The sequence below is a fragment of the Natrinema hispanicum genome, from assembly GCF_900111485.1.
In the GTDB taxonomy this organism is placed as follows: domain Archaea; phylum Halobacteriota; class Halobacteria; order Halobacteriales; family Natrialbaceae; genus Natrinema; species Natrinema hispanicum_A.
Window position 1 is genome coordinate 1 of sequence record NZ_FOIC01000008.1, and the last position, 57,671, is coordinate 57,671.

Genomic DNA, 57,671 nt, shown 5'->3' on the forward strand with positions numbered 1-57,671 from the left:
TTTGTCTCGCTCGTCACTCCGTTCCTCACTCGCAAAATCTGGACCAAAATTCCTGGCCAATCGTCTTAGTTGACCTCGAACTCGATCGCCGCACCTTGTCCAAAGCCGACACACAGCGTCGCCAACCCGAGGCCGCCGCCGCGTTTCTTGAGTTCGTGAAGCAGCGTGACCGGCAGGCGGGCACCCGAAGCCCCCAGCGGGTGGCCGATCGCGATCGCGCCGCCGTTGACGTTGAAGATTTCGGGGTCGATCCCGAGTTCGTCACGCGCGTACACCGTCTGACTGGCGAAGGCCTCGTTGAGTTCCACGAGGTCGTAGTCGTCGATGTCGCGGCCGTTTCGCTCGAGCAGCCCTCGCGTCGCCGGGACTGGGCCGATCCCCATTACGGTGGGGTCGACGCCGGCGACGTTATTCATGCCGACCTCGGCCATGATCTCGAGGTCGTGCTCGTCGGCGAAGGCCTCGCTCGTGACGAGCAGGGCGGCTGCGCCGTCGGAGATCTGGGAGGCGTTACCGGGAGTAACCATGCCATCGGATTTGAAAACGGTCGGCAGCTCGGCGAGTTTCTCGGGGGTGGTGCCGGGACGGAGTCCCTCGTCTTCCTCGACGGTGCCGTCATTGGTTTCGATCGGGACGATTTCGTCGTCGAAGCGCCCTTCCTCGGTGGCCTCGACCGCGCGCTGCTGGCTGCGGGCGGCGTACTCGTCCTGTTGCTCGCGGCTGATGTCGTACTCCTCGGCGACCTTTTCGGCGGTCATCCCCATCTGGAGCTCGCCGATGTTGTACAGTTCGGCCAGCCGCGGGTGGACACTGCCCATGTTCTCGCCCATCGGGACGCGACTCATGTTCTCGACGCCGCCGGCGATGATGGCGTCGCGGTTGCCGGCCGCGATGGCGTCGGACGCCGAGATGATCGCTTGCATCGAGGAGGCACACCACCGGTTGATCGTCGCTGCCGGAACGTCTTCACCCAGTTCCGAGAGCAAGGCAATGACGCGGGCGACGTTGTTCCCCTGCTCGCCGCGTTGCTGTGCACAGCCCCACATCAGATCGTCAATCTCGGCACCCGAGAGGCCTGTTTCCGCGAGGATCTCGTCGATTAGCGGGACCGAGAGGTCTTCGCTGCGAACGTCAGCGAACACACCGTCTTCTTTCCCCTGCGGCGTTCGGACTGCCTTCACGACGACTGGCGTCTGTGTCATGTCCTACCGAATGCCGTACACGGCCTTAAATCCGGTCGAACTCGCGTTCATACGCGAGCCGTTTACGGCCAGTGATGCCCCTCGGTGGGTCGAGTTCTACCGCGATCGATCGCGGATCGCTGTCGTCTGATACGGTCTGCTGTCACGAGTGCCCGGTGCAACCGCAGTGCGGGTCGCGGTTGCACCGGAACTGACTGACAGGAGTCCGTATGATGAGCGGACTCGCTCGAGAACAACCCTTATCTCGGATTGTTGGGAATACGCGGGCATGGACGAGGACGGAGCGAACGCCGCTCGAGTCGATGGCGACACGGAATCGGGTGCCGACGACGCAGGCACCGCCAACACGGACGGTCCCGGTGCAACTGACGAGGCATCGATGCCGGGCGTCCCGGACCCCGATCCGCAGGAAAATGACGTGCCCGATGATGTCCAGAAGTACGCCCGCTTCAAGAAAATGGACGGCGCACAGTACGACCGGGTCAACGATTTCCTGCGGGATCGCACCTACATCACCGCCCGCGAGTGGGCGATCGCCCGGCTCTGTTCTGACTTCCGGACCGAGACCGGCGTCGAGATGACCAAAATCGGCGAGAACCTGCCCGACCTCGTCCCTTTCATGACCGACACCTACACGCCACAGGCGGTCAACCAGGCCCGTGCCTCCTTCGAGGAGAAGGTCCGGATGGCCGGCGCAACGTTCCTCTACGGCGCGATGTGTGATTTCTTCACCGCCGAGGAACTCGACGACGTAATGTACGAAGCCACCGAGGTCGCCAAATTCCTGCTGGAAGTCGAGGGCGTCGACCTCTCGGTCGAGGACGAACTCGAGGCCGAAGAGCGCATCTCGAGTGTGATGCGCGAGGTCCGCGAGGCCAGCGCGGAACTCCGTGCGGAGGACGTCACCGGGACCGACGAGTAGGCAGATCACGTCTCGCTCACGAGACTCTTCCTGATCAGGCTCGTCTGTGATCAGTTGTCCGTCGTCGGCGACGCGTCACAGGCAGTGATGGCCTGCCCGTTTCGGAACGCTTGAGAGCCGCTGTCGGCAACACCACCCGTGCCCCGCGCTCGCCTCTTTGGGTCCCTCTGTGGCCTCGTCTTTCTCCTCAATCTCGCCAGAATCGTCTTTGCACCGCTGCTGGACGTGTTTATCGCCGAGTTCGCGATCAGCAAGGCGACAGCCGGGCTCATCGCGACATTGGTGTGGGTCGGGAGCGCATCCCTTCGGCTCCCCACTGGATGGGTGCTCACGAAAGTCCCGCGACACCGCGTCGTCGTCGCCTCGGGTGTCGTACTCACGGCGTCTTCGGCCTTTGCCGCGACCGCGACGACGGTGCCACATCTCATGGCCGGGGCCTTTCTCATGGGCGTCGGCTCCGGCGTCTACTTCGTCTCGGCAAACCCACTTTTAAGCGAACTCTATCCGTCTCGCGTTGGCCGCGTTATGGGAATCCACGGGGCAGCCAGCCAGCTCGCTGCGGTGATCGCCGCGCCGTTCGTCGCGCTCTCCGTGCTCGTCGACTGGCGGCTCTCGCTGTGGGTGATCGCCGGCGGCGCAGCGCTTGGCACGGCCTACACCTGGCTCGCTGCGAAGGGGACCGAGATGCCGACGGCGGGACGCACAGATCGCGAGTTCGTCGCCGGTGCACTCTCTGAGTGGCGCATCATCGTCACCGCGCTGGCACTCGTCGGCGCGGCGGTGTTCGTCTGGCAGGGCGTGTTCAACTTCTACGAACTCTACATGCAATCGAAGGACCTCTCCGACCGGACTGCGGACACGATGCTCACGCTCGTCTTCGCTGCCGGTGTCCCGGCGTTTTACGTCGGCGGTGATCTGGCTGATCGGTTCCCACACGTCCCGTATCTGCTCGGCATCGTCGGAGCGTTCGCCGCGTGCCTGCTCGCGTTGACGCTCGTCGACGGCCTGCTCGCGCTTGTCGTGCTGACCGCCCTCCTTGGCTTTATCATCCACGCGCTGTTTCCGGCCACGGACACGTATCTCCTCGACACCCTCCCGGATTCGACGCGTGGTAGCGCCTACGCCGTGTTCAGCTCCGTCTGGATGCTGACCCAATCGCTTGGCTCCTCGGTCGTCGGGCTGGTCCTCGAGCGCGGCTACGCCTACGACACGGTGTTTGCCACCGCCGCGCTCTGTCTTGGCGGCTCGATCGTCGTCCTCGCCGCCCTCGAGCGGGACGGCCGGCTGCCGAGTTGAGACGAGATGTCGGACAGAAGTCAGTGAAAAGTCGCTCGAGAAAGCCGGCTGTCTCCATCGACGACAGCTGACCCTGAGCAAGTGATCTTCAAATAGTTTTGTCGGACAGTATGAGAGGTCTCGAGACACGTTGCAAGGGCTGGGATTTGAACCACGCCCGAGAACCTGCTCATGGTTCGAGAGAGCGAAGCTCGGTCTGATTCAAATCCAGCGTCTCGCAGACACGACTCTCACTGTCGTTCGAGTCGGTATGCGAGGGCTGGGATTTGAACCCAGGGACCCCTACGGGAGCGGGTCTTAAGCCCACCGCCGTTGGCCTGCTTGGCTACCCTCGCACAGAAGGCAGTCAGTCGTTGTCCCGGGGTGGGGATGTGCGTTTCGGTGTGCGCTCGAGCCGAGATTTACCAGTTGACGCTCAATGTACCGTCGCCGTGAGGGTCGGGCGCGATCTCCTCGTCAGTGCGGCGGTCGACGACGTGGATACAGCCGTCGTCTTTCTTCGCGGGACAGACCTCTGCGGCACGGACGTTGTGCTCGAGGTCCTCTTCGCCGAAGAAGTATTCCTCCGGTTGGGCCATGCCCGAGGCGATCGACATCTCCCAGTTGGCGCTGACTTCGGCACACTTCCCCGCGCCGAAGCACTTGTTGGCCTCGAAGATGATCTTGTAGGGCTTCTCTTCGACCGGCGGTGCGTCGCTCGAGCCGACGTCGCTGGCGCGTTGAATACCGTCGTCGCTCATGTGTCTCCCTTCGAGCGAGTGGCCTTTCGCGTTACGGTTGGTCCGAATGAGAGCGACGACCTACGCCGAGACCTCGGCTTTCGGCTCCGGTAAGTCGTAGGTGACGCCAGTCAGCTCGCTCGAGACGGCCCATAACCGACGGGCCGTTTCTTCGTCGTAGGACTGCTTCGAGGAGGCCTGGCGTTCAGGCGTCCCACGCATGTTCATGAATCCGCCGGGGCCGTAGTACGCGCCACCCTCGGCTTCGGGTGCGGTCGCGGCGTACAGCGTCGGGAGTGCGCCCATGGCGGCCGACTGGGCAAGGGCCGTGTTCATGGCCCACATCGCGGCCTTCCGGAGGCGGCTGCCGCGCTGTTCGGGGCCGCGAAACTGCAACTGCGTGTTCGCGTAGCCCGGATGGACGGCGATGCTCTTGGCGTTCGCAGCCGCTGTGAGCAGCCGTCGCTCGAGTTCGTACGCGAACAACACGTTCGCCAGTTTCGACTGGGCGTAAGCGTCCCACGGGTCGTAGGACTGCTCGTGCTGGAGATCGTCGAAATCGATCTCGCCGCGTTCGTGGATGCCGCTCGAGACGGTGACGATCCGCGACTCGGACGCGTCGTGTGGGTGGAGGTTCTCGAGCAGCAGCCCGGTAAGCGCGAAATGACTGAGGTGGTTGACGCCGAACTGGGTCTCGAAGCCGTCTACCGTCTCCGAACGCGGGATCGCCATGACGCCAGCGTTGTTGATCAGAACGTCGAGATCTGCGTCGCCGAGTCGGTCGGCGAACGCGTGGATCGACTCGAGATCGCCCAGATCGCACGCCTCGGGACGCAGGTCGGCGTCGGGGATGTCGGCGCGGATGTCCCGCGCTGCGTCTTGGCCGCGCTCTGTGCTCCGGCAGGCCATAATCACCGTCGCGCCGTTGCGTGCGAGTTCCCGGGTCGCCTCGAGGCCGATGCCGCTGTTCGCGCCCGTGACGACGACTTGGCGGCCTTCCTGATCGGGGATATTGTCGGCTGTCCAGCCCATACGCGCGGTACGCTACCGCGGCCCTAAAGGCGTGTGCCGGCTATCCCCCTCGGTGCGCGGCTTCGGCGGGATTGAACGGGCTGCCGACGGGTATTCCAGCGATAAAACAGTGGTTTCGACAGTTACTCGTAGTCGACCGAGACGGACTCGAGGACGACGTCTTCTCGCGGACGGTCGTTGGCGTCGGTGTCGACGCTGCCGATCTCGTGAACGACGTCCATTCCATCAGTGACCTTGCCGAAGACGGCGTGGCGGCCGTCGAGGTGGGGCTGGGCGTCGAGCGTGATGAAGAACTGCGAGCCGTTGGTGTCGGGCCCGGAGTTGGCCATGCTCAGGATCCCTTCGTCGTCGTGGCGCAGTTCGTCGTGGAACTCGTCGTCGAACTGGTAGCCGGGACCGCCGCGGCCGGTTTCGGTCGGGTCGCCGCCCTGAATCATGAAGCCCTCGATGACGCGGTGGAAGGCCACGTCGTCGTACAGCGGCTCGCCTTCGACTTCCTCGCCGGTCTCAGGGTCAGTCCAGGTCTTGCCACCGGTCGCGAGGCCGACGAAGTTGTCGACGGTGCGTGGTGCGCGTTCGTCGTAGAGTTCGACCTCGATGTCACCTTTGTTCGTGTGCAGGGTCGCAGTAACGTCTCCCATACGTCGGGGTCGACGGGACGACTGAAAACGATAGTGGTCTCGCGTCGACGGTCGCCGGCTCCATTGGCGCGATTTACGATCGCCCGATCCAATTGTGTCGCCTCGGTGCTGACTAGCGGCCGCAAGTACATACCGCCGGCCGTGGAACGACCCGCCATGAGCGATGGCACGCACACAGCGGCGGAGGTCACGCTCGATCGATTGCCGTCGGGCGTGGAACTGACGACGACGGTCCACACCTATCGGGGCGGCAAGCCAGGACCGACGCTGTACGTGCAGGCGGCCCAGCACGGCCGCGAGATCAACGGGACGGAACTGCTCCGCCGGTTTCACGAGCGCCTACCGCTCGAGTCGCTGTCGGGGACCGTGATCGCCGTCCCCGTCGCGAACCCGCTGACGTTCGATCGAGTCTCCTACACGACACCGGAGCCGTTCGACAGTGTCAACCCGAACATGAACCGAGTCTGGCCGGGCGACGCCGACGGCAGTCTCCACCAGCGCATGGCCGCCCGCCTCTGGGAGTACGTCACGGCAGTTGACGCCGTTGTCGATCTCCATACGGGCAGCCCCGACATGCTCCCCCACGTCGTCTACAGCGCAGGCGACGACCGATCCCGGTCACTTGCTGAAGCCTTCGGGACCGATCTCCTGTTGGCCGAACAGGCCGGCGACGACGCGCCGGACGCGTGGTCCCAGCGTGATTTCGACGGCAAGCTCCGTGTCACCGCCGCTGCCGAGGGGATCCCCGCGATCACGCCCGAACTCGCCCACAACAAGCAGATCCTCGAGGGAGTCGTCACGGACGGCGTCACGGGCTTGCTCGATGTCTGTCGTCAGCTCGATCTCCTTGCCGGCGCGGTACCCGAACGTGAGCAGACTGTCGCCCACAATCACGCCGGACAGGTCACTGCCACCGAGTCCGGACTGTTTCGACCGAATCCGACGCTCGAGGTGGGCGACGTGATCGAGGCAGGGACGCCGATCGGGACGGTCTTTCAGCCGACGACGTACGAATCGCTCCACGAGCCATGCGTCGATCGCGATGGCCTGCTCTATGCACTCACTCGAGAAGCGACGGTGACTGCTGGCGACCAACTCGCGAGCGTGGCGGTAGCCGACGACGAGCATTTGATCGCGTAATCGGCGGTATCAATCACTCCTCGAGAGATCGACTGTCGCCGAACCGGTTAGCAGCGTCTTGTCTGTGGCCGTCCGCGCCTCGAGTGTCGTCTCGACCGTTCCATCATCGGGATCGATCTCGGCGACTTCGCCCGTCGCAACGACGGTGTCGCCGGGGAAGACCCGCGACCGAAATCGGACATCGAAACGTGTGATGTCTCGCAGATCGAACCAGCGGGTGACGACACGGGAGGTGATGCCGGCGGTTAACATCCCCTGCCCGAAGACGCTCTCATTGCCGGCAGCCGTCGCGTACGGGTCGTCGTAGTGGATCGGATTGAAATCACCGCTCGCGCCCGCGTACCTGACGAAGTGCCGGCGCTCGAGGCCGTTGACGACGACCGTCGGGCCGCTCTCGCCGACCGCGAGTCCGTCGAGTTCGCGGACTCGCTCGAACCCGTCGCCGGTCGGTGACGGAACGTCGCTGTCGGCCGTGACGGCACCACCGTTTGGCTCGGCCGTGTCGTCCGCTGTGTGCTCATCGGCAACCGCGCTCTCCGTCTCGAGCATGGTGGTCCGCTCGGTGAGCACGCGGTCGTCGTGCTGATCGCTGTACTCGGTCTCGAGGTGGGCGACGGTCATCGTCCCTGCACGGCCCCCTTCGCGCTGGAAGACGTCCGTGAGGGTGGTCGTTCCCTCGAGCACGTCGCCGACGAACAGCGGGCGCTCGTACTCGTGGCACTGTTCGCCGTGGAGGACGTACTCTGGTTGGAAGCCGAGGTCGAAGCCGGTGCCCTCGATGCCCTCGGGCGTGTATCGCGGAAACCGGCTGACCTGGCTGTAAGTCAGTGGCGCGGGCACGCGGTCGTAGCCCCGCATTGCAGCGGCCGCTGTGTCGCGAAACACTGGGTCATTAGACGTGATCGCGCGTGCAAACTCCGCGACCTTGCCGGCCTCGAGACGAAACGCTTCGGTGGTGACCCGCGAGTCGCCGACCATCGCCTCGAGTTCCGCCAGTGACTTAGTCGGCATTGTGCTGTCCCTCGGCCGTTTGACCGGTCGTCGTCGGCAGTCGTTCCGTCGTGGCGCGGTGCGTGTCGGGACCGTCCTGTCCGCGTCTCATTGTCACCACGGTTTGCGGACGGCTGACATAACAGTATTCCCGGTCGCGGCTGCTCGGACGAAGCCGCTACTCGAGGCCGCTCGAGTGAGGCAGCGAGTTAGCGGATGACGCCCGCATCGCGCAGCTCGGCTCGCTGTGTCTCGTCGTAGCCCACCGACGCGAGTAGTTCGTCGGTGTGCTCACCGTGGGCTGGCAGCGACTCGTCGTCGCTTTCGGGTGCGTCCGGTCCCGCAGCCGGGAACCCAACTCGTGGGGGTGCATCGTCCGGCCGTTCGATCAACCCGCGGGCCTCGAACTGTGGGTGCTCGAGGGCTTCGGCCGGCGTATACACCGGTCCGACCACCGTTTCGTCACCCAGCGTCTCGAGCCACTCGTCCCGCGAGCGACTCGCGAACAGGTCGGCGAGTTCCGCACGGATGGCTTCCAGTTCGGCTGGATCGTCGGTCTCGTGAACGTCGATGAGATCCTCACGCCCGACGTCCTCGCAGAACGTGGTCCAGAACTTCTCCTCGAGTGCTGCGAACGTCACGTATCGGCCGTCTGCGGTCTCGTAGACGTCGTACCAGGGTACTGCCCCGGTGAGTGCCGTCTCGCCAGGACGGGGATCGTCGCCGGTCAGCGCTTCGTAGGAGAGTGCCTGCGAGAAGGAGGCAACCACGTCGGTCATGGCGATGTCGATGTACTCCCCGCCGGTGCCGAGTTCGCGTGAGAGCAGGCCGCCGACGATGCTGAACGCCGCGAACAGGCCGCCGCCGAAGTCGCTGATCTGGTAGCCCGGAATTTGCGGCGGTGCCGACTCGTCCTCGCGGGTCATATCGAGCAGTCCAGAAACACCGACGTAGTTGAGATCGTGGCCCGCGCGATCGGCGTACGGGCCGGTCTGGCCGAAGCCCGACAGCGAACAGTAGATCAGGTCGTCGTTGTACTCGCTCAGCGTCTCGTAGTCGATCTCGAGGCGGTCGGCAACGCCCGGTCGGAACCCCTCAAAGACGACGTCGGCTGTCTCGACTAGCCGGTAGAACGCGGCCCGCCCCTCCGAGGATTTGAGATCGAGTGCGATGCTTCGCTTGCCGCGATTGACGTTGTCGAACAGCGCGCCGACGTCGCGGTCGGTCATCGGCGGCATATGCCGGGCGTAGTCGCCCGTCCTGGTGTCCTCGACCTTTATCACGTCGGCACCTGCATCGGCGAGCAGTTGCGTTGCGTACGGCCCCGGAAGGAGGCGGGTCAGATCGAGAATCTGAATCGAATCGAGTTGCATGTGCTCACGTGCCGGGCCGTTCGTAAAAGATTACTGTCGTTTTTCGCCTCGTGGTGGGACACCGTGATAGCAGACCGTCGCAGTCGACACCGAACGAACCGCGATTCGAAAACAGTGGAAATTGCCCGGTTTCGTCGACCGCTCAGTACGCCTGTAGCTCCTCGAGGACGGCCTGTGCGCTGCCGTCGGCGATGACCTCGCGGGCCTGCTCGAGACCGGCTTCCAAGCTGTCGACGTCCTGGCGGGCGTACATCCGGAACGCACCGTTGAGCGCGATCGCGTCGGCGAAGTGGTCGTCGCGCTCGCCGGCGAGGACGGCTTCGGTGATCGCTGCGGAGTCGGCTGCCACGTCGTCAACGGCGAGATCGTCGCGTTCCATCTCCATGCCGTACTCGGCGGTTTCGATCTCGTAGTCCTCAAAGGACTCCTCGCCGTCGGCTCCCGTTTCGTCCCACTCGGCGACCTTCGTGTAGCCGGGGCGGATGTCGTCGTAGCCTTCCATCCCCTGGAAGAAGATCGCGCGGGAGTAGTCGAGTTGGTCGCTTTCTTTGATGAGATCGGTCAGTTTCTTCGCGAACGCGAGGTGATAGAACGAGCCCAGGTGCACGTCGGCGTTCGCCGGGTTGGCGACGGTCTCGATCGTGTTGACGAAGGTTCGGACGCCCATCTCGTCGCGACGCTCGAAGAGGTCGTCGATTCCGGGATTGAACGCGGGCTGATAGTAGAAGCCGAAGCCGGTCTCGTCGACCATGTCGGCGCTTTCCGTTGGCTCGAGTTCGGTTCGGATGCCGAGTTCGTCGAGGACGTGTTTGTACGCCGTGGCCTTCTGGGAGGGGACGTAGTCGCCGGAGTGGACGACGACCGGCGTGCCCGCGGCGGCGGCGACGACGCCGGCACCGACGCCGAGGATGGCGGACGTGTCCTTCCCGTCGTAGTTCGCACCGCAGTCGACCGGATCACACTCGGGCTCGGCGGTGACGACCGACTCCTCACGCATGACGTCGGTGTAGGCCGAAAGCTCCGCGGGGTTGTTGCGCTTCCAGCGGTTGGCCAGCCAGAACGCACCGAGGGTGGTGTCCTCGGGCTCGCCCGCCAGAATCCGCTGGAACGCCTCGCGAGCCTGGTCGTGGCTCATGTCGTCGGCCGACTTGGGACCCGAACCGATGACCTCCGTCATCAGGCGTTTCAACGGCCATTCGCCGAACGTCTGGGATGCCTTCGCCATGTGCGGGCGTTGGAACGGACGGCGCAAAAACCCCCCGTTTCCTGCATCCTTCCGGGAAACAGTCCGTGAACACTCGCTCACGTCTCCGCCCGTGTCTGAGTGTTCGTGGTGTATATAACCGGCCAGCAGCGGGGCCGTCTCCTGTGAACCCACTGGCACTGTCGACGACCGAGGAGTCCCGAAACCAATACAGGGGCCGTCTCCCTAGAACGGCCAATGAGCACCCTGTCGGGGAACTGGCGTGAGGCCATCGACGACGTGGACGCGGCGCTGATCGACGGCTACCAGAGCGGCTTCCCGGTCGAGGAACGGCCGTTCCGTCAGCTCGCTGCCGACCTCGAGATCGACGAATCGGACGCAGTCGAGCGCGTTCGCGCGCTCAAGGAGGCGGGGATCGTCCGCCGGTTCGGTGCCGTCCTCAATCCGCCCGTGATCGGCTCGTCGACGCTCGCTGCCGTCCAGGCACCCGAAGACCGCTTCAACGAGATCGCGACGATCATCAACGACTACCGGCAGGTCAATCACAACTACGCCCGCGACCACGAGTGGAACATGTGGTTCGTCGTCACCGCCGGGTCACAGCAGCGACGCGACGAGATCCTCGCCGAGATCGAGGCCGAGACCGGCTGTGAGGTTCTCACCCTGCCGATGGTGACCGACTACTACATCGACCTCGAGTTCCCCGTCGTCAACAGCGATCGGTTCGCACGCGAGTCCCTCGAAGATCGTACCGATTCGTCGGCCACCCGGATCAGCGAGGAAGCGACCGGCGATCTCTCTACACTCGAGGCAGACCTCTTGCTCGAGATTCAGGACGGCTTTCCGCTGTCGGCGACGCCGTATCGGGATATCGCCGACACCATTGACTACCCACTCGAGGACGTCCTCGAGGCCGTCTCCCGGCTGCTCGAGAACGGCTGTATCAAACGGATCGGCTGTATCATCAACCACGTCGTGACCGGTTTCGACGCTAACTGTATGGTCGTCTGGGACGTCCCCGACGAGAACTTAGACGAGTGGGGCGAGCGTGCAGGTGGCCTGCCGTACGTGACCCTCTGTTATCACCGGCCGCGCAGACCCGACCAGGAGTGGCCGTACAACCTGTTTACGATGATTCACGGCCGCGATCCCGAGGCCGTCGACACGAAGATTGACGAACTCGCAGCCGACTATCTCCCCGTCGATCACGAGCGGCTCTACTCGACCGAGACGCTAAAACAGACGGGCGCACGCTACGATGACCTGATCGGCACCTAACGACCGATCGCCCTCGACGTCACGCAGTCGGCTGTCCAATGGGGCTGGCCGGTATGTGTACGAAATCGTGAAATACCAAATTATATTGGAATAGTCTCTTTAAATCCGCGCTCCAACAGACGGGTTGCACCGCAAGGTGCGCCATGTGTGGGGTCCACCACCGCTTACCATTCGAGCCCCCACACAGCGGCTTCCGATTCTGGAAGCGTCTCCTCATAGAGCAACGACCATAATAAATGATTTTGCCACTCTCGAGCGAGGTATCTCGTCGATGACGCGGCGTCCACCCTGCGCTGTCGAGCGATGCTGCCGTCGGAGCGACGTGCTACTGTGGCCGCTCGAGTGCCTCCGCCACGACCTCGATCGGCGTCGGTGGCTCTTCGGGTGCGCCGGGGCGGTTCTCGAGTTGGGTCCGACAGGAGGCACCCGGCGCGACGACACGGTCGCCGTCGCTGTCTGCGACCTGCTCGTAGAGGATCGAAGCGATGGCGTCGCTCATCGAGGCGTGTTCGGCCTCGTAGCCGAAGGAGCCGGCCATCCCACAGCAACCTGAATCGAGCGGGTCGACGGCGTAGCCCGCCCGTCGAAGCACGCCGACGGCGTGGTGGTCCTTCGCGACCGATTTCTGGTGGCAGTGGCCGTGGTAAACGAGCTGTTGCTGTACCGCCGCGGGGTCGAAGTCGATGGCCTCGTCCAGCCGGAACGTATCGATGTACTCACAGATACCGTAGGTCGCGTCGGCGACCGTTTCGGCTGCGTCGGACGTAAGCAGATCGAGGTAATCGGACTGGAACATGACTGCATCGGAGGGTTCGATCACGACCACGTCCCAGCCGGCGTTGACCTGCGGTGCGAGCGCGGTCACGTTCTCGCGGGCCGTCGTTCGCGCTTTCTCGAGAAAGCCCTTCGAGAACGCCGGCCGGCCGGTATCGCCCAGTCCGTCGGGCACTCTGACGTGGACGCCCGCGGCCTCAAGGACGCGGACGGCCGCTTTCCCGGCGTCGGGATGGTTGTAGTTGGTATAGGTGTCGGGATAGAGGATGACCGTTCGATCTGCGTCGGCCTCGCGAACGCGCGAGCCGCCGCGTGTTGTGAACCACTCCCGGAACGTCTCGTCGTGGAACGTCGGCAGCGGCCGGCTCGAGTCGATGCCGACGGTGGCCTCGAGGATCTTGCGAGCACCGGGAACCTTCGACACGGCGTTGGTGACGGGCGCGAGTCGACTCCCCCATTTCGAGAGCGTCGCGACGTTGGCGAAGAGCCGATCGCGCAGGGTCGCGCCGTTGCGCTGGTGGTACTCGTGGGTGACCTCGGCTTTGAGCTTCGCCATGTCGACCTCGCTCGGACAGTCGATGGCACAGCCCTTGCAGCCGATACAGAGATCCATCACCTCCTCGACGAACTCGTCGGAGACGGCTTCGTCAGGATCTACGTCGCCGCTCATGGCCTGTCGAAGCGCGTTCGCCCGGCCGCGGGTTGCCGTGATCTCCTCGCGGCTGGCCCGGTAGGTGGGACACATCACGCCGCCGGTCGTCGACTGTTCGCCGCGACAGCCGCCACAGCCATGACAGAGCTCGACCATGCCTTGCATGCCGTTGTCGTTGTCCCACTGGAGGGTCGGCTCGAACCCTGCCTCGAAGTCGTAGTCGGGGTCGAATCGCAGGTGTTCGCGCAGGTCCGTTGGGTCGTCTTCGCGGAAGACGACCTGCCCGGGATTGAGGAGCCAGTCGGGATCGAAGGCGGTCTTGAGATCCTGGAACGTTTCCCAGAGCTCGTCGCCGTAGAGTTTGTGATTCCATTGCGTGCGTGCGCGGCCGTCGCCGTGTTCGCCTGAGACCGAGCCACCCAACTCGACCACGAGGTCCGTCACGTCGTCGGCGATGCCGTGGAGTTGCTCGAGGCCGACCTCCGTCTTCGTATTGACCAGCGGCCGGACGTGGAGTACGCCAGGGCCAGCGTGGGCATAGAACGTGGCATAGGTGTCGTGGGTCTCGAGAATCTCCTCGAAGCCTTCGACGAACTCGGGGAGCCGTGCGGGCGGGATCGCAGTGTCCTCGATAAACGAGATGTGCTTCGCGTCGGTCGTCCGCGAGAGCAAGATCGGGAGCCCGGACTTGCGGAGCTTCCAGAGCTTCGCGCGTTCTGCCTCGTCGTAGGCCTCGAGCGCCTCGATCGCGCGCGTTTCGGCGTCGCTGTGTGGCACATTGGCGGCTGGCTCGCCGGTGGGTGTCGCCGATGGCACCCGGTCGGCAAGCAGGCCGGCAACCTGTTCTTTCCCGTGGGCGTCGTCCTCGGCGTAAAACTCGACGAGCAAGACGGCGTTCGTTCCCTCGGGCAGGATCTCCGTGACGGGGCCGAACTCCGCAGTGTCGCGGGCGAGGTCGATCAACACGTCGTCGAGCACTTCGACCGCGGCGGGGTCGTGTTCGAGGATCGGCTCGACATCGCACATTGCGGTGTGGAGATCCGGATAGCACAGCAAGGTGACGGCCTTCGTTTCGGGGACGGGCTCGAGCGAGACCGTCGCTTCCGTCACGATCGCGAGCGTCCCCTCGCTGCCGGCCAGCAGGCGCGCGAGGTTGACGGTGCCGGGCTCGCCGGTTTCCTCGCCGCCGGGCAACTCGTCGCCGCGAGCCTCGGCGACGAGCCGATCGAGGTTGTAACCCGAGACGTTGCGCTTGAGATCGGGGTAGGTCTCGTCGATCAGAGCCGCGTCTTCCTCGAGAATCCGCTCGACTTCGGCATAGATCCGTCCCTCGAGGTCGCCGTCGGGAGCTGCTCGCTCGCTGAGCTCCGCTCTGGTCACCTCGCCGAAGCGGGTGACGGTGCCGTCGGCGAGGACGGCCTCGACCTCTTCGATGTAGGCGTCTGTCTTGCCGTATTTCAGGGAGTGTGCGCCGGTCGAGTTGTTGCCGATCGCGCCGCCGATCGCGCTTTTGTCACGCCACGCGGGGTCAGGTGCGAACTTGAGGTCGTGGGGAGCCAGCGCTTCGTTCAGCGTGCCCACGATCGTCCCAGCCTGGACCGTCGCGGTGCGGTCGTCGGGATCGATCGCGCGGATCTCGTTCATATGCCGGGTGAAATCCAACACGACGGCCCGGTTGACCGTCTGGCCGGCGAGGCTCGTCCCGCCGCCCCGTGGGAGCACTGGAATCTGGCGTTCGGCACAGTACTCGAGGATCCCCGCGACGTCGGCCGTCGATTCGGGGAAGGCGACAGCGATCGGGGTCACTTCGTAGGCGCTTGCATCGGTCGCATATAGCTCGCGGGAGTAGGAGTCGGCCCGGACCTCACAGTCGACCACTCGCTCGAGGTCTGTGACCAGGGCCGGGCGGTCGACGTCGTCGCTCCGGTAGTCGTAGTTCGCTCGCCGGTCGGCGGCCGGGTCGGCGCTCGGCTCCAAAGACATACGTCACCCTTGCGCAGGGGCGACAAAAAGCACCCGCATTATCCCATTAGACGACCGGTACTGGGCTGTTCAGTCGTCTCGCGTTTCGCTGTCAATTACTGATGTCACAGGAAGGGGGGTTGGACAGGCGGGGGATCTCGAACCCCCTGTCCGGCACGCGTTTGGTTCTGAGATGTGATCGAGGTCAAACGTCGCCTCACTGCTTTTCAACGCGTGTTCCCCTGGGGGCCGCCGTCCGCTGTCTCGAACGGCGCTTGTCTGTACTCGAGGCATTAAAACAAACAATGTGCCTAACTAGTGAGGTATCTGTGCCGATGGCCCCACCAAATCGCAGTCGGCCCCGCTGTCGGCTTCGCGGCGATCCATGTATCCCGTGACCGTGCACCATGACACTAATCGGAATGTCTATCTCTCTCATCCGAGACGGAAGACGTATGCTGGATTTCGTACAGCTCGAGGCCGATCTGGGGCAAGAAGAGCGACTCATCCGCGAGACAGCGCGTGAGTTCGTCGCAGACCACGTGCGACCCGACATCGGCGAGCATTTCGAGAACGGGACGTTCCCGACGGAGTTGATCCAGACGATGGGCGAGCTGGGGTTTTACGCACCAAATCTCGAGGGGTATGGCTCGCCGAACGTCTCGGAGACCGCCTACGGGCTGGTGATGCAGGAACTCGAGGCCGGCGACTCCGGAATCCGCTCGATGGCGTCGGTTCAGGGTGCGCTCGTTATGTACCCCATTCACGCCTACGGCAGCGAGGCCCAGAAAGAGGAGTGGCTGCCGGCGCTGGGTGAGGGCGAGGCAGTCGGTTGTTTCGGGCTGACGGAACCCGAACACGGCTCGAACCCGTCGGCGATGGAGACCCACGCGGAGCGCGACGCCACCGGCGACGGCTACGTCCTGAGCGGGTCGAAGACGTGGATCACGAACGCGCCGATCGCCGACGTCGCCGTCGTCTGGGCGCGCGATCGGTCGGCTACCGACGACCCCGTCCGCGGGTTCCTCGTCGAAACCGACCGCGATGGCGTCACGACGCCCGAAATCGACGGCAAACTCTCGATGCGCGCGTCGATCACCGGCGAGATTGGATTGAACGACGTCTCCGTGCCCGAGGAGAACGTTCTCCCCGGCGTGTCCGGTATGAAAGGGCCGCTGTCTTGTCTCACGCAGGCCCGGTATGGCATTGCCTGGGGCGCGGTCGGCGCGGCACGGGACTGCTTCGAGGAGGCCCGCGAGTACGCCACCGAGCGCGAGCAGTTCGGCGGTCCGATCGGCCGGTTTCAGCTCCAACAGGGAAAACTCGCGGAGATGGCCACCCAGATCACGCTCGGCCAGCTGCTGGCCTACCGACTGGCCGACCTCAAAGAACGCGGCGAGTTGCGCCCCCAGCACGTCTCGATGGCCAAGCGCAACAACGTCCGCATGGCCCGCGAGCAATCCCGCGTCGCCCGCGAGATGCTTGGTGGCAACGGCATCACGACCGACTACTCGCCGATGCGCCACCTCGCGAACCTCGAGACGGTCTACACCTACGAAGGGACCCACGACATCCACACGCTAATCTTAGGCGAAGACCTGACCGGGCTGCAGGCCTACCAGTAGGTCACGCCGACGTCTGAGCTGCGTTCCGTCGGCATCTGCGCTGCTGCCCTCTTCAGAGTGATCTTCTTGTTCCGTACGAATCGAAACCGATCGCTCGAGCAGTTGATTGCCGCAAACGATGGACGAACTCGTCACAGAGATCCAACTCTCGAGTTCGGTCGTCGGAAAAACAGTGGGCCAACTCGGATTTGAACCGAGAGCCTCCACCTTATCAGAGTGGCGCTCAACCTGATTGAGCTATTGGCCCGCGTCGCCTGCTTCGCACTCGATAGTTGCTCGGTGGAACGTTTAAACGTTTCTTTCTGGAAGCCCCGTGCGAATCGCTACCGGGCAAAGGGGTCGTCGTCTCGGTCGTCATCGTCACCGAACTCGACCGTATACGAGTCCTCGCTGCCGTCGCCGTCGACGGTATAGTCGTCGTCGCCGAGGTCGTAGGTTCCGCCACCAGTCGAGTCGGTCCGTCCTTGCGCCGTCTCTTGGTCGGGGAAACCGAACGTCCAGACATTCCCACTGGCGAATCCGCCGGTCTTCTTGTCCGCGTACGGCACGATCACGAAGCGTTTGAGCGCCGCGCGGATCGGAATCCGTGTCACTGGCACGGCCAGCAGGAAGCCGATGGCGTCGGTCACCAGTCCCGGCGTCAGCAGGAACGCACCGGCGGCGATCAGCAAGCCGCCGTCGAGCAGTTCGTTAGTCGGCGGCTCGCCACGAACCATCGAGCGTTGCATCTTCCGGAGCGTTCGCCGCCCTTCGGCTCGCACGAGGAGCATACCCACCAGGCCCGTCAGGACGACCAGCAGCACCATCCCGACCCAGTTGAGGAAGCCGAACTGAGTGACGATCACCGCGAGTAACACGGCGTCGAGAAACGGGATGAGCAACAGCGCGAAGATCCACCAAGGCATACCACGCTCTAGCCGCCGAAGGGTGAAAGTCCTTTACTCTCGTCACAGCAGCCGCCCTGCTTGAGGCCCGATCGGACACGCCGACGCACACTCACATGTCGGGAGCGAAAGCGAACGAAGGGCTTACCCCGGCGACTCGCCTCGCTCCGATATGGACGATCCAACGCGCGTCGAGTGGCGCGAGTGGGGCCAAGCGGCCTTCGATGAGGCGGCAGCGGCCGATATCCCCGTGTTGCTCTCGCTGACTGCGACGTGGTGTGATCACTGCCACGAGATGGACGCCGAAACCTACGCGGAGCCTCGCATCGCGGCCAACATCAACGATAGTTTCGTGCCCATCCGGGTCGATGTCGACCGGCAGCCGCGCGTCCGCGACCGATACAACATGGGCGGGTTTCCCTCGACGGTCTTTCTCGCACCCAACGGCGAGGTCCTGACGGGGGCGGGCTATCTCGGCCCCGACGGGATGCGCCAGGTCTTAGATAGCGTTCGGACGATGTGGCAGACCAAAGGCAGCGGCGCGGCACGCGTTCCGCGGCCGCTGCGAGAGGATAACCCGCCAGCAGGCGAACTGACGCCGGAGATCGAACAGGCCATGCTGGGTCAGTTGTCGGAAACGTACGACGAGACCGCCGGCGGCTGGGGCCAGGAGCCGAAGTTTCCACTACCGGACGCCCTCGAGTTCGCGCTCAAACGCGACCGGGAGATGGCGCTGCGGTCGTACGACGCCGTCAGCGCGAACCTGTTAGACGAGTACGAGGGCGGTTTTTACCGGTTTGCGACCGACCGCGACTGGTCGGGGCTGCAACACGAGAAACTCCTCGATTCCAACGGCGCGCTGGTGCGTGCGTTCGCAAACGCCTATCTTCTCACGGGCAAAGACGAATACCGCGAGCCTGCCGAGCGCACGATCGACTATCTGACCGCAACGCTCTGGAACGGTGATGCCGACGCCTTCGCGAACAGTCAGGCACCTGGCGAGGACGATGCTCACAGCCTCGACGCGACCGACCGAGCGAGCGCCGACGAGCCACCGGTCGACGACGGCGTCTTCGCTGGCCCGAACGCGCTCGCGATCGAAGGCCTGCTGACCTACTATGCGTACACCGACGACGAGCGCGCCCGCCGATACGCCGAACGCGCACTCGCGACCCTCCGCGAGGACCTGCTCGTCGACGGCGTCGTTACCCACTCCCTCGAGAACGCGGCGAGCGACGACGGACCCACGTGTCTCCTCACGAATCAGGCCCGTGCGCTGGGTACACTGACGACGGCCGCGAGCACGATCGATCCGTCCGTCCTCGCGGACGCAACGGCGATCGCCGACGCGACGATCGACCGCTTGTACGACGAGGACTCGTTCCTCGACGGCCCTGCCGAAGGCGTCGGCCTACTCGACCGATCCCTGCGACCGCTCGACGCGAACGTTGCGTTCGCCGACGGGCTGCTCGAGCTGGCCGTCCTCAGCGGCGACGATCGCTACCGCGAACTTGCCCGCGAGACGCTCGAGGCTTTTGCAGGGGCCAGCGACCGCTTTGGCGTCCAGATCGCACGCTACGCGACCGCAGCCGCCCGGCTGCTCGAGGGGCCGCTCGTGCTCCGCGTCGCCGCCGACCCCGGCTCGGATCTGCACCGGGCGGCACTCCGACTCGCGGACCACGAGAAGGTGGTCGTTCCCGACGCCGACGGGCTCGAGGCGGGAACGGCACGGGCCGAACGGGGCGACCGTGTGTCTGAGCCTGCCGAAACCCCAGCGGAGTTGAGCGAGCGCGTCCAGACGATCCTCGACTGAGAGGACTGCGACCACTGTGTACCGGGGCACCCGCATGACGGGTCGCGGGTGCGCCGGCACTGACTGTGGGGAGTCCGTATGCGACCGTCTTTGGCAGCTAGTTCGGCTCGTCTCAGTCGGTGCTGTCATCTATTTAAAACTAGCCTAGCGTTTATGCCCTTTCGATAGGTTCGTGTTTAATATGGCCACTCTTAGAGACCTCGGGCTTTCCGAGTACGAAGCGCGGGCTTATCGATCGCTGCTCACCACCGGCCCCACAACGGCAAAGGAGTTGTCGCGGGCCAGCGACGTGCCGATGGGACGGATCTACGACGTGCTCAATAGCATCGAACAGTACAATCTGGTCCGTAGCCAGGCTGCGAGTCGGCCAAAGAAATACGTCGCCGTCGAGCCCTCGACGGCGCTCGATCGACTCCTCGAAGACAAGAAACGCGAACTCGAGGAAGAGGCCGAACAGTACGAATCGATCGTCGACGACCTCTCCGACGAACTCGACGCAGCCGAGCCGGTCGACGAACAGTTCTGGACCGCTGCCGTCGGTCCCGAGGAGACGCGAGATCTGCTCTTAGAGCGGCTCGCAGCGGCCGACAACGACATCGTGATGGTATCGGCACATCCCTCCCCACAGTGGAACATCGAGGCCGTCAGCGAAGCGGTCAACGCACAACTCGAGGACGCACTCGATAGGGGTGTCTCGATCGATCTCCTGATGACCCGCGACATGGTCGCCTCCCTCTCCGAAGCGGTCGGCCGCCGCTACCGGGAAACCTTACAGCAACGGGAGGCGTTCAACGTCCGGACCCACGACGATCTCACGGGCTCGTTCAACATCATCGACGGCGTCGAGGTCTGCATTCAGGTGCCGAACCCGCTGTCTTCGGGCGAGGCCTTCGGTATGATCGACCTCAAAGATCCGGAGTTCGCCGCGAACGTCCACGCGGAGTTCGTCCCGCGGTGGGAAGCGGCGGAGCCCCTCGAGTTCTAGTCGCTGATCTCTTCGCGCAGCGTCCCCAGCTCGACGACGCGCTCGGCGTGGGCGTTGTGCTGGTGGATCGACTCGTCGTTGGACTGGGCCATCGTGATCACCGCGTCGTCTGGCAGGTGGTCGAACTCGTCGACGACGCCTTCCGCCATCGCACGCACGCAGTCCTCGACGAACTTCGCGTCGGCGTGGGCCTCGTAGGTCATGTGATCCTCGTCGGGTCGCTTCGCGAGGTTGTAGATCCGCGCGCTCATCGAGTCCCGCGCGATGTCGATGACGTCATTGAGATCGACTTCAGGGTCGCCACCCGCCTCGACGGTCAGCGTGGCGTGGCCCCGCTGAGAGTGGCCCGGCTGTGGCACTTCCGCTAAGAATTCGGTGATCGTTTCTTCTTCGACACCGAGGTCCTCGAGCGTCTGTTTCGCGCGGGCGGCGGACATCCCCTGTGAGCAGGGACAGACGGTCATCCCGGTGACCTGCGCGCCGATTTCCTCGCGGGTCCCTTCCTCCGTCGCCGTCGCCGAGGCCACGATATCGACCATGTGTTGGGTCTCGCGGTCGCTTGCCGGCGTCTGCTCGCGGCGCATGAACTCGGCTTCCATCGAGACTTCCGCTCGGGAGGTATAGTCGTGTTTCTCGAGCAGCCGTTCGGCGGCCTCACCGCAGACTTCCTCGACCCCGTAGGCCTCCTCGCGAGTCGCGTCCTCCAAGATTTCGTCGATGACCTCCATGTTGCGGCTCATGTCCGCACCCTTGCGCCAGGCGGGGAGGTCGACGAAGACCTCGAACTCGGCGGTGAGGACGATCGGCCGTTTGTCCTCGCGGGCGATCTTGACGAGCTTGTCGACGCCGGTGACACCGACCTGGCTCAAACCGACGGTCACGTCGGGCGACGTCGCCTGCACGTCCGGCAACTGATGACTCATTGGCAGCATTCAGGGGAGCGGCCGATTCAAGCTTTCGGAACCGGGAGTATTACTGTGGGGCGTCTCGGCACTGGCTCGAGCCGTCGATTCTTTAAGTACCTCTGGTCACAAGGTAGAGCTATGACGGGAGATCGTCGCGTCTCGAATTCTCACACCGCCGAGCGGTAGGTGTGTCCGTGTCTCGAGTAGCTGAGAACGATGCAGGTTCGGCGCTCGTCTTCCTTTAAGTGCTTCTGGTCACAAGGTGAAGATATGACGGGAAGACGGCCGTTCTCCTGACTGCTGGTTCGGTAGTGACGATGTCGTTTCGTTCACGGTCGTCATCGTGACGTGTCTACCCACGCCCGCTGGTTCTTTAAGTGCCTCTGGTCATAAGGTGAAGCTACGAAGGGCATTTGGAACCCGGTCTTCTCTCGTCTTCCGCGCCTCGAGCCACAGCTATGGCCGCTGTCCCCGAACACGTCCACGAGACCGTCGCCGACCACTTGATGGCGATCGAACGCGAGTACGATGTCGCGGTCCCGCTGGCGGTCGCCCGCGGGAGCCACGCCTGGGGTGGGGCGAGTCCCGACAGCGACTACGACGTCGGCTTCGTCTTCGTGTCGACCGATCTGCGTCGGTACGCCCATCTCGAGGGCGCTCCCGAGACCATCGTCGACGATCGCGGCGCGTTCGAGTACCAGGGCTGGGACGTGCGGACGTTCGCCCGATTGCTCGCCGACTCGAACGAAGGCGCGATCGATCTGTTGCGTAGTCCGATCCGCTATCGGGCCGCATACGAGCCTGCCGACCTCGCCGCCTACATCGAACAGACGTACAATCCGATCGACCTCTATCACACCTGGCGCGGGATCGCGACGAGCAACTATCGCAAGTACATCTCGCATCACTTGGTCCGCAGTGATGACGAACTCTTTCCGATCATCGAGGCAGCCGACGAGACGTACATCGTCGAGACCGACGACGGCACGATGACGGTGTCGGCCGACGATGAGCGATTTCAGGAGACACAAACGAAGCCCACGGTCAAGCGAAACCTGACGATCCACCGCGCGGCCATGGCCGCCCGCTATCTCAAAGCGACCGGCGAGCACGGCACACACGATCTGCCGGCGCTGGCGTTCGAGACGTTCCTCCGCGAGCAGGCACCTGTGGTTTTCGACGCTGAGCGGATCGAGCGCGCCCGCGAGTTACTCGAGCGAAAACGGGCCGGCGAGGGAGACGCCACGATCGGTGATGCTGTCGGCCGCGCGTTTGCACACCCACCGAAACGGATCGATCCCGACGTGCATGCACGGGCTGGTCCCGACCCTGCGCGACTGAATGGGTTCGTCGACGAGCTGATCGCTGCGGTCCAGTAGTCCGTCGGTCCCGTCCGTCCTTTAAGTGGTTCTGGTCACAAGGTGAAGCTACGAAGGGCTTTTCGCGGACCGTTCGTCTCGAGACACGAGCCACAGCACCGGTCGTTGTCCCCGTCCGAACTCGATTTGTTAGCAACCTTGTCAGTCGAATTGACACGCCACACGTGCGGAGCGAGCCTTTTTCACGCTCCCCCTCCGAGCGACAGGTGATGCACGACGACGGTGCCGATCCTGGTCGCTCCCACGTGGCGGGTGGGACCAGCACGGACGGCGTCGAGTACGATTTCGATCGTGAGCGACGCCTCGAGACCCGGCCCGGTTCCGGGGCGCTCTCGCGGGCGGCGGTCCAGCGCGATTCGACGGTTCGCCAGTGGGGCGTCGTCACGCCGAGTGCGACCGTCATCGGCCGCGCCGACTCGCCCGATGCGGACCTTCCCGAGAGCGTCCGCCGTCTCCACGACGAACAGCACGCGGCGACGCCGGGCTACAGCGAGCGCGCCCATCGCCTCGATCGGCTGCGAACCACGCAGGCGCTATGTAACGCCCTCGAGGTGACGCCGTGGCAGCGCGATCTCGCGCTGGGCGTCATGGACGAGATCGATCTCACCGAGTTCGGCAGCCAGCGGGCGATCGAGAAGGTCGCGCTCGTGGTGATCCGCCACGTCGTCGACGTCGACCGCCAGCAGTACTTCGGGCTCGACGATATCGACGCACAAGCGCTGTCTGCCGACCGGATGGAAGAGCTGTTCGCCCAGTATCGGGCCCACGACATCACCGACGAGGAGTCGTTCAAGCGCCTCGCGGCCGAGTACGGACTGGATACGACGAGCCTGAATCGCTTGCGTCGCGTCCTGAAGTCGCAACTCGACGACGAGCTCCCGGCCTACGGTCGCAACCCCTACCGCGATCCGAACCTGCCTGACGTGACCGATCAAGACACTGCCGACGCAACCGTCTCCGGAACGGAACGCTGACCTGCCAGTTGCCGGTGAGAGACGCTTCTATCGTAGCCACTGAAAGTCAGTGTGTAAATCGTTTCAGTGGCTACGATAGTGTCCCGTCCCGAGTCCGTCGCTGCGTGCCAATCGAACGCGGGTCGGCACCTCGCGTGACTTGCCCGATCGGGAGTGACTACTCGAGCTTGTCGAGCCCGTCGAGGAAGTTCGCCTGTGGGCCGACGAGCGTGACGGAGTCGTCCGCGAGCGAGATCGAGACCGTCGCCGGCGGCTCGAGGCGTTGTCGGTTGCGTCCGTCGCTGATCGCGTAGGCGGTGTCGGTGCCGGAGACCGTGAGCGTGAGTTCACTATCGGGTTCGACCACTAACGGCGGCATCGACTCGGTCGCCGCCATCTGCGTGACGACGAGTACGTCGGCCGACGGATGAACGAGCGGGCCGCCTTCGCTCAGGTTGTAGGCCGTCGAGCCCGTCGGCGTGGCGATGAGAACGCCGTCGGCGTGGCTCTCAGCATACTGCTGGCCGTCGACGCAGATCTCGATGGTTGCACCACCACCGTGGCCCCGCCGGGGACCGTGGACGACTACCTCGTTGAGCGCGGGGTCGAGCGTCCACTCTGTGTCGACGCCCGTCGCCTGCAGCCGCGCCAGTTCGCGTCCCTCGACGGTGCCCGTCTCCTCGAGGTCGGCGACGAGGTCGGTGACGACAGCGAGTGCGTCGTCGGGGGCGACGGCGTTGAGAAAGCCGACTTCGCCCAGATTGACGCCGAGAATCGGCGTGGGGCCGACTTCACGGGCGACGAACAGCAGCGTTCCGTCGCCGCCGATACTCACGACGAGATCGCGCCCCGCCATCGCGGCGACCGGGACGGCGGTCGCGTCGACCGCCTCGCCAGTGAGCTCGTCGACGACGACGCGTGCGCCCTCGCGCTCTATGGTCTCGACGAGGGTCGCGGCGAGTGCCTGTGCTCGTTCGTTGTTCCGTTGAGCCACGATTCCGACGGCGACGTCCATCGTCGGCGGCTTCCCGCCCCGTGGTCAAAAAGCCACGCTTGTCTTGCTGCGGTCCCAAGCCCGCCAGCCAACTCGCAGTCGTCGATGTCGATCCGATCGAGATGGCACACAGCCTGGGTCGATCCGCACCGAACTCCCGACACTCATCGAGGCGGTCAGTGTCTCGTGGCTCGTGTTGGAGTCGATCGTTCCTGTCGGACACCAGTCCGTGAGGGCTCGATCACGTCTCGATGCCTGCTGCCGCAGGCGACAGCATCTCGAGTTCGATCGATCCGTTCCCTGGGTTATCCGAGAGGGTGTCGTTGCTCGAGCTGATGGACGTGGATCGGGCGAACCGGCGGAACGAAATCTATGATTTCACCTGCGGTTTGAAGAATGTGGGCGTTACCACGTTGCGAACGAGCGAAGCCACAGCGGCGAGTCGTACGCCTTGTGGGATGGTATCATCGCGTATCTCATCGATGCCCTCGTCTTCAACTACGCTCAGTCGGACGACTTCCCCGAGACCAGACTGGCAGTCGAAAGCCAGCAGCTCCGCGATGCGAACCACTCTCGAGAGCACTCTCGAGACGTCTCGGTTCACCAGCAGGTGAACCTGTGTTCCCATCACTTTCCGGGGCAGTGAACTGTTACGGCGACGGCTGACCGAGTAACAGCGAGTTAGGGTGTCGTTTGGTGTCCATACTTTTGCGGGTACGGACGCCATACCTCCGCATGGCCCAACGGACGACCGCCGACGAAACACTGCCACGAGACGAACTTGCCGCCTACCTTCGGGACCTCGCGGCGGAGTTCGAGCGGGGCGACGAGCAAATCACCGTTCCCGTCGGGAACAAGAACGTCACGCTGATGCCGCCGGAGACGCTCGATGTGTCGGTCGAAGTGGTCGAACGGTCGTCGATGCTGCGAGGGGACCGCGAGACGGTTGACATCGAACTGAGCTGGAAACGGTAATATGGCTGTTGTCGACTCGATCCTCATCTTCGTCCTGAGTCTGCTCGTGGGAACGGTCGGCATCCTCGCGGGCGTGCGACTGGTGATAGACAGGGATGCGGGCTTTGCGAACGCAGCCGTGACTGCACTGATCGGCGCGATCGCGTGGGCGATCACGAGTTTCTTCGTCGGCTGGGTCCCGATTCTGGGTGTGTTGTTGATGCTTGCCGTCTGGGTCGGCGTGATCAACTGGCGCTACCCCGGCGGCTGGGGTGCTGCCGTCGCGATCGGCTTCGTCGCCTGGATCGTCGCGGTCGGGATCGTCTACGCGTTCGCGGTGATCGGCTTTGTCACGCCCGATGCGCTCGGAATCCCGGGTGTGTGAAACGATCGGGTGGCCTGCGCGTTCCCACCGCCGAAGATGGAGGGAAACCCCTTTTTCCGTCGGCGCGAGAGGACAGTCTAGACAGCGATGTACGAGACGATTCTGTTCCCGACTGACGGCAGCGAGCACGCGGCGACCGTCGCGGATCACGCGATCGATATCGCGGCCACACGAGACGCCACTCTGCACATCCTCTCGGTCGTCGACGACCGTGCCTTCCTCGTCCTTGACGACGACCGCGTCGAGCGCGTCCGCGAGGACCTCGCGGCGACCGCCCGCGAAGCAATCGACAACGCCGTGACCCGCGCCACCGAACACGACATCGAGACAGAGACGGCAGTCGAGACGGGCAACCCGGCCGAGTGTATCGTCGACTACGCCGCGGACGTCGATGCCGACCTGATCGTTATGGGAACCAGCGGCGACGAGTACGAACGCAACGTCGTTGGCAGCGTCTCACAGCGCGTCGTCCGCGAAGCGCCCGTTCCCGTCACCACCGTCGGCCCCGACGTCGAGAACTGATTCGGGGCCGCCCGACGAGCCGGGGTCACGCTTGCCTCACACCCGATCGCCGACGTGACGAGCCGTTTGCCGTTGCCCGCTTTTCGACGGATCGGCTCGGTACACCAGTTTGATATGTCTTCTGTCGCTACTGACGGAGACATGCGTCGCTCGCTCGTGATCGCGGCCGTCTTGCTCTTCCTTGCGTTCGTGCTCATCGGTGGGCCATCGATGGCACTGTCGCTCTCGTCGAGCCAGCAGCCGGCCGCGGAGCCGACCCACACCACACAGCCAACCCCGGCCCTCGTCTCGTTCGACGACTCCAAGAGCGGCTTCTGGGAGTATCTCAGCCCTCGCAAGGGATTTCAAAAGCGGAGCCCGATCAACGTAATCGTCCGCGGTGATGTCGCGGATATCGAGCGGGTGCTGGTCGAAGCGAGCGACGGCGACTGGTCCGAGATCAACGAGTCCGAGGAGCCTGCGGTCCCGAAGACGTACGCCCTCGTTGGGGGCAACGCCTCCGACAACGAGACCCAGTCGATCACCGAACCGCCGTCGAACGACTCGGTCGCCACCGAGTCGAACACCTCGACGTACAACTCGTCGACCAACTCGAGCCCCGATGCAACCGACAACGCATCGAACGGCCCCCGGAGCCGCCTACCCGAGTTCAACTGGGGTGAGGCCGACGGCGGAACTCGCTACGCCTACGTCGACCCCGGACCCAACGAGAGCGGCTACTGGACGACCGAAACACGCCAGCTCGAGGACGGCAGTTACTACGGCCAGCGCTATCACATCCGCCTCTATGAGAGTCCCAACGAGGACGACGACTGGGTCGCCATGCAGACCCACTCCGAACACTTCGACTGGTTTACGCTCCGCCACCGCGTCCACGGCTCACAAGCCGCTCAGCGAACCGTCGAGTCCAACTTTATGGCCCATCCCCAGATCGACGTCGAAGACGACGTACGGCGGATCTATCTTGGGAACAGCAACTCTTCCGATGCCGACGGCTGGGCGACGGTAGTCGATCTCGCCGGCCTGCTCGTCGTGCCCACGCTGGTCGGCATCCAGGCTCGCAGGCGTCGCTCTCACGACTCCACTGGAGCCGACCACGTCACCGACCGACTGGGACAGCGAACGGCCGACGCCCTCGACCATCACCTGACCGCCGCCGATCGTCGTCGCCTTGCGGCTCTACTCGCCCGACTCGAGGGGGGCCACTTTGCCCTCGCCTTTGCCATCATCGCCCTGTTGCTCGGCGTGCGGGCGGGCGGTATCGTGCTCGAGCACCGCGCGACGTTCCTCAGCCCCCACCAGATCGCCGCGGTACTGTATCCGGTGATCAGCCTCGGTCTCCCGACGGCGACCTACCTCATCGCACGCGGGCTGACGCGCCGGCTCGACGCCGCCGTCGTCGCCGCGGGCTCGCTTGCGGTCGCGATCTGGCTCGACTACGGTATGCTCGGCGTCGATACACTGCCGCTCGAGGTCGTCGTCCAGCGGATGCTCGTCGTCGTCGCGCTCGGACTGCTCGCTGGCGGTGCGGCCAAACGCGCAGCGCGCCCCTCGAGGGTCAACGACATGTTGCTGGTCGGAATCGCGATGTGGGTACTGGTGCTGGTCGGCACGCTGTCGGGTCATTTCTGACCGCCGTCGCGTCGATTTATCGGTGAAACGGCTCGTCACTCCTCTGTGAGGCCGGCGTTCTATCGCGGCGAGGCCTTAAGTTCTTGCGCCGTTGTTCTCTACATGACATGGCAAGCCCACCCCGCCAGCGCGAACGTAATCCTGGAACGACAGAACAAACGCAGGAATCAGCGGGTGAGCGTGCCTGCGACGAATGCGGTGGCGGGACCCTCGTCAAAAGCGAAGATCAGGGCGAACTCGTCTGTGACGAGTGTGGCCTGATCGTCGAAGGGACGAACATCGACCATGGGCCAGAGTGGCGGGCGTTCAACCACTCCGAACGCCAGAACAAGTCACGGGTGGGCGCGCCGACGACCCAGACGATGCACGACAAGGGGCTGACGACCTCGATCGACTGGAAGAACCAGGACGCCTACGGCCGGTCGCTTTCTTCGGACAAACGCAACCAGATGCGCCGCCTGCGTAAGTGGCAAGAGCGCATCCGCACCAAAGACGCCGGCGAGCGCAACCTGCAGTTTGCACTCTCCGAGACTGACCGGATGGCGTCCTCACTCGGCATTCCCCGTTCGGTGCGCGAGGTCGCCTGTGTGATGTACCGGCGTGCACTCGACGAAGACCTCATCCGCGGGCGCTCGATCGAAGGCGTCGCGACCAGCACCCTCTATGCCGCCTGTCGGATGGAAGGCATCCCCCGCTCGCTCGAGGAAGTTTCCGGCGTCTCACGCGTCGAGCGCAAGGAGATCGGCCGCACGTATCGGTATGTGGCCCAAGAACTCGGCCTCGAGATGGAACCGGTCAATCCCAAAAAGTACGTGCCTCGCTTTTGCTCGGAACTCGAACTCTCCGAGGAGGTCCAGGCGAAAGCCAACGAAATCATCGATACGACGACCGAACAGGGACTGCTCTCGGGCAAGTCCCCAACTGGTTACGCCGCGGCCGCGATCTACGCCGCCTCACTGCTCTGTAACGAAAAGAAGACCCAGCGGGAGGTGTCCGATGTTGCGCAGGTAACCGAAGTGACGATCCGCAACCGGTATCAAGAGCAGATCGAAGCGATGGGGATTCACGAGTAAGCGGTCGTCGGCGCTCGAGTCTCGACGGCGGACGCGACACAGGCTGATACTGTTCTTGATCGCTGACAGTGTCGTGACTGTCTCTCAGACGAGTCCTCGAGAAATGCGCTGGCCGGGAATTGAACCCGGGCTATGAGCTTGGGAAGCTCATGTCCTACCACTAGACCACCAGCGCGCGATCCGTTCGAGTGTACCCGCCGATTACACTTCAACGTAGCGCTCTCGAGCACACATCGAAATCGGTCGTTCGACCACTTTTTCGCAGGGAGGGGAGCCTATTAGGCACCACCACCCCTAGCCTGTCACATGATCGACCTTCGCTTTTCGGAGGCAGAACTCGAGCAACAGCGCGACCACATCACGGGGTTCATTCGCGACCAGGTCGAGGCTGCGGGTGCCGACGGCGTCGTCCTCGGTTTTTCGGGTGGGATCGATAGCACGCTAACTGGCCATCTCGCCGTTGAAGCGCTTGGGGCAGAAAACGTCCACGGGCTCGTATTGCCGGCACACGTCAGCAGCGAAGAACACATGAGCGACGCCGAGCGGGTCGCCCAGAATTTGGAGATTACCTACGACGTGATCGAAATCGAGCCGATCGTCGACTCGTTGCTATCTGTCTACCCTGAAGCCGAGGGTGACCACGAAGCCGTCGGCAATGCCCGTGCCCGTGTTCGGGCGGTGCTCAACTATCTCGTCGCCAATCACGAGAGCCGGCTGGTGTTGGGCACCGGCAACCGCAGCGAGGCCGCCGTCGGCTATTTCACCAAGTACGGCGACGGCGCGGTCGACTGTCACCCGATCGGGAACCTCTACAAGGCACAGGTTCGCCAGCTTGCCCGCCACGTCGGCGTCCCCGAGGACCTGGCAGAAAAGACCGCGACCGCCGAGCTGTGGGCCGACCAGACCGATGAGGACGAACTAGGAATCAGCTACGAGACACTCGACTCGATTCTGGCGGCCCATATCGACGGCCCGCTCTCGGTGGCGGCGACTTGCCGGCTGCTTGAGGTCGACGCGGAGACGGTCGAGCGGGTTCGCGGGATGTACGACGGCAGCGAACACAAGCGTACGGTGCCGCCGGCTCCAGCGCCACTCGAGTAATATCGACCGGGGCCGGTCCGGTTCGCTCAGCGAGACGTTCTCTGCTCGTCACTGAGGTCGCTGTGCGTGCGAGTTGTTCGGCTCCTGTTCACTCGAGCACGGCATCGATATCGTCGGCGTGGGCGGCGACGAGATCGGCAAAGGCTGCGGCCTCGCGTCGCTCTTGTGTCGCCCGCTCGCTGTCGTCACGGAGCCGTCGTTTCAGGACCGGCAGCGTGTCGGTGGCGTTTGCCGCGATCTCCTCGGCGACCGACCGTGGCTCGTCCTCGATGCGCGAGATCACGCCCATTCGGAGCGCTTCCTCGGCATCGATCGATCGCCCGGTGAGTGCGAACTCGAGGGCGTCGCCCTCGCCCATGACGCGTGGCAGCCGGACGGTCCCGCCCCAGGCACCGAACAGCCCGAAGCTGACGCCCGGCTCGCCGTAGGTCGAGTCGGGTGTGCCGATGCGGACGTCACAGGCCAGCGCGAGCTCGAGGCCGCCACCGCGTGCGGGGCCGTCGATCCCGGCGACGACGATCGCCGATGTGTCCTCGATCGCGCGTGCGACGCGCTGGCCCAGTCGCGCAAACTCGGCTGCACGGTCGCGATCCCCCTCGAGGGCTCCAACCGCGTTCAGGTCCGCTCCCGCCGAAAAGGCCGGCCCGCGCCCGTGGAGATAGACCACCGGCTCGTCGGCGTCGTCGACTGCCGTCTCGAGCGCGGTGAGCCCGTCGACGGTGAAGGCGTTGCGCGCCTCGGGGCGGTCGAGCGTGATCGTCCGAATCGATCCGTTCGTGTCAACGTCGATCATAGTTGCAGTCGATCAGGCGTTTCCAAAGGTCTTTGCCTACTCCGTCGTAACCCCCCGCTAATGGAGAAGGCCGACAGCTGTCGGCGTGCCGCCGTCGAGGCCGTCGCGGACGTCGAACCACCACGGTTGTACGAGTACATCGAATCCGTCCTCGACCGGGCATCGATGGTTCCCGCAGCACTCACCTTCGAGAGCGCTGTGGCGATGGCTCCCGAGGGCCACGCCCTCGAGGACGCTGAGGGCCGCTGCCACGACATCGAGCCCGAAGCTGGGACCCACCACCAATCACATGCGTCCGACCGCGATCACGACCCCGAGAGCATCGTCACGCACGCCGCCGGCGTCCAGCTCATCTACGAGGGGCTCCGACTGACGCGGTCGCTCGCTCACGACGAACCGTGGACGGCGACCGACGCCGATGCCAGCGATGCTGACCTCGCGATCCTCGCGGCCGATATCCTCGTCGCACGCGGCTTCTACCTGCTGGCTCACACCGACGCCGCAGGGAAAGCCGTCCGCACGGTCCAGTCGTTCGGGCGCGACCAGACCTGCCGCACTGAACTCGAGGCCGAGACGGAGGCAGATATCGGGACCGACAGCACCGATCCCGAATCGATCGACACCAATCTCGAACGCGACGTGCTCGAACTCGCCGTCCGCACCGGCGCTGTCGCTGTCGACGAAACCCCGTCACCCAAACTGCTCGCCGTCGCCACGGACATCGCCGACGCGACCGGCACCTCGTTCCCGCCGGTCACGGAGTGTCTGACCGATCTCGAAGCGAAGGTCCGCGAACAGTCGCTCGAGGACTCAACGACTGATCGAGCGACATCGGCGACGGATCACTGATCGTATTTCTCACACCGGCTGACTCGAGTTCGTCACCGATCGCGCACTGACGTGCGATCGCCGCTGCAATGACGGCCAGTGGCGACGATAGATACTGGGAGCTCGCTACGCCATACCGACGCATAGCCCGTCCGAATCGAAACCCATAAAGACGGCTCCGAACAACGAAGAAGTACGCGCCTGGGTAGCTTAGCGGTAAAGCGCGTCCTTGGTAAGGACGAGAGCCCGGGTTCAAATCCCGGCCTAGGCTTTCCCTGCTTTCTGGCGAGGACGTTTCCCACTGTGCCCTTACTGATCGTCTTCGAGCGTCTGTTCAATAGCGCAGCCCCTCTTCGTTGCCCCGCTTGGAAAGCTAGGAGAGGACGGGCCTCAGAAACGGGCGGGATGTCGATACGAGCGCTCGAGGGCGTCGACGGATCGATCGTTGTGTTTTCCTCAACGAGGCTAACAGACGGATAGTAACGACCGGACGGTGAGACGGAAGCGCACATGCTCGACGATTCTCGACGAGCGTTCCTGAAGACGCTCGGTCTTGGAGTCGGTGCCACAGGCGTCGGCGGTATCGCTGTTGCTCAGGAGACCACCGGAACCGATCAGTGGGAGCAACCTCGCGGCTGGACGACGTTTCGGGAGGGGCCACAGCGAACAGGTGCGATAGCCGAGGCCGGCCCCGCTCCCTACGCGACCACCGACTGGTCGCTCTCCCTTGACGGCACGATGCGTACCGGTGGTCAGGATACGCTGCCGAGCCGGTTCTCGCCGATGGCACGCTGTATCTTGCAGTGGCGACGGAGACCGGGACCGACGACAGTACGGGATACGTCTCTGCGTACGATTCCACGACAGGCGACCAATTGTGGACGCGAACTGATCTCCCTGCGCCCCGAACGCCCGCAGTCGGCGACGAGATGCTCTACTTTGCGACGAAGCCACCAAGTATCTCTCAAGACGGTCAGGGCGGCTTCGTCGCGCTCGATGCCGACACCGGCGAGACGAGCTGGTACAGGGATGATAACTCGGACTGGGCCGATCCCCTCCTCGCGGCGGGGAACCTCTACACGTCGCGTCTCGGTCGGTCGGACGATGGTCGGAATGTCTGTCGACTCGATCCGAGCACCGGAGAAACAGTCTGGAAAATCGACGCTGTTGGTGGCCAGATCAGCTACGCCGACGGAACGCTGTTCGTCAGTACTGGGAGCGCGTTAGACGCTGCTGACGGTTCTGTGCAGTGGAACATCTCCACCGAGGCCGGCGGGGATGCCACGGTCCAGACCGTGCGTGATGGACGCGTGTTCGGCGTCGAACGTGGTACGGGGGAAACCGAGTACGGTATCCAGTCACGGTCGGCAGCTGATGGCACGCTCCGCTGGATGTACTCCTTCGTCGGCGACGAGGACGACGAATACATCAGTCGACTCGCGGTCGATGACGAGCGCGTCTACTTCGTAACCCACGTGGGCGATCCGACGAACGCCGGTGGGCGGAGCGCGACGATCACGGCACTCGCGGCGGAAACCGGAACGCTGGAGTGGCGTTACGAGACGGATGCTTACCTCGCCGGCGATCCGACGGTGGCCGACGGGACACTATACGTCGGTGGCAAGTACGGACCCGCGTCGAGCCCCGAGCCCGAAGTCCCGGCTTACTACAAGGGACTCGTCTTCGCACTTGACGCGGCGTCTGGTGAGTACGAGTGGGGATACGTACTCGAAGCGGGAACACCGCCGGAACGCCTGTCGTCGTCGATGAAACGGCATACACGGCGACGTACGACCCCACCGAACTCGAAGCCGAGTACGTCGATGCGACCCTCTTCGCCCTCGAGAGTAGTGCCGATCGGCCCGATGCCGCTCATCGGCCAGGGAACGACGCCTGCTGACGAGTTGACCAATCTTCGGCTCGAGTGTGCTGTACCTGCTGGCTGATCGCTTGTGACACTCGCAGCGCTGTGGTATCGTGGTGATCTGAATGCCGAACTGTCCGTCGTGTAACGGCCCTGTCTCGTACGATTTCGCGTCTGCACGGTGATGGTGACACCGTCGACTGGTGTCCACGATGTCGAGACAGGCGGTGAGACCGCCCAAAACGAGCGTTACCGGTCGGTCAACAGGCGACGCAGGATGTCACCGTAGGCGGGGCGAGTGATCAATACCCCGATGAAGACGCCGAGGATGGTGATGATCGCGAATCCGCGGAGATCGCCGAGGCTCAAGACGGCAAGCGGCGAGAGGGCCACGACGGTCGTCGCCGCGGCGGCTCCGATGACCCAGAAGGCTTTGCGGAACCGCGACTGGAAGACCCGTTCCGAACTGACGTCACCCTCGTCCATCACTTCGTCGGCGATGATCACGAGGTCGTCGACCCCGGTCCCGACGACGGCGATAAACCCGGCGACGTGGGAGAGATCCAGCGGCATACGTATCAACGCGGCGAATCCGAGCAAGACGACGACCTCTGCCAGTGCCGTGACGATCATCGGCAGGGCGACGCGCGTGTCCGTATAGCGTGCGTAGACGACGCCGCTGACGGTAAACACTGAGAGAAGCCCGATCAGCAACGAGTACTGTTTGAACTGGTCGGCGTGGGCCGCTTCGATCGAGTAGACCTGACTCTCACCGAAATCAAGCGGTGCGCGCAGGCTGCCGGCTTGCAGATTGACCGAGAGCGACTGGGCGTCCTGTTGGTTCTGAGCACCCATCTGGAAGATGGGGTCGTTGGCCCACTCTTGGCTTTGCATCGTCTCGGCCAGGCTCGAGCCCATGCTGTGTGCGGCGACGGGCTTGCCGTCGGTGACCGTCACCAGACAGTATTGATCGTTCTCGTGGTCGAAGTCGACGGTCCCGTTGGTGGTATCAAGACTACACCGGCCCATCCCTTCGCTCGGATCGGTGAAGCCCTGCTCGTTCATCTGCTGTTGGAACCCGGGTGCGGCGTCCTCGCTGACCTGAACCGGGACCACGTAGCCCTGACTTGCCTGTCCCGGCCGCGACTGTTCTTGTCGAGGTGGGTCGACGCTGGCGATGTCGTCGCCGGTCAGCACCGTTTCGTTGGTCTGGTTCCCGCTTTCGGTGGGATAGTAGGCGACGACCTCGACGACGCCGCGCTCTGAGAGGATGGTGCGGAGTTCGTCGGAGCCCATGTTGGGCACTTCGACGACGATATAGTGGTCGCCGTTCGGCGTCGTCTGCTCGTAAACTGTGCCACCGGAGAGCCCCGCAGCGTTGATCTTCGTTTGGATCGTCTCGATGATCTGATCGCGGGTCCGCTGGCTCACGCCGTCGCGGATATCGTCTTCTGAGACGTCAGCGCCTGCCGATTGCAGTGCCGCAGCGAACTCCGCTTGGCTGACGTCGTCGGTGAACACCTCCGCGACGACCGTTCCGTCGTCTTGGACGTGGACGCTGGCGTTGGCCGGTTCGAGGCCGAGTTGGTCCGCCCCGTCACCGCGGAGCGCTGCCTCGAGTTCGTCGATCCGATTCTGGTCGACTTGCCCGTTGTCGCTGACCGCGTCAGGTGCGACCCCCTCGGCGGTCATCCCCGTGACGGGGGCCCGCAGCCGGGTCCCGCCCTCGAGGCCGAGGCCGAACTCGAGGTTCGTGGGGCTCTCCTGGAGGCTCTCGTTTCCGGCGACGCTGTTGTCGGCGACGATACCGCCGGGGATGAACAGGGCGACGACGGCAAAGCCGACGAACGCCACCAGCAAGAGCACCCGCCAGTTGGACTTGACGGTGCTGATCGGATTCATGAGCGGACCCCCTCGAATTTGTACCAGCGAAGCAGACTCAGATTCAACATGTAGGTGTTCATCAGGTCAGCTGCGAGGCCGACGAACAGGATGATACCGATCGATGCCAGCAGGTCGATGCCGAACAGAAACGCCGCGACGCCCATCACGAGCATCGCGACCATCGACGTGACCGTCATCGTGACGCCAGTGCGCATCGCGCGGTAGGTACTCTCATAGAAGTCACCGCTGCGGCGCAGGACGTGGTTGTTCAACAGGATGTCGGAGTCGACGGAGTAGCCGATCAACATCAGCAGGCCGGCGACCGTCCCAAGCGAGAGCGGAATCCCGACGAGTCGCATGAACGCAAGCGGGATCATGAGGTCCGAAAACGCCGAGATGACGATCGCGATCGAGGGGACGAACGTCCGAAACAGCAGGAAGGCGATCGCGCTCATCCCGACGAAGGCAATGACGAGTCCCATGAGGGCCGTCTGCTGGCTTCCCTGGCCGAAGCTCGCCGACGTCGACGAGATCGATTGGACGATCGCGCTGTCGCCGTCTTGGGCCAGGTTCGATTCAGCCTGCTCTCGTAGGGACTGAGAGTCGGTCGAGGCGAACTGCACGATATACTGGTTCTCGCCGCCTGCCCCAGTCACCGATTCAGGCTGTTGATCGAACGCCGACGAGATCTCGTCGGCCGACGCCGTCGTCTGGACGGTCAGTTCCGTCCCACCGGCGAAGTCCATCCCCAGCGGCACCGGCGTGCCGTACACGAGAAACGATCCACTGAGGACGAGCAATGCAACCGCGAGGACCGCGAGCGGAACCGCCGCGAGTTGGCGGTTACTGTACCGGTTGTATTCGATCTCCGGTACGTCGAAATACGCCATATATCGCTTCTCTTGCAGGCCCCCGAAGTAAGCCTTCTCCATTTCGACTCCCTTTCATCGCCGCGTGTCAGCGAATCGACTCCGACGGCCCCGCCACTCGCGACGACGACCCACTGGCTCAGTCCGGTAGGTATCGGACGCTCATCACGCCGTCGGCTGCCGAACATCGCACCTCTACGCGAACCGCTTCGAGTCGGGCCGCCCGCGCGATCGTCTCGTCGTCCTCGAGGACGTCCTGGGCTGCTGCCTCGAGGTCGTCTTCGGGGAGACAGAACACATGCAGTTCACCCGTCCCGGCGCGCTCTTCTTGGATCAGGTCGCCGACCTCGGCGTCGGCTGCCAGCGCCTTTTCGTGCTGGGTCGGCTCGAGATCGCTATCGACCAACTCGATCGAGCGCCGTTCCGCGACGTCGATCACTTCCCACGCAATCTCCAGGGGCGGTTCCGGTGCGACGGTCGCCTCGAGGACGTCGTAGACCTCGAGGTCGGGATTTGACGCGAGGGGGTGGACCTGTGCGGTCTCGACGTCGCGGACGACCGCCGACTCTGGCTCGGCGTGCGTGACGACGAACGTCCCCGTCTTTTCGCTCATGGGCGCTCGTTGGTGGTGGATGGATTTCGGGGTTTCGGCTTTGGGTCGTGTGGCTGTGCGAGCGCCCACCTACTGCTACGGTGGCACAATAGCGGCGATCACCGTGGAACGCAGCACGCACCGCTCTCGATCGACTCGGGGTTTCGCAAAACGGTAATGGGGGGTGGGGGATACCTCCGGATGTTCCGGAGGCAATTCATTGTTTTCGGTAATTCCTGTTAGTTGTTACGGTACCTATCATTCGGCCAACAGGGTTATTTCAACACACTGCAAATCCGTAGATGGCGGAGGGATCATTCCGTCAATGCGAGATCGACTCCGATCGACTTCGAGACAGACGGACTCTCTCCGCGCACCTGGGATCGATCCACCGTCAATAGCCACATCATCACCGATCCCAGACCCACCCGATTGATACATTTCCTCTCGGATGGGGGCTCAAACGCTGGCCTCTGGCCGGCGTTTCTCGAACGAAAACCGAACTCAGTAGTGACGACACGCGCGGTTTCAACATCGAACGGCACCGTTCGCGTCGACAGCGTCTCGGCAGCTCCCAGCGCTGCTTGCGTGTGAGTTCATCGCGCTCGAGGACCTGGCGGGCAGCCTGGACGCACTTCGGAAGCGAGCTACGGGATATAGAGGCCGAAATCGAAGGAATCCCTCCGACGAACTACCGATACAACACGAAAGAGGCCAGCGATTGGAGTTGGTCGGATTACGGAGAGGAAACCGACGATATGGAGGCCGACGAATCGGCCCGAATGACGGCAATCTGGACGGTGATCCAGTGCAAACAGGAGGGAATGAGCGACCGTGAAACCGCCAAATTCGTGCCGTACAGCCATGAATGGGTCAATTCTCGATGGAAGGAGTACCAGAAAGAAGGAAAGCACACAGAGGCACTTAGCAAAGTCGAGGAGAGAATCGCATGACTGCGTCGGGTTGCATAGGTGGTAAGCGCATTCACATCCCCTTTAGTCACAGCCCACAGCCTGCTCCGCTCCCGATGGGCGCGCGGCTTGGGGGCAGCGGAGGCGTATATATAACAGCGCGCAACGCGCGTGGTGCGCGTGAATTGCTCGAAACGAGCCAACCACTTTGGGACGGCCGTCGAGAAACGGATGGCCGAGAAGCGACGATTCGATCTCGAGCGGGCACGACGCGAGGTTCGGCAACGGGACTCCCGTCGAGATCAAATCAACGATGCACAAACACGCCAACGGCCAGCCCGGCAACTGGAAGGTCTACCGGAAATACCATGAGAAGTTCCGGCGGCACGACGGCTGGTACTGTTTTGTCGTTTACCGGCCACATGGGCGCTCAGGACTGACGATCCTCCAGAACAAGATGGTCCGCTCGAGCGATCTCCCCTTGCTTCGGTGGCACGGTGGTGGCGATCACCGCGGAACCGAACAAGCGAAGATTTCGATCAGTGCTATATTTTAGCGATCTGTCTTACTTCAGCGATTTTATAGCACATAGGTAATTTTTTCGAAACATGAATCGGCGAACTGCAGGTGTTATAATTGGAATGTTGACAGTGGTTTGTCTTGGACTTGTATTTTCCATCGTATATCCGCCCTCAACTACAGAGTTAGACTATCGTGATCCGTTCACTTCTCCTGAGACCAGTGAGTATGAACTGTCCGGTGAAATAGTCGTTGACGGAGAACTACTGGTCGAATTGGAGGCGACCGTGACAGCCAATGGATCGCGGTATCGGTCTATAGGGTCAGATGAGGATCTTACTGAGTCGTATCAAGAATCTCCTGGCGAAGACAAATATATACGAATGAAGGTAAGAGACGGTTCAGTTGACCAGCGAATAGAGCAGATAGAAAACGACGATGATCGGAAATTGATTCGTGAAGATCGCGCCGATGAAGAAGTTATCCTTGTGATATTAGAAAACACGACGGAAGATCAAGCGGATAATATCATAACAAATATAGAACTATTCACCAACGTCCTCCAAAGCACGAAGTATCGGCAGGTAGATGAAACGGCCGAGAACCGCGTATACGAGCCTCAAGACGGATGGTTTGGTGGCCACCGTTTTCGCCCTTACCGAATTACTGATTCAGCCGGTCAAGTGATCGTTGACAAAGATTCGTACGAAGTCAAATCCGCAAACGTCTCTTGGGATCGCACCTCGGATACCGAAACCTACGCTCAGTACCTAATAAATAGAGTAATTGCCGACGAAACGGAGACCATAGATCTGAGATTCGAATCAGACACAGATGTCGCCGAGACGGAAGTCCCTCAGTGGGTCGAAAATGCACAAGAGGAAGCTAAATAAGAGAGATTTTGCGTTATAGACGCGAGATCAGTCTCTTTCTATAGTTACCGACTGTTGAACCTCAAAGCTCGTCACCTTCGTTGACAGCGTCTCGGCGATCTCTTGGCGCTGCTCGTGAGTGAGATCGTCGCGCTCGAGGACCTGTTTTGCGCTGTGACGAGACGAGGGACATCTTCGCAGGCCGAGACGACGGCTTTCGTCTTGTTACAGTCGTAGAAGTCGGCTGCTCGCTCGATTGCATCCTCGCGATAGGCGTAGTTGCCATCGTCTCGAGCAGGTCGCTTTCGCGTTCACAGAGCGCCCTGCCGGATTCGAACCACGCCGACGGCTCGCTTCGCTCGCCGTCGTCTCGTTCGAACCGGCAGGACAGCATGTACTCGCGGCTCACGAGGTGTTCGCCGCGAGAAACATGGGCCCTGCCGGGGAACATCCAGAATCTTCGGGGCCCTCAGCCAGCTGTTGGTAGACGTGAGAAGCGCTCAGAAGCGCGTTTAGAAATCGCTCGTCATCGGCCTTCAGTGAGAGATCATGACAGACAACCTCGAACCCCTCGCACCAGCAAAGGGGATGCAGATGTACCTCGACGAACGGAGTCACGAACTCGCGGACGCGACGATCCAATCTCACCGGTATCGGCTCAAGCAGTTCGTGCAGTGGTGTGAAGAAGACGGTATCGACAATCTCAACGAGTTCACTGGGCGAGACATCCACCGATTCCGCGTCAAACGCAGAAACGAAGACGAGCTCGCAACTGCCAGCATGAAGGGGCAGCTCGCTACCCTGAGAATGTTCTTCCGCTTCTGTGCCACGATCGATGCAGTCGAACCAGGACTCGACGAGAAGATCATTCTTCCAACGACGACCGAGGAGGATGCTCGCTCCGAATTGCTGAATCCTGAACGAGCTCAGAAGGTACTCCAGTTTCTTGACCAATACCGCTACGCGCGTTTAGAACATGCGCTAATAGAGGTCCTCTGGCACACTGGGCTTCGTATCGGCGCAGCGATTGGGCTCGATATTGGAGACTACAACGCTGACGAGCAGTACCTCACACTTGTCCACCGACCCGAGGAGGGGACCTCACTCAAGAACGGGCGAAAGAGCGAACGACTTGTCGCACTGAGTGATCCAGTCTGCGAGGTATTAGATGACTGGCTCTCGGTCAATCATCCGAGGGTCGTTGATCAGTACGACCGAAAGCCGCTGTTTGCGACGAAAATCGATCGCTTGAGTCGGACTCGTGGTCGGACGATTATCTACCAGTACACGCGCCCGTGCGTCTACACCGATAGCTGTCCTCACGATCGGGATCTGGACAGCTGTGATGCCCTACCTACTGAGCATTCACACGCGTGTCCTTCCTCGTTGAGCCCTCATCCAGTCCGACGGGGCGCTATCACCCATTTTCTCAAATCTGACGTTCCTGAAAATATTGTCAGCGACCGAATGGATTGCAGCGAGGCGGTTCTTGAACGCCATTATGACCAGCGATCAGATCGTGAGAAACTACGGCAGCGACGACGCTATCTCCCTAATAATTGAACCTTGGACTGAATTGGTTTAATGACTATCCTACGATTTCACCAATTTGCGATCCTGCTGACTGGTGTGGGGCTATTTACAGTTGGCGTGCTTGGCATTACGGGCAACTTCTCAATATAGACGGTATTGATGCTACTGATCCTCACTGTGGTGTCATTGGTGTCGTTTTATTTGGGGCAAATTTCTGCGTCCCAATACCGCCAGTGATCAGAGCTATCTGTTATGTGTAGATCCGTATTGACAGATGAGAAATCTACCAACCAGAGTACAGCTACAAAGAGGCGTGATGAATTGAGGTGCATATTCAGCACAGAAAGAAGAACCACGACAGCCCAGATATCGCCGGGACCGGGGGCGAGCCCTCGATCCCTGGCAGAGGGAGTTGGCAGGTAATATCCTCCTCTAAATCATTTACATCCGGGTCCGAAATAAAAGCGTCTGGCTGAGGGAGATTGAACACATCCACACAACCAGACATTTTCCTTATCAGACCAACGCTTTAGCTTCAACTCTCACACCAGTCGGGAAGTACCGATATTTGGTATACATCTAAGACAGAGGATTAATAGACTGTTTGTTCTAAGAACACCCATGAATGCTACAGAAATAAAGCAGACACTTGAGCAGATACGTGACGCTGATGAGACTGGTACTTCTACAGAGTTTGCCCGAGAATCAATTACCCAGTTTCTGACCGCACTTGGATATGAAGATGAGAATATCCACTGGGAAGTTGCACTACCTTCAGAAAAGTCCGATAGTGGTCGGTATCGGCCGGACGCTATTATTGCAAAAAGTTCGGATACCCGTCCTTGGCTCGCAATTGATTCATATAATTTTGTAAACCAGGATCCCCCCACATATGGGAAACTAGATGGATATGGCCAACGGAGTGAAACATTCGAATATTTAACAGATATTATGACTACAAATGCATCACTAAGTGTGGTCATATCTGATGAAATTATAGCATATTCTGTCAATTCAAAGAATATGGATGGATTTATTTCAGACCATACACAGATAAAACATCTAGATGATTTAGATGAGTTCATAGGAGATATAATAGACAAACTGTCTCCACCGGACAGTTTACCTACAGAACAAACGGACTGGGATATTTTTGGACCATCAAAAATTGAGTCAGATTATTTTGAAATGTCGTTAGAAAGTTATGAATCTGGTCTTGAAGCGACAATATCTGGAGTAGGTAGTAAGGATAAAGAAGATAAGCAAAGCACTAATAACAAGGGAGATTTATTAGAAAATCTAACTAAACATATAATAGGGTCAACAAGTGGTGTTATTGTGAGAGAATCGAATAGATATACTAAAAGAGGAGAATATGATCTAATATTAGAGAGGAACGGAGAAGAAGCACATCCTGTGTTTGATGAATTTGATCGGTTTATACCAGTTGAATGCAAAAACGTTCCAGACGATTCTGTTGGGACAGACGACGTGAATCATTTTATACGGAAGGTGAGATGTAGTGGATGCAAAGCTGGAATCCTAGTGACTACAGGAACAGTTTCAGGAGATCGTGGTAAGTATGCTTTATCTAGCATTCGTGATTCTTTTGAGAATCAGGGAATAACGATAGCAGTCATAAGAAATAGCGAACTTCAGGAATTAAAGACCGGGAGGACTTTCCCTGAGCTCCTTGACGATTGGATTTTCGATTTACGATTTCCGAAATGATACAACTATAATATGGGGTTGGGATAGAATCAGCCTCGTAGTGAGGGTGTCATAGAATATTTCCCATACAAAACAGGAATCGCTCAGTTCAGAGGATGTGTTCAGCACCTCGTTCCTGTCTGATTCTGAGTAGATGATTGCCCGATGTGATACAGCATTCAGACGCATTTGACGAATTAAGTATTTGTAGCAATATATGCGAAAACACCAGCCAGAACGATCAGAACTAGCATTTGTACTGTGATTAACAGTAGCCGTTCTTTGAGCCCTGTCCAAAAACTGTCCCACTCAGATGCCATACCAGCATGTAATCATTAGATTACATATAAATATTGCTAATAAATATGTATTCAGTTCCTCACGGCTGATTCGGTTATGAGACTGTGGAATAAACACTGTGATAAGAGTTCTATGACACCCTATCGTAGTGCTAAGTTCGGGCTGCTTGGATCACCTCCCCTTTCAGTCCCCGTCTAGTTTAGCACCTCCGCTGGCGGTTGTCCGTTGAGTGATTGGTGTGGTCGCTGGGCACTGCTAGATTGAACCCCTCTGTTTGAGGGCTTCAACTGGCGGTTGATTGTCGAGTGCTTGATGACTGCGGTGGTGGTTGTAGTAGGCGGTGTAGGCAGTCAGCCAGCGCTTGGCGCTGGTCTGACTGCCGTTCCATGTTTTGTGGAACCGCTCGATTCGCATCGTATAGGTCTGAAAGAACTTTTCAACGATGTTGCGGTCAGTGTAGTTGAAATCGCCGTTGAGATTAGTTCGAGCAAGGGCAGTCAGGTAGCCCATGCCATCAACGAGAAACTCCGCGTCTGCGACGCGGTGTTTCTCTTTCAGCTCCTCTAAGAACTGTTCAGCCAGGATCTCGGCCCCTGTGCTTCGAAATTCGTGCATGAGCACGACTTTCGAATCGACATCAATTGCAGCGTAGAGCCACGCTTTCTCTTCGTTCCCGAGTTGAATCTGTTTCTCATCGACCGCAACACGGTCCAGCTCTGCTGTGAAGTCTTGCTCGTAATAATCAGCGTAGGCTTAGTACCAGTGCTGAATCGTAGCTCGGCGTCGTTCGACGCCGAACCACTCACAGAGGTCTCGACATTCCGCTAACGAGGCTGCTCCAGCATGGGCAGCGCACGCCAGCCTGATCAGCCAGGCTGGCGTGCGCGTCCGATCGCTATCCAAAAATTCCACATCAGAAGAACCCGTTACATCGACTTGGAGTTCTTCGAGCAGCATGTTCCCACTTCCCTCGAAGAACTCCGCTCAGTTCAACCTCAATCTAGCAGTGCATAGACGCGAAAAAGTCCGTCTAAACAGGAAGACAAACGAGATAGCTCTGGTGTGCAAGAACTCCACCACTATCCGCATATCCATAATTTCATAATATTCTGTTGAGGGATTATCAATATGGCTGAAAGTGGAATTGGAATAGGGAATATACTCTCCGGGATTATCGGAGCCTCAGCGGTCATCATCGTAGCGTACTTGCGTGAATATTTGAGGAAGCGCACAAAAAGAAGAAAGATACGAAGTGCTCTGTACGCTGAGATACAGGCAACGAACACCTTGGGCGCGGCTGAAGATATGCTTGACAGCGCCTCTGGATCCTATTTTTACATAGAACATGACTTCATCCCCACCAATGTTTATCAATCTAATTTAGCCGACATAGGTCTGCTCTCAGAGGATGAAATTGAAAAGGTAGTTGAATACTACACTAATGCATTAATTGCTAAAGAAGAACGGGCGGGCTGCTCGAAAGTAGAAAACGACGATGATGCGTCTTTGGAGCAGAGAATGTCAGCTGCGGGTACGTTCAAAAGCACTATATCGTATTTACAAGACGCTCGTCAGGAAGCCATGGAATCGCTTGAGTGTCATATGGACACTCCCCCAAATGACGAGGAGAGTAGTGGTGATGAAACTCCTAACGAAAGAAAAGAACCGCAACAGCAGGAGGATTCCCCGTCACCGTCTGGAGCTAAAGAATTAGCTCAGATTTTACTTCACCCATGGCGTAATGCATGGCAGCGCGCGTCTGCTATAGAATCTGTACTTGCATTTTTGCTAGTCCCTTCCATACTCACTGCTGTAGAAGCGAGTGTAGATTCCCAAGCATGGGCGCTACCCTTGTCTGCTGAATCAATCCTTCAGCCAGAGGTTTTGCCCCTCGCATTTACTTCTTCATATGTCCACGCCGGCCCATCTTTCCTCTGGGGAAACGTTCAAGCGTATCTCCTCATCATGTCAGCATTGTTCCCGTTGGCAATCATTGCAGGATACAAGCGAGAACTCCTCGCCATCTCGCTATTCAACCTTCTGATTGTTCCGTTCTTAGCGAGTTGGGTGAGTCTAATTCTCCCAGGAAGATTCGCATCTGGATTCTCCGGCGTTAATGCTGCCTTCTTGGGGACTCTGTTTGTCTTCTTATTTGTGGCATGGGGTTCAGAAGAGGAAACTGTCACCCCTATCTGGTCATTAGTTCCCGGTCTGATTTCTCTGTCGATCGCCTTCGGTTTCGCTTCAATTGTATCACCACGGCTCCCCCTCCTTACGGAATATGTTGCAGGATTTGGAATCGTCGGTACAATACTTCTGGTTTATTTCTTCCGACGCATCGGGTTCAAACCCCTTCAGGTGTTTAGCCCATATCGGAATTCGGTATTGTTCTGGGGAGTGTTGATTAGCGTAATCGGGTTTGCAGGCTTATTTTTGGTAGTATCGCCGTCCACCAACGTGCTAGCTCACCTGACAGGATTTTATGTTGGTTTCTTTATTCCCTTTTCCCTTCTGACGGGGCGCACCCTTAACAGGCCAATTGTTGAGAATATTAAGACAATTATAAATAACATCTAAACTGCTCAGATACCCAATCGGTAGATATTCTTCCGATAATAGGAATCGGCTCGTTCATCGAGCCCTTCTCGACCGAATCACCGCACATGTACTTCACCAGTTCGCTGTTCTGCGCTCGCTCGTCACGCCATGCTGAATATGAGCTGTAGGGCTTGTTTAGACGCGTGAGATCAGTGGTATCAGTGCCTCACAGCTTGCTCGATGTTTCTGACGGCAGCCTTTAGGACGAGTTCTCTGAATTGGCCAAACCACGTTCTAGCCCGCAACGTCTCGCCAAACCGATGTTTCAATACGAAGAATATCGCCTCGACAATCGACCGTCGGTGATAGACATTCTCGTCGTGGCGAGCGTTATGCGCTTTGTCGAGCGCGTAGAACTCTCGATGTTTGATCACTGGTCGGATGCCAGCGTCCCTGAGTTCGTGCCGCAGCGCGTCCCAGTCGTATCTTTTGTCGGCGGTAATCGTGGTAAGCTTGGTGAGATTCTCGTGAGTAGCTGTCGTCCAACTTGTGTATCGTGCGGCTGTTTCATCGAACAATGAACGTCGAGGATGACGCTGGTATCGCAATCGACGAGTGCTGTCGTCTTGATATCGTCAAAGTTGTAGCCGACGCGGAGAACGTAGTGACGGCTGGCTTGATGGCGTTTGAAGACGGTTGCGTCGATCGCCTGAACGTCGCCGAGGTCGTGCAGTGAGACAGACAGCCGCAATAACACCCGCCAGATCCGCATTTTGAGATCTTGTTTCCGCGTACAGACGGTCGTGAAATCCGACAGCTGATTCACAGAAAGTCCGAGTTTCGCGGCGATTCCGGGCATCTCGTGCAGAATGTCGAGCAACAGGCGATATGGCTGGTTCAGGTATTCCCGGAGGCAGTGGATCGAGATAATCACCCAGTCAGCGTAGCCGCCGTCACCCTTCCTGATCGCCGGCGCTGGCTTGCCGATGACAGCGTTCTGGGACAAATCGACACATCGGTCGGTGAAGCGGGCGAGTTGAGACGGCATACTCGCCGCTCCCTCGCTCAATTCCACATAATCCCGGTCAAGACGTCAACTGAGCAGCGTCTAAACACGGCCTGCGCTGTATATTCAGCACGGCCGCTGAAACCTGTCGCTGCTTGAGGATTTCAACAGAGCACCTAGACCAAATTTTCGCACCCCAATACCGAAAGTGATCAGAACTATCTGTTATGTGCAGGCGGAGGCGTTATGGATAGCAACCGCGAGTGAACGGGAAGTGTCTAACTGGGTATTAGCAGGGCTACCAGTTCAACCCAAATGGAGGCGGAGAGTAGTGATCGGAGAGTAGGCCGTTTTGCGCGACTTGGAAGCAGTGTATCCTTATGTACTCGTTCGCGTCACCAAGATCGGGTCGGACCTCAAGTAGTTCATTATCCTGTGCGATAGCCTCTGCGTCTGGATCACCAGCTGGAATGAAGAAGGGAACAACAACGTCCCAACCGTCGGCCACCTCATTTTCCAGATAGCTTTGCAACTTCCGGTTTGCACCAAGGATAGGCCGAACTTCTCGTGGATTCAATCTATTGGAGAGGCGCTTGTCCCTCACGATATAGTTGAGAATCGCTCTCGTGTTGTCTGCCACGGCCGCTGGTGTGAGTCGCTTCTCACCGATGATATCGGTCAGGTTCGACGCTTCCACCTCTGGATGGCAGACTGGCCTGTTACGTAAATCAGTAGTCGCATTGGTGCTGCGCTGCTTGCCGAAGCGGTCACGGAGGTAGTCTTGAATTGCCTTTCTAAGTCCTTCAGTAGAGAACTCGTCCGCCTCGGGAGTGATGATGGTCAAACCACCGCTCCTACCTTGGAATTTGAATGTCTCCGCTTCTGCGAGCGGAGCCACCATCGCCAAGTTCTCCGTCTCCAAATGGAAGCCGTAGGAGAGTAGCCGAGATCGGGACCAACTACCCTTGAGTGGGTTTTTCGCTTTGGCATAGTACTTGCTGTCGAGTACCGCCTCAACTCCCTCATCGGACCGTATCACGTGGTCGGGCTGGCTTCGAAGGGAGATGCTATCATCTTCAAACAACTGGTAGGACTCCTTCTTGATGCTGAAGCTATCCAACCCATCGATCATCGGGTTCCCTTGTAGGTACTCAAGTTCCTCCGTCAGTGCTAGTCCAACGTATTCCTCAAAGAGAGACTCCATCCCGATGATGTACTCCATCAATAGCTCCTCTCGGCCCTGGTCTAAGGGTTGGCCAATCGAAGAGGAAAGGATCGTCTTCGAGATTTCCAGTGCCTGTGCGTAATAGTGGCGCTGTCGGGGAATATCGTTCGTGGTGATCTCTGGTATGTCGCTCAGCGAGACACTCTTCCCCGTAACGCCGCGGCTTTCAAGTCGTTTGATTGCTCGCTCAAGCCGCGAGTATATTCGCGTGTAATTTTGGTTGTCACTCGCACCTGCGTACAAGTGGAACAGCCTCTGTAGCTCTTTCCCAGCACGATAAATCAGATCATTGACTGGAATGCTGTACTCAACGTCCTTTTGAACGAAGACGTGCTTTGGCACGCCTTTCGGGAGATCAAAATTACGAAGGCTGCTGTGTATATCAATCTGGCCTCTCGCGTCCAGTGCCTCTGTTCGTCTACGTTCAAATGAACGGATGAACCCGTGTCTGAAGATATCGTCCAAGCTATTGAGATAATTGACTGCAACAACGATGAATATATCTTCAATTCCGATATCATCTGCGAGGAAATCCCGAATCGGGATGCCCCGATATCTCAGTGATCGGCGATGGTAGCCGACATCCAAGAACATCTCCAAGATTTCTCCCCAGCCGATTTTCGGATCAATCTGGAGCGTCGCGTTTGGTGTGAGATTGACAATCCCGACGATATCTTCTACATCAATGACCAGTTCGTTGTCTCGGACTTCAACGGTGACGACCTTGGGGTCTGAGTTATCATTTGTCGGACTGACCCTTTTAATGTAGGTATTGGCCGCTTCACCTTCGATGAATGCAGCCCGTTTCAGCTGGTCTACGATATCTGGCGGATACTGGCGTACTCTCCGCTTACCTTTCTCCTCGACCTGTAGCCGCGGCTGAAGCGCCCCTTCAACATCCCTGCTCTGCCCCGGTCGTATGCTCATCGGCCGCTGAGTCTCTGTTCTTCGCTTTCGTACCGTTGTTCGGCGAGTTCGATTGCGGGAGTCAAGTCGAACTGGTCAAATTCGTCGTCCAGTCTCCGATAGTGGTTAGGCAACTCTTCGATTTGCGGGAACGTCGCATCATTCAGCAGACGTGGCAGTATGTAGATCTTGAACGCCTCTCCCACAGCTCGCGGGGGGTCGTCTCTGTGTACGCCGACCCCTGGGTCGTCTTCTGGGCCAGGGCTGGATTCAGTGACGGTACCAAGGAAAGCGGCAACGTCACGGTAGTGCATAGGCCCGAACTCGTGGATTCCAGTCCCGTCGTCTGTTCCGTAATTCAGTCCCTCGTAGTCTGCGTGGAACAGATTGACCAGTTGTGATGTACTCAACTGCCCATTCTCAACGTGATGGTTCACCCAACCACTGAACAGTTCTTCTCTGGCAGCCCGATCGTATCCGCCTACCTTTATCATTGCAAACCGGCGGGTAATTGCGTCGTCCAGTTCGTTGACCGTCCTGTCGGACACGTTCATTGTGCAGATAATTTTAACTCTGGAGTCGAGAGTGATCGTTTCTCCAGAGCTCGTCTCGAATAGCGTCTGAGATCGATTTTCGATGGCAGTGTAAAGGGGACCGAAGATTCTAGAGATGTCTGCTCGGGTCAGTTCGTCAATTATCAGCCCCCAGTTCTCGTCAAAATCTTGTGCTTGAATGACGGCATTCGAAACACAACCCGGTTCTTTGACGTACTCTACGCTCTCCCCCGAGTAGTCGGGTGCGATTCGTCCGATGATATCTTGATCCGTCCAAGATGGAGCAGCCGTTTCTATGTCGTAGCCGACTGCCGTTTCCATCGCCAGTTGTTTGGCAAGCGTAGTCTTCCCCGTACCCGTAGGCCCGTACAGCACGACCGGCTTACCCACTGCCAAGGCACCGAGCGCGTTCTCCCACACGGCCTTTGGGACAACCTTGCTCAGATTCCGTGGATCATCTTCGCGGGAAACAACGTCCCTCTTTAGTTCAGCCGATATATGGTTCGAACTTAGGATAGCTTTCCGAATTGGTCCTATCCCCCTTTCGCCGTCGTGGAGAACGTCAACGGGTTTCTCTCCAAATTTCTCGTCCAGTTCGTTCAATAGATATTGTATTGTCTCTGAATCGGTCGCGTCTTCGATAACACGCTGCGCTGTATCCTGATCCCGAGAAATCTCAGAGTTGAGTCGTTTAGCGTCATCAAGTGAGTAGCCAGATGACTCCCCGATACTGCTCATAGGTCTTTATTATCCCACGACGATATAAATGTCAGGAAGAATTTCTTATATATTAGAAGGAACGGACGGACTTTGCTCCACAGAACATCGCTCAAGCTGAGATCTGTCAGGAAATATAATTGTATCGATACGGGCCAGAGGTCATAAGCAGGTACGTGTGATTTCAGAATTTACGATATCTGTCGGCTTCAATCTATTTCGCTTGTCTATCTGCTAATAGAAGTCGGATCTAGAGATTAAACGTCTGGATCCATGGCTGAATCAATCTCAGCAAATAACCGATTAAATGAATCGAGCTGATTTTCGTCAACTTCCGACCGATTCAGTCGAGAAGCGATTCGTTCCGCAATCTGCCGTTTGCGGAGTTCGATCTCACCTCTTGAGTTTTGGATTTCTTCAGCGATATCTGATTGTTCCAAATATTCTACTAAGACTTTGTCAAGCCGTGTTCCATCGTATTCAATACCCCCGATCTCCCAACTCAGTCCGCCAATTTCCTCTACGGAAGCGGGCTCAAAACTGGATTCGAGTTCAGATGTATATTCTTCATACTCTGCGTTGAATTCGGAAACGTATAATTGAGGAACAAACATATCTTCGGTTACGACGTTTTCGCTGCTAGAAGTGTTTTGTAATAAAACAACACGATCTGTTTTAATATCGTGATTATGGTCTCTGATTCTTTCGTACGTGTCTTGGCCTGCCTTGTCACTGTCCAGCATTATTACGTAGTCAATCCCTTCAGCTTCCAGCCAACTTGCTTGCCCCACGACGTTACTGGCTCCACGGACCGGCATAACTGAAACTTCCTGCCACCCAAATAAATCTCTGTCCAGAACTTGGTTGAAATAATTAGCTACCGCAGCTATTACGTAATACTCGGTTGGACCCTCAACAAGGAGTTGTCGGCGGGATACAAAGGGGGAAGAGCCAAGATCAACACCTAATGCATTTCGAAGAGGCTCAAGAGTGTGATTATCCGATTCAAAGATGTCTTCTCTAATTTTTGTACCTCCCCCTGGAGTATCCTCTACAGCACGAATTCGTGAAGGGTAGCGTTTGTCAATTAAGTATGGTGAATGTGAAGAGAAAACTACTTGTTCACTTTCTCCGATCTCATTAACTGATTCAAGCCAATCGCGTTTCCCCTCTGGATGGAGGTAGACTGCGGGATCATCCAAGAGTAGTACCTTGCTTTCATGATCATCGCCGCTCGTTTCCGCGAGCAAATTAATGTAGAACGAGAAAAACCACTGGAAGCCCTCACTCCGTTGTGAGGGATAAGTTAGCGGTCGTTCGTCTACTGCAGAACCTGAGTTTAGTTGATCTTGAATCATCAGGTGGAACGTCTCGTCTGAGTCAACCCAGTTGAGATCAATATTCAGGCTTTTCTGAGACCAAGCTGCGTTCAGTTTATCTTCTATTCTGTTCTGAGCGTGCTCAATCGCATTTGATTGAGCTAACATTGAATCTCCAAAATCATCTAGTGATACCTCACCGATATCTAGAAGATTCTGGAAAGTGTTTCGCTCACCGTTCTTTAATTGGTCAATCGATGCCTTATCGCTAATAAGGTCGTAGCTATCATAATACAATACGTTCGGAGAAGGTAGATCGGGTTCGTCTACATCAACGGAAGCCTCAATTTGCGAATCATAGCTATTGTCGAAGTATTTTGTTCTTGTAATAGTGAGTGGATGTTCAATCTCTTGGGATATATCGGGGTAAAAGTCTTCAACCAGCGATTTGCTAAGCTGGAACCGAAGGGTGATTATGGGTATATCCCCATCAAAATCTGAAGTCGCCTTTGAATTGGAGAGATCCCGATCCGTATACTCATAATCCTTCGAGAAGGAGTTGATCGCTTCTAAAGTAGAGGTTTTCCCACTCTCATTTTTGCCAATTAGGGTTGTCACATTCTCCAACTCGATAAACCCTGTATCTCTGATATTTCTGAAATTTTGGATGCGTATCTCAGATATTTGTATTGCTGGCCCACGTTCTTGCGAAAAAACTTTTTTATTAGACTCTCCTTGGACACTCTCCTCAGTGTCTTCGAAGTCATCCTGAACGATTTCTTCCTCAACGAATTCCAAAGAACTCTGAGTAGATTCTTGATTTGCAGATTGCTCCCCTTCAACTTTCACCAAAGTACTGGAAGATAGAAGGGAATCTAACTGTTTCAGAGACCCTGATGAAAGCTCTAAACGGGTGGGTTTGCTTCCCCGACCAACAATGTATTCGCCGAGTCCGGCACTTTCTGCTGTCTGAAGTATAGTCGTAATTGCCTTCCTCAGGGTTTCATCTTGGTAATCTCTAAAGTTGAACGTGGTTCGTAGCTCCTTGCGGATAGTCGGTGAGTCTATCCAATCTATATCTCCCCCATCCTCACTTGACTCTGCTATAGAAGACCGAAGAATATGCCGATAACTGGAACACCGCTTAATTGCCTCTTTGAATAGGTTCTCTCTCTCTGATTCTTCAGAGGCAAAAGCCAACTCGAACCCATCATCTGTAAGTTTAAAACCCTCTTCCGTCTCTTCAACAAATCCCAGTGCTTTCGCGTATTTCGTAGACCCCCGAACAGATCTTTTTGAAACATCAAGATCATCGGTAAGACTCTCTACCGAATGAGTTCCACCTTTTGAAAGCACGCCTACTAAATCTAGAAGTGCCTCCGGATTTCCGCGAGTAGGAGGAAATTCAATTTCCCGAGGATTGTCCGGTAATTCTTGAGTTGAAGTCAAGTTGACTGATTCCACTTCCGTGTCTTTTTCATTATCTTGACTAGGAGATATTCCATCATCGGATGTGTAGACAACTGGGTCTTCCTCTGAAGTATCCAACTTGAAGAACCCAAACAGAGAGAAGATCTCAATCGCTGTGGAAACACTTCCCAGATTGTCTTTATCGATATCCAACTGACCTGCTACTTTAGTCGAAAGTTCGTCGAGTGTGAATTCTTCGTTCTTAGCTAAGAACTGGGCTTCAGAGAATAGATCATACTCGCTCAGATTTTCCCCAATATTTTTTCTCGCTTGTTCTTTTGAATCACCGACCTTCCTAAAATAGTCAACAACTGGTTTTGACGGAACATACACTCCTGCTTTCTCAGCCTCGATCAAGCTAATATCACTGAAAAACCGAAGGCAACTGGAGCAAGTGGTTTCGTTCAGATTTATTGCAGCCTTCTTATAATGAATCGGTTCTCTCTCTTCATCGTATCTTTTCACTAAATCTTCTAGAGCAGTTAGATGTGCATCAGGACTGAACCTATCAAGGGGAAGAGGTCGGTCAGACATGTGATTGAGATGTGCGATTCTAGGTACATAATGATTGCTAGAAATTCCGACGTGCCGAAGCCGTTTTTTGACCAGTCTTGCTGAGTTATGCCACTACTTGCAGCGTGTGAAGAGCAGTGATTTTACAGCTGATACCGGAACTTCACCGTCTTTCGATCGGTGCGGTTTTCCTTATCTAAACAGTGCTCCCCAGATAGATTCACCAGTCTGGCCAAGATTTTCGAACCGCTTCGGATCGATCTTCCTTCTTTTGCTGCTTCGACCGTGTATCATAGTGTTTTCTCAGTACGTTTTCGGATACGTTGAATCGATCACTGGCCAGATCTCGACGGAGCCCACCGCTTAGCTGATTGACTATTGCACCTCGTCGAATTGCATGCGGGTAATATGACTGTGGGCAGACGTTCGAATCTGGGTCGCAACTGCCATCACAGGTCGGTCCATCAGACGTTTCGGGTGCCCAGTGACAACTCGTTGCTTCGTATATCCATCGGCGCAGTGTTGACCGTGATGCACGTCCATATGACGTTGCGAACAAGGGTCGTCGTCCATAATCGTCGGTGACGTCAGGACGTTCAGTGTCGATGTACAACTGGATCGCTTCTACGGTGCAATCCTTGATCACGATATCGCGCTCACCGTCCCCTGGTGTATCATCATCCTCACTGCCGTTTTTGAGTCGAGTCCCGGTTTCTGGCCGGTGTCGGAATCGAAGTGTGTTGTTATCTGGATCAAAGTCCTGTAAATCGGCCGAATGAATGTCACCGATTCGCGGTCCGCCATTCCAGCCGAGTTCCATCAGAGAGTGCATTGAAGATCCGCGGCGACGTTGCCGCAGTCTTTGGATGCTAGCAGCTGCCGTCTCTTCGGGAATTGTCTCGTCGCGCGCCTTCAGTGAGAGTCCGAGTTCCTTCTTGTCGAGAAGTCGGTAGACTCCCTCCTCGCAGTAGTTTCGCCTTGCAAGCCAGCGTAACCACGCCCGGACATTTTTCGTGTGGGTGAGGATTGTGGCGTCTAGGTCGTACTCCAGTTCGAGTTTGTCTATGTACCCCTCTACCAGTTTTACCGAAATGCCTGCTGGGTGTGTTACGCCGTGATCTTCGGAAAAGTCAATGAAATCCGGGATAGTACGGTGGTACTGACCACGTGTGGCTGGGCTCCGGTTTTTTCGACGAGACAAGTATCGATCAAATTGCTCCGACAGAGTTGGCTGTTTCAGGGGAGAGAGGCCGTTTTCTGGTGTTTCTTCGATCCTGGCTGCTTCTAGAACCTGCTCGATTGTGTCGGGATCATCAATTTGAACCAGTACTTCAGCCAACTCTTTCGTCATAGTTAGTTAACTAGGTCAGCAATAGCACACCACCGAATATCGGAAGGAGTTACGCTATAATGCTCCGGAGAGCGGTTCTGATCTCCTGAACTTTCCTGCTGTACATTGGCGCTATGCGGAGAGTATGTGATAGCGGTTTCACTCTCCTTCTTAACCGATCGGCGAAGGGTGCAACTGCTAGACCTCCCTCGTGAGGATGTAAACAGCGGTCGCCTCCCGTTCTCATGACTCGCCTTTCGTTCATAATCCAAATATATTTTCAGTGGCTCACTCGTTGTTGCCGAGATTTCAACTGAACGCTCAGTAACCAACCCTGCTTGTGATGCCAAGAACTGGTCGGACAATTCAACCTCTACTACTGATTTATCCAAATCAATATTTGACAGATTAATCCTCTGAACAGGGCCTACAGGGCTCATCGTATCGGCCAGGATCTCTGCGAAAACGTGCGTCCGGGACCCGAACCTGCGTTGCCGAAGGTGATCGAACAATGCCTCTACAGTTTCTCTGGTGGTTTCATCAAGACATCGACCCTCATTAATTGGATGCCAAATTCGGTTCTTCAGCGTATCCACCTCTGGAGCGGCCCCCATGTTGAGTTCTGAAGCAATCTGAACCTTCACCAGCTCAGGATCATCCCCTGTGGCAACAGCAAGGTAGTTTGCTACAGTACAGAGGCGACCATATACGGTATCGACGCTATGGTTACTGGAAATAAGGCAATCTTCCACAAAGCACGCTACTTGTTCATCACGCGCGTGCTCGGGAGCGATACCATGTTTCTCACACCAGCATCGATATACGGTAAGATCCCGCTTGTGAGAATGATACGTACTTGCGGGCACGGTCCCGGAAAGGTGATCAAGATAAGTCGTGATTTTAGTTGTCTTGTTCGCTGCACTTGCCATCGTGTTTGAGCCTATGACCAGATACGGACTAGACAGCAGTCAGCATATTTGCAGAAGAATTCACGACAAGTGACGCCCAATCGTACCGTTTGAGGTAGAGTTTATAATAGACAACGTGATTTTCTATCGGGATTGAATTCTACCAGCGCTTCATGGGAGTCCCCTTTCAGTTTGAAGTCACCCTCGTCAATACTCCAAAGCTCGGCTCTTAACCACTTTATCCGATCTTCTATGTCTATATGAGATCTCTTTACAAACCATTAAATCAAGCTCAAGGGCCATGCTCTCTTTCACCTCCTGTGGGGATAATGTTTCACCATCAGGAGTGTTTACTGCCATTTGATACCGCTTATTCTCACCAGAGTAGTCTTTATCAAGATAGGTGGGAAGATCATCTTTGGTTGGGGTCTCATATAATCTTGTATTCGGGTTAACCAATACTAGATCAGGGACCTCTTCCTCAATGTATCTTTCAGAATCAGAATCCTGAAGTTGATCTTTTCCTAGCTTAATTCCATCTGAAAGTGCTCTTCTGAAAGCCAGTAATTCATCAGTTGGTTTGTCAGATGGAGTATAGCCTTCGTCGAGAATTTCCTCATCAAATATTCCGTCGTAATCGATTGTGTCATTGGTGATTATGTACGCGAGGGCGATAAGGTGTTTTGCGGCATCCTGATGATCATCTACTTCATCAACTACTGCTTCATCTGTGACCTTTTCAAATAGCTCCCCAAAGGAATTTAGATTCGAGATATTATCAATGTCGAGTCCGGATAGAAATTTTAGATCGTCCATTGCCATTGCAACTCGTTCTTGGCATGCGTTTTTTCGCTTCGACTTGTTCTTTTCATCGTCCTGTAACCAGTCACGATCGGTTTCAGTGAGTAAACCCTTCTCTGGCATGACAGATAGGATTTCACGGTGCTTGTAATAAAAGCGCTGACGAACCGGCAGTTCAAACCAAATTCCCGTGACGTTTGCTTTAGTTAGTGAAATGGAAATAAATACACTACTCATTCCTGTATGGAATCAGAACAAGCAAATCCGCTAACGAAAGATATCGGATTAGAAGCCAGTAGTCTCAATAGGGCTAGCAGCCGCGTTACAGGAAGTGTTCTGGGCAGAATTGAAACCAAATCTTTGATTCTGTCTGCCATAGCGAACAAATCGAACAGACATCGACAGTCCTCAATAACTTCAAGATGTCCTCGTCAAGTTTGGACATGACTTAGGGAGGATGTGTTCAAGTTATGAACGCTGACGATCCCGAAGCTCTCGACGACCGACTCCCCCGACAGGAGAGGCTCTTCGAAGAAGCAGACCTCCCCGAGACCGACTACGAGACCATCGACGACTACGTCCTTCACCGGAAGGCGAACAAAGACAACGAAGATCACACGCTCGCGGGCAACCTCAAGCACCTGCGCCTCGCCTCCCAGCGAGCTAGCGTCCCGCTGACCAAGATGGGTCAGACCGACTTCAACCGGTTCATTGTCGAGGAACTCGACGAAAACCGAGGACTGTCGGACGGGACGATTGATAATTACAAGAGCGCGATCCGGCCATTCTTCGAATGGCTGGGCCGCCCATGGTATGCCGACATCGAGTTCAAGGAAGAGGATGAGGACGAATCCGGCCCGGACCCTGAGGAGCTGCTGACGCAGGAGGAGATCGATGCACTCCTCGAACAAGGCGACAGCCGGGGGAAGGCCCTCGTGGCGCTGTACGCCGACACGGGCTGGCGTGCATCCGCTATCGCCAGTCTCCGAATGAAGCACATCGACCTGCGAGGAGACGTTGCAGCCGTTGAGGTGAACGAGGACGCCTACGTGAAGAGCGCGGAGGGCCACACCCCATTGTCGTTCTCGCGGGCGCACATCGCCACGTATCTGCAAGGGGAGCATCCCCGCCGAGATGACCCGGAGGCGGCGCTCATCCACAAAAAGGAGGGCTACGAAGGTGAGGACGGGGCTCTCTGTACGAGTCGCATCCGCACCATCATCAAGGAGATGGGAGAGGAAGCCGACATTGAGCGCGAGCGACTGAACCTCCACAACTTCCGGCACACCGCCGTCACGCGGTGGCGGCGGCAGGGACTT

44 protein-coding genes, 4 tRNA genes and 7 pseudogenes (1 of these 55 running past the window's edge) are annotated in these 57,671 nt (G+C 58.9%); 28 read left to right on the plus strand and 27 right to left on the minus strand.

Annotation, left to right across the window (positions count from 1 at the left end; all coding sequences use genetic code 11):
• Positions 1-65 precede the first annotated feature (65 nt).
• Positions 66-1,202 (minus strand): thiolase family protein, encoded by a 1,137-nt coding sequence (locus BSG09_RS09370; RefSeq protein ID WP_092932446.1) that lies wholly within the window; start codon positions 1,200-1,202, stop codon positions 66-68.
• On the opposite strand from BSG09_RS09370, the gene BSG09_RS21565 reads away from it, so the two are divergent.
• The 3 genes from BSG09_RS21565 to BSG09_RS09380 all read left to right on the plus strand — a co-directional run bounded on the left by BSG09_RS21565 (position 1,201) and on the right by BSG09_RS09380 (position 3,420).
• Entirely contained in the window at positions 1,201-1,332 is a 132-nt protein-coding gene (locus tag BSG09_RS21565; protein WP_262488520.1) for a hypothetical protein, read from the plus strand. The genes BSG09_RS09370 and BSG09_RS21565 overlap by 2 nt on opposite strands.
• Positions 1,333-1,470: 138 nt before the next feature.
• Positions 1,471-2,124, plus strand: coding sequence for a DUF5806 family protein (locus tag BSG09_RS09375; protein ID WP_092932448.1), 654 nt, complete (start codon positions 1,471-1,473; stop codon positions 2,122-2,124).
• A gap of 138 nt (positions 2,125-2,262) precedes the next feature.
• Entirely contained in the window at positions 2,263-3,420 is a 1,158-nt protein-coding gene (locus BSG09_RS09380; protein WP_092932450.1) for an MFS transporter, read from the plus strand.
• A gap of 251 nt (positions 3,421-3,671) precedes the next feature.
• Here BSG09_RS09380 and BSG09_RS09385 read toward each other — a convergent pair.
• The 4 genes from BSG09_RS09385 to BSG09_RS09400 form a co-directional block, all read right to left on the minus strand.
• Positions 3,672-3,755 (minus strand) — tRNA-Leu (locus BSG09_RS09385).
• Between the two features lie 66 nt (positions 3,756-3,821).
• Positions 3,822-4,160 (minus strand): ferredoxin, encoded by a 339-nt coding sequence (locus BSG09_RS09390; protein ID WP_092932452.1) that lies wholly within the window; start codon positions 4,158-4,160, stop codon positions 3,822-3,824.
• A gap of 60 nt (positions 4,161-4,220) precedes the next feature.
• On the minus strand, positions 4,221-5,171 hold the full coding sequence (locus BSG09_RS09395) for an oxidoreductase (RefSeq protein ID WP_092932454.1): 951 nt from the start codon (positions 5,169-5,171) through the stop codon (positions 4,221-4,223).
• 122 nt (positions 5,172-5,293) lie between these two features.
• Positions 5,294-5,812 carry a peptidylprolyl isomerase gene (locus BSG09_RS09400; protein WP_092932456.1) on the minus strand — a complete coding sequence of 173 codons (519 nt, stop codon included), beginning with the start codon at positions 5,810-5,812 and terminating at the stop codon, positions 5,294-5,296.
• A 156-nt stretch (positions 5,813-5,968) separates the two neighbouring features.
• On the opposite strand from BSG09_RS09400, the gene BSG09_RS09405 reads away from it, so the two are divergent.
• The gene (locus BSG09_RS09405) at positions 5,969-6,952 is read left to right on the plus strand and encodes a succinylglutamate desuccinylase/aspartoacylase family protein (protein WP_092932458.1); all 984 of its coding nucleotides are present in this window, start codon (positions 5,969-5,971) and stop codon (positions 6,950-6,952) included.
• 9 nt (positions 6,953-6,961) lie between these two features.
• On the opposite strand, the gene BSG09_RS09410 is transcribed toward BSG09_RS09405, so the two are convergent.
• The 3 genes from BSG09_RS09410 to BSG09_RS09420 form a co-directional block, all read right to left on the minus strand.
• Positions 6,962-7,963: an FAS1-like dehydratase domain-containing protein gene (locus BSG09_RS09410; RefSeq protein WP_092932460.1), complete on the minus strand. Its 1,002-nt coding sequence runs from the start codon at positions 7,961-7,963 to the stop codon at positions 6,962-6,964.
• Positions 7,964-8,151: 188 nt separating this feature from the next.
• A complete protein-coding gene (locus BSG09_RS09415; protein WP_092932462.1) occupies positions 8,152-9,315 on the minus strand; it encodes a CaiB/BaiF CoA transferase family protein in 1,164 nt (387 codons plus the stop codon).
• Between the two features lie 142 nt (positions 9,316-9,457).
• The gene (locus BSG09_RS09420; RefSeq protein WP_092932464.1) at positions 9,458-10,540 is read right to left on the minus strand and encodes an anthranilate phosphoribosyltransferase; all 1,083 of its coding nucleotides are present in this window, start codon (positions 10,538-10,540) and stop codon (positions 9,458-9,460) included.
• Between the two features lie 216 nt (positions 10,541-10,756).
• On the opposite strand from BSG09_RS09420, the gene ahbB reads away from it, so the two are divergent.
• Positions 10,757-11,797: a siroheme decarboxylase subunit beta gene (gene ahbB, locus BSG09_RS09425; protein ID WP_092932466.1), complete on the plus strand. Its 1,041-nt coding sequence runs from the start codon at positions 10,757-10,759 to the stop codon at positions 11,795-11,797.
• A 325-nt stretch (positions 11,798-12,122) separates the two neighbouring features.
• Here ahbB and BSG09_RS09430 read toward each other — a convergent pair whose 3' ends face one another.
• Complete coding sequence (locus BSG09_RS09430; protein ID WP_092932468.1) at positions 12,123-15,206, minus strand: FAD-binding and (Fe-S)-binding domain-containing protein; 3,084 nt, start codon at positions 15,204-15,206, stop codon at positions 12,123-12,125.
• A gap of 434 nt (positions 15,207-15,640) precedes the next feature.
• Between BSG09_RS09430 and BSG09_RS09435 the strand changes: the two genes are divergently transcribed.
• Positions 15,641-16,810, plus strand: coding sequence for an acyl-CoA dehydrogenase family protein (locus BSG09_RS09435; protein WP_092932470.1), 1,170 nt, complete (start codon positions 15,641-15,643; stop codon positions 16,808-16,810).
• A gap of 173 nt (positions 16,811-16,983) precedes the next feature.
• Here the strand turns inward: BSG09_RS09435 and BSG09_RS09440 are convergent.
• Positions 16,984-17,057, minus strand: a tRNA-Ile gene (locus BSG09_RS09440).
• A gap of 76 nt (positions 17,058-17,133) precedes the next feature.
• Positions 17,134-17,715 (minus strand): FxsA family protein, encoded by a 582-nt coding sequence (locus tag BSG09_RS09445; RefSeq protein ID WP_092932472.1) that lies wholly within the window; start codon positions 17,713-17,715, stop codon positions 17,134-17,136.
• 151 nt (positions 17,716-17,866) lie between these two features.
• Between BSG09_RS09445 and BSG09_RS09450 the strand changes: the two genes are divergently transcribed.
• Complete coding sequence (locus tag BSG09_RS09450; RefSeq protein WP_092932474.1) at positions 17,867-19,507, plus strand: DUF255 domain-containing protein; 1,641 nt, start codon at positions 17,867-17,869, stop codon at positions 19,505-19,507.
• Positions 19,508-19,688: 181 nt separating this feature from the next.
• Positions 19,689-20,492: a TrmB family transcriptional regulator gene (locus tag BSG09_RS09455; protein WP_092932476.1), complete on the plus strand. Its 804-nt coding sequence runs from the start codon at positions 19,689-19,691 to the stop codon at positions 20,490-20,492.
• On the opposite strand, the gene mptA is transcribed toward BSG09_RS09455, so the two are convergent.
• Positions 20,489-21,415, minus strand: a complete 927-nt coding sequence (gene mptA / locus BSG09_RS09460) for a GTP cyclohydrolase MptA (RefSeq protein WP_092932478.1) — start codon at positions 21,413-21,415, stop codon at positions 20,489-20,491. The two genes, BSG09_RS09455 and mptA, sit on opposite strands and share 4 nt — an antisense overlap.
• 440 nt (positions 21,416-21,855) lie before the next feature.
• Here mptA and BSG09_RS09465 point away from each other — a divergent pair, with 440 nt between their 5' ends.
• Together BSG09_RS09465 and BSG09_RS09470 are read left to right on the plus strand one after the other, a co-directional pair.
• Complete coding sequence (locus BSG09_RS09465; protein ID WP_092932481.1) at positions 21,856-22,776, plus strand: nucleotidyltransferase domain-containing protein; 921 nt, start codon at positions 21,856-21,858, stop codon at positions 22,774-22,776.
• Positions 22,777-22,985: 209 nt separating this feature from the next.
• Positions 22,986-23,750 carry a DNA-directed RNA polymerase subunit epsilon gene (locus tag BSG09_RS09470; RefSeq protein WP_092932483.1) on the plus strand — a complete coding sequence of 255 codons (765 nt, stop codon included), beginning with the start codon at positions 22,986-22,988 and terminating at the stop codon, positions 23,748-23,750.
• 157 nt (positions 23,751-23,907) lie between these two features.
• Here BSG09_RS09470 and BSG09_RS09475 read toward each other — a convergent pair whose 3' ends face one another.
• Entirely contained in the window at positions 23,908-24,744 is an 837-nt protein-coding gene (locus BSG09_RS09475; protein ID WP_092932485.1) for an NAD(+)/NADH kinase, read from the minus strand.
• Between the two features lie 430 nt (positions 24,745-25,174).
• Here BSG09_RS09475 and BSG09_RS20150 point away from each other — a divergent pair, with 430 nt between their 5' ends.
• The 6 genes from BSG09_RS20150 (at position 25,175) to BSG09_RS09505 (ending at position 29,289) form a co-directional block, all read left to right on the plus strand.
• Entirely contained in the window at positions 25,175-25,369 is a 195-nt protein-coding gene (locus BSG09_RS20150) for a hypothetical protein (protein ID WP_139246201.1), read from the plus strand.
• A gap of 89 nt (positions 25,370-25,458) precedes the next feature.
• Positions 25,459-25,698 carry an amphi-Trp domain-containing protein gene (locus BSG09_RS09485; protein ID WP_092932489.1) on the plus strand — a complete coding sequence of 80 codons (240 nt, stop codon included), beginning with the start codon at positions 25,459-25,461 and terminating at the stop codon, positions 25,696-25,698.
• Position 25,699: 1 nt separating this feature from the next.
• A complete protein-coding gene (locus BSG09_RS09490) occupies positions 25,700-26,062 on the plus strand; it encodes a hypothetical protein (protein WP_092932491.1) in 363 nt (120 codons plus the stop codon).
• A gap of 87 nt (positions 26,063-26,149) precedes the next feature.
• A complete protein-coding gene (locus tag BSG09_RS09495) occupies positions 26,150-26,584 on the plus strand; it encodes a universal stress protein (protein ID WP_092932493.1) in 435 nt (144 codons plus the stop codon).
• Positions 26,585-26,725: 141 nt separating this feature from the next.
• The gene (locus BSG09_RS09500; RefSeq protein ID WP_092932495.1) at positions 26,726-28,216 is read left to right on the plus strand and encodes a hypothetical protein; all 1,491 of its coding nucleotides are present in this window, start codon (positions 26,726-26,728) and stop codon (positions 28,214-28,216) included.
• Between the two features lie 107 nt (positions 28,217-28,323).
• Positions 28,324-29,289: a transcription initiation factor IIB gene (locus tag BSG09_RS09505; protein ID WP_092932497.1), complete on the plus strand. Its 966-nt coding sequence runs from the start codon at positions 28,324-28,326 to the stop codon at positions 29,287-29,289.
• A 104-nt stretch (positions 29,290-29,393) separates the two neighbouring features.
• Here BSG09_RS09505 and BSG09_RS09510 read toward each other — a convergent pair.
• Positions 29,394-29,464: transfer RNA gene (locus tag BSG09_RS09510), tRNA-Gly, on the minus strand.
• 131 nt (positions 29,465-29,595) lie between these two features.
• Between BSG09_RS09510 and BSG09_RS09515 the strand changes: the two genes are divergently transcribed.
• Positions 29,596-30,390, plus strand: a complete 795-nt coding sequence (locus BSG09_RS09515) for an NAD+ synthase (protein ID WP_092932499.1) — start codon at positions 29,596-29,598, stop codon at positions 30,388-30,390.
• Positions 30,391-30,478: 88 nt separating this feature from the next.
• Here BSG09_RS09515 and BSG09_RS09520 read toward each other — a convergent pair whose 3' ends face one another.
• On the minus strand, positions 30,479-31,183 hold the full coding sequence (locus tag BSG09_RS09520) for an enoyl-CoA hydratase/isomerase family protein (RefSeq protein WP_092932501.1): 705 nt from the start codon (positions 31,181-31,183) through the stop codon (positions 30,479-30,481).
• 60 nt (positions 31,184-31,243) lie between these two features.
• Here BSG09_RS09520 and BSG09_RS09525 point away from each other — a divergent pair, with 60 nt between their 5' ends.
• From BSG09_RS09525 to BSG09_RS21100, 4 genes and pseudogenes are all read left to right on the plus strand, one after another.
• Positions 31,244-32,032: a DUF7114 family protein gene (locus BSG09_RS09525; RefSeq protein ID WP_092932503.1), complete on the plus strand. Its 789-nt coding sequence runs from the start codon at positions 31,244-31,246 to the stop codon at positions 32,030-32,032.
• A gap of 178 nt (positions 32,033-32,210) precedes the next feature.
• Positions 32,211-32,282: transfer RNA gene (locus BSG09_RS09530), tRNA-Thr, on the plus strand.
• A gap of 239 nt (positions 32,283-32,521) precedes the next feature.
• Positions 32,522-32,596 (plus strand): annotated as a pseudogene (locus tag BSG09_RS21720) (twin-arginine translocation signal domain-containing protein); the annotation flags it as partial.
• A gap of 197 nt (positions 32,597-32,793) precedes the next feature.
• Positions 32,794-33,957: pseudogene (locus BSG09_RS21100) on the plus strand (outer membrane protein assembly factor BamB family protein); the annotation flags it as partial.
• A gap of 167 nt (positions 33,958-34,124) precedes the next feature.
• Here BSG09_RS21100 and BSG09_RS09540 read toward each other — a convergent pair.
• From BSG09_RS09540 to BSG09_RS09550, 3 genes are all read right to left on the minus strand, one after another.
• Complete coding sequence (locus BSG09_RS09540; protein ID WP_092932507.1) at positions 34,125-35,777, minus strand: preprotein translocase subunit SecD; 1,653 nt, start codon at positions 35,775-35,777, stop codon at positions 34,125-34,127.
• A complete protein-coding gene (gene secF, locus BSG09_RS09545; RefSeq protein WP_092932658.1) occupies positions 35,774-36,649 on the minus strand; it encodes a protein translocase subunit SecF in 876 nt (291 codons plus the stop codon). Before secF ends, BSG09_RS09540 begins: the two co-directional genes overlap by 4 nt.
• A 118-nt stretch (positions 36,650-36,767) precedes the next feature.
• Positions 36,768-37,241: a DUF5812 family protein gene (locus tag BSG09_RS09550; RefSeq protein WP_092932509.1), complete on the minus strand. Its 474-nt coding sequence runs from the start codon at positions 37,239-37,241 to the stop codon at positions 36,768-36,770.
• A gap of 569 nt (positions 37,242-37,810) precedes the next feature.
• Here BSG09_RS09550 and BSG09_RS09555 point away from each other — a divergent pair.
• The 3 genes and pseudogenes from BSG09_RS09555 to BSG09_RS20165 all read left to right on the plus strand — a co-directional run bounded on the left by BSG09_RS09555 (position 37,811) and on the right by BSG09_RS20165 (position 39,543).
• Positions 37,811-38,173: a hypothetical protein gene (locus BSG09_RS09555; RefSeq protein ID WP_092932511.1), complete on the plus strand. Its 363-nt coding sequence runs from the start codon at positions 37,811-37,813 to the stop codon at positions 38,171-38,173.
• A gap of 138 nt (positions 38,174-38,311) precedes the next feature.
• Positions 38,312-38,687, plus strand: a pseudogene (locus BSG09_RS09560) (hypothetical protein).
• A 52-nt stretch (positions 38,688-38,739) separates the two neighbouring features.
• Positions 38,740-39,543 carry a hypothetical protein gene (locus BSG09_RS20165; protein ID WP_139246204.1) on the plus strand — a complete coding sequence of 268 codons (804 nt, stop codon included), beginning with the start codon at positions 38,740-38,742 and terminating at the stop codon, positions 39,541-39,543.
• 27 nt (positions 39,544-39,570) lie between these two features.
• On the opposite strand, the pseudogene BSG09_RS21270 reads toward BSG09_RS20165, so the two are convergent.
• Positions 39,571-39,779, minus strand: a pseudogene (locus BSG09_RS21270) (DUF7692 domain-containing protein).
• A 292-nt stretch (positions 39,780-40,071) separates the two neighbouring features.
• On the opposite strand from BSG09_RS21270, the gene BSG09_RS09575 reads away from it, so the two are divergent.
• Positions 40,072-41,085 carry a tyrosine-type recombinase/integrase gene (locus BSG09_RS09575; protein ID WP_092932515.1) on the plus strand — a complete coding sequence of 338 codons (1,014 nt, stop codon included), beginning with the start codon at positions 40,072-40,074 and terminating at the stop codon, positions 41,083-41,085.
• Positions 41,086-41,393: 308 nt separating this feature from the next.
• Here the strand turns inward: BSG09_RS09575 and BSG09_RS21275 are convergent.
• Positions 41,394-41,545, minus strand: a pseudogene (locus BSG09_RS21275) (ISH3 family transposase); the annotation flags it as partial.
• A 131-nt stretch (positions 41,546-41,676) separates the two neighbouring features.
• On the opposite strand from BSG09_RS21275, the gene BSG09_RS09580 reads away from it, so the two are divergent.
• The gene (locus BSG09_RS09580; RefSeq protein ID WP_092932517.1) at positions 41,677-42,786 is read left to right on the plus strand and encodes a restriction endonuclease; all 1,110 of its coding nucleotides are present in this window, start codon (positions 41,677-41,679) and stop codon (positions 42,784-42,786) included.
• 534 nt (positions 42,787-43,320) lie between these two features.
• Here BSG09_RS09580 and BSG09_RS21830 read toward each other — a convergent pair.
• A pseudogene (locus BSG09_RS21830) lies at positions 43,321-44,019 on the minus strand (IS6 family transposase).
• A 174-nt stretch (positions 44,020-44,193) separates the two neighbouring features.
• Here BSG09_RS21830 and BSG09_RS09590 point away from each other — a divergent pair.
• The gene (locus BSG09_RS09590) at positions 44,194-45,642 is read left to right on the plus strand and encodes a hypothetical protein (RefSeq protein ID WP_092932519.1); all 1,449 of its coding nucleotides are present in this window, start codon (positions 44,194-44,196) and stop codon (positions 45,640-45,642) included.
• 179 nt (positions 45,643-45,821) lie between these two features.
• Here BSG09_RS09590 and BSG09_RS09595 read toward each other — a convergent pair.
• The 6 genes and pseudogenes from BSG09_RS09595 to BSG09_RS09620 all read right to left on the minus strand — a co-directional run bounded on the left by BSG09_RS09595 (position 45,822) and on the right by BSG09_RS09620 (position 56,475).
• Positions 45,822-46,651, minus strand: a pseudogene (locus BSG09_RS09595) (IS5 family transposase).
• A gap of 256 nt (positions 46,652-46,907) precedes the next feature.
• Positions 46,908-48,761, minus strand: a complete 1,854-nt coding sequence (locus BSG09_RS09600) for a 5-methylcytosine restriction system specificity protein McrC (RefSeq protein WP_092932521.1) — start codon at positions 48,759-48,761, stop codon at positions 46,908-46,910.
• The gene (locus tag BSG09_RS09605; RefSeq protein WP_175542183.1) at positions 48,758-50,032 is read right to left on the minus strand and encodes an AAA family ATPase; all 1,275 of its coding nucleotides are present in this window, start codon (positions 50,030-50,032) and stop codon (positions 48,758-48,760) included. Before BSG09_RS09605 ends, BSG09_RS09600 begins: the two co-directional genes overlap by 4 nt.
• Before the next feature lie 236 nt (positions 50,033-50,268).
• On the minus strand, positions 50,269-53,334 hold the full coding sequence (locus tag BSG09_RS09610; protein ID WP_092932523.1) for an ATP-dependent nuclease: 3,066 nt from the start codon (positions 53,332-53,334) through the stop codon (positions 50,269-50,271).
• 199 nt (positions 53,335-53,533) lie between these two features.
• Positions 53,534-54,664, minus strand: a complete 1,131-nt coding sequence (locus tag BSG09_RS09615) for a tyrosine-type recombinase/integrase (protein WP_092932525.1) — start codon at positions 54,662-54,664, stop codon at positions 53,534-53,536.
• 1,094 nt (positions 54,665-55,758) lie between these two features.
• Positions 55,759-56,475, minus strand: a complete 717-nt coding sequence (locus BSG09_RS09620; protein ID WP_139246205.1) for a hypothetical protein — start codon at positions 56,473-56,475, stop codon at positions 55,759-55,761.
• A 347-nt stretch (positions 56,476-56,822) separates the two neighbouring features.
• On the opposite strand from BSG09_RS09620, the gene BSG09_RS09625 reads away from it, so the two are divergent.
• Positions 56,823-57,671, plus strand: the 5' portion of a protein-coding gene (locus tag BSG09_RS09625; protein ID WP_092932529.1) for a tyrosine-type recombinase/integrase. The gene runs 414 nt beyond the window's last position; the window shows 849 of its 1,263 coding nt (coding positions 1-849); it begins with the start codon at positions 56,823-56,825; its stop codon lies off the right edge, out of view.

Coding starts and splice junctions, on each gene's coding strand:
- BSG09_RS09610 (WP_092932523.1), bottom strand. CDS start 53,334: ATGTCTGACCGACCTCTTCCCCTTGATAGGTTCAGTCCTGATGCACAT.
- BSG09_RS09590 (WP_092932519.1), top strand. CDS start 44,194: ATGGCTGAAAGTGGAATTGGAATAGGGAATATACTCTCCGGGATTATC.
- BSG09_RS09615 (WP_092932525.1), bottom strand. CDS start 54,664: ATGACGAAAGAGTTGGCTGAAGTACTGGTTCAAATTGATGATCCCGAC.
- BSG09_RS09455 (WP_092932476.1), top strand. CDS start 19,689: ATGGCCACTCTTAGAGACCTCGGGCTTTCCGAGTACGAAGCGCGGGCT.
- BSG09_RS09410 (WP_092932460.1), bottom strand. CDS start 7,963: ATGCCGACTAAGTCACTGGCGGAACTCGAGGCGATGGTCGGCGACTCG.
- BSG09_RS09580 (WP_092932517.1), top strand. CDS start 41,677: ATGAATGCTACAGAAATAAAGCAGACACTTGAGCAGATACGTGACGCT.
- mptA (WP_092932478.1), bottom strand. CDS start 21,415: ATGAGTCATCAGTTGCCGGACGTGCAGGCGACGTCGCCCGACGTGACC.
- BSG09_RS09490 (WP_092932491.1), top strand. CDS start 25,700: ATGGCTGTTGTCGACTCGATCCTCATCTTCGTCCTGAGTCTGCTCGTG.
- BSG09_RS09475 (WP_092932485.1), bottom strand. CDS start 24,744: ATGGACGTCGCCGTCGGAATCGTGGCTCAACGGAACAACGAACGAGCA.
- BSG09_RS09445 (WP_092932472.1), bottom strand. CDS start 17,715: ATGCCTTGGTGGATCTTCGCGCTGTTGCTCATCCCGTTTCTCGACGCC.
- BSG09_RS09370 (WP_092932446.1), bottom strand. CDS start 1,202: ATGACACAGACGCCAGTCGTCGTGAAGGCAGTCCGAACGCCGCAGGGG.
- BSG09_RS09450 (WP_092932474.1), top strand. CDS start 17,867: ATGGACGATCCAACGCGCGTCGAGTGGCGCGAGTGGGGCCAAGCGGCC.
- BSG09_RS09500 (WP_092932495.1), top strand. CDS start 26,726: ATGCGTCGCTCGCTCGTGATCGCGGCCGTCTTGCTCTTCCTTGCGTTC.
- BSG09_RS09405 (WP_092932458.1), top strand. CDS start 5,969: ATGAGCGATGGCACGCACACAGCGGCGGAGGTCACGCTCGATCGATTG.
- BSG09_RS09505 (WP_092932497.1), top strand. CDS start 28,324: ATGGCAAGCCCACCCCGCCAGCGCGAACGTAATCCTGGAACGACAGAA.
- BSG09_RS09540 (WP_092932507.1), bottom strand. CDS start 35,777: ATGAATCCGATCAGCACCGTCAAGTCCAACTGGCGGGTGCTCTTGCTG.
- BSG09_RS09430 (WP_092932468.1), bottom strand. CDS start 15,206: ATGTCTTTGGAGCCGAGCGCCGACCCGGCCGCCGACCGGCGAGCGAAC.
- BSG09_RS09600 (WP_092932521.1), bottom strand. CDS start 48,761: ATGAGCATACGACCGGGGCAGAGCAGGGATGTTGAAGGGGCGCTTCAG.
- BSG09_RS20165 (WP_139246204.1), top strand. CDS start 38,740: ATGAATCGGCGAACTGCAGGTGTTATAATTGGAATGTTGACAGTGGTT.
- BSG09_RS09550 (WP_092932509.1), bottom strand. CDS start 37,241: ATGAGCGAAAAGACGGGGACGTTCGTCGTCACGCACGCCGAGCCAGAG.
- BSG09_RS09620 (WP_139246205.1), bottom strand. CDS start 56,475: ATGCCAGAGAAGGGTTTACTCACTGAAACCGATCGTGACTGGTTACAG.
- BSG09_RS09470 (WP_092932483.1), top strand. CDS start 22,986: ATGCACGACGACGGTGCCGATCCTGGTCGCTCCCACGTGGCGGGTGGG.
- BSG09_RS09520 (WP_092932501.1), bottom strand. CDS start 31,183: ATGATCGACGTTGACACGAACGGATCGATTCGGACGATCACGCTCGAC.
- ahbB (WP_092932466.1), top strand. CDS start 10,757: ATGAGCACCCTGTCGGGGAACTGGCGTGAGGCCATCGACGACGTGGAC.
- BSG09_RS09525 (WP_092932503.1), top strand. CDS start 31,244: ATGGAGAAGGCCGACAGCTGTCGGCGTGCCGCCGTCGAGGCCGTCGCG.
- BSG09_RS09420 (WP_092932464.1), bottom strand. CDS start 10,540: ATGGCGAAGGCATCCCAGACGTTCGGCGAATGGCCGTTGAAACGCCTG.
- secF (WP_092932658.1), bottom strand. CDS start 36,649: ATGGCGTATTTCGACGTACCGGAGATCGAATACAACCGGTACAGTAAC.
- BSG09_RS09485 (WP_092932489.1), top strand. CDS start 25,459: ATGGCCCAACGGACGACCGCCGACGAAACACTGCCACGAGACGAACTT.
- BSG09_RS09605 (WP_175542183.1), bottom strand. CDS start 50,032: ATGAGCAGTATCGGGGAGTCATCTGGCTACTCACTTGATGACGCTAAA.
- BSG09_RS09375 (WP_092932448.1), top strand. CDS start 1,471: ATGGACGAGGACGGAGCGAACGCCGCTCGAGTCGATGGCGACACGGAA.
- BSG09_RS09400 (WP_092932456.1), bottom strand. CDS start 5,812: ATGGGAGACGTTACTGCGACCCTGCACACGAACAAAGGTGACATCGAG.
- BSG09_RS21565 (WP_262488520.1), top strand. CDS start 1,201: ATGTCCTACCGAATGCCGTACACGGCCTTAAATCCGGTCGAACTCGCG.
- BSG09_RS09465 (WP_092932481.1), top strand. CDS start 21,856: ATGGCCGCTGTCCCCGAACACGTCCACGAGACCGTCGCCGACCACTTG.
- BSG09_RS09390 (WP_092932452.1), bottom strand. CDS start 4,160: ATGAGCGACGACGGTATTCAACGCGCCAGCGACGTCGGCTCGAGCGAC.
- BSG09_RS09515 (WP_092932499.1), top strand. CDS start 29,596: ATGATCGACCTTCGCTTTTCGGAGGCAGAACTCGAGCAACAGCGCGAC.
- BSG09_RS09395 (WP_092932454.1), bottom strand. CDS start 5,171: ATGGGCTGGACAGCCGACAATATCCCCGATCAGGAAGGCCGCCAAGTC.
- BSG09_RS09495 (WP_092932493.1), top strand. CDS start 26,150: ATGTACGAGACGATTCTGTTCCCGACTGACGGCAGCGAGCACGCGGCG.
- BSG09_RS09435 (WP_092932470.1), top strand. CDS start 15,641: ATGCTGGATTTCGTACAGCTCGAGGCCGATCTGGGGCAAGAAGAGCGA.
- BSG09_RS09575 (WP_092932515.1), top strand. CDS start 40,072: ATGACAGACAACCTCGAACCCCTCGCACCAGCAAAGGGGATGCAGATG.
- BSG09_RS09415 (WP_092932462.1), bottom strand. CDS start 9,315: ATGCAACTCGATTCGATTCAGATTCTCGATCTGACCCGCCTCCTTCCG.